Source organism: Mucilaginibacter sp. dw_454, assembly GCF_018449775.1.
GTDB lineage: Bacteria > Bacteroidota > Bacteroidia > Sphingobacteriales > Sphingobacteriaceae > Mucilaginibacter.
Window position 1 is genome coordinate 461,371 of record NZ_JAAVVB010000003.1, and the last position, 57,671, is coordinate 519,041.

Consider the following 57,671-nt stretch of genomic DNA (forward strand, 5'->3'; position numbering starts at 1 on the left):
AAACCACGGCCGCCGCGGTGCGCTTCGGTATCGAAAGTTTGCTGGGCTTTGGCCGATAAAAATCCGAAGCCGATAAAAAGTGTCAAAAGGTATTTCATAGTATTATGATTTGTGCGCCACCCATTTAACGGCGTTGCGCAACAGTGTTTGATAGGGAATAATGTTGTGCGATGCATCATCATGGCCAAGCGCTATGCAAACAATACGCGTTTTTGGATTTTTAACGATGAAAACCGAAGGATAAACCACATCCGAGCCTGCCACATGGTTACTAGCCAAAACTTCAATACCCGGACCTAGAGGATCAACCACGTAATGATAACGCTCGTCTTTCAAGTTAAAATGCTGCTCAACGCCTTTGGTAATGGGATGATTTGGGTTAACGATATCCTCGTCAAAGCTGCCATATTTATCATGTGCCTCGGCGCCGCCGCTAACTAATTGTCGGTTGTACTCCGGCCAATCCTTCCAGTTATACCAAAGCCCGGGGTGACCCAATACTAAACCCTTGCCGGCATCCACAAAATCAAAGATCGCTTTGCGCGATGCTGCATTTATTGGCTGATTGGTTACCAGGTAAAGCACATCGGCCGACTTTAAATAAAAACTTATGGAATCTGTATTGCTGGTGTAAACAACCGAGCACAAACCATCGCGCTCCAAGGTAGCGGCGTCTGCCTGTTTGTACCAACGATCAAAATCATGCGAAGTGCCCCCGCCAACAATTAACACACGGATTTTTTTAGCCGATGCTGTCATCGGCACAACAAAAAATAGCATTGCTGCAAATAATAGTAGGAGTGGTTTATACTGGCGGATTCTCATTGGCTTGTTGGGTGCTAAGGTAAATGATGGGTGTTAAATTGGGGTTAAGTTATAAAATTGTGTTGAAAGGAGTGAGTGTAAAAGTTATCAAAAAGTTCTGTCATTTCGACCAACGGGAGAAATCTATACACAAGCTAAGCACCATTGAATACTCGTGTATAGATTTCTCGCTAGCGCTCGAAATGACAAGTATATTGGATACTGTCTGTCTGTTACTTAACCAATAAGCAACTAAAATCGACTTTTAACGTTTAATCAATTATGAACCTACGTTTTAGTTTAATCTTGTTATCTACTGTCGCGCTCTTATCTGCTTGCGGCAAAAAAACAGATACCGGCACAACCAACACTGGGGGTAATAATAACAACGGTGGCGATAATGGCAATAATAATGGAGGGAGCACTAGCTGTACCGCCACCCTGGCCGATGCCGAAAACATAGCTATTTTCCCTGCCGATAACGCCTGGAACCTGGACGTATCCGGCGCAGCGGTGGACCCGTATAGCAGCCAGATCATTGCCACTTTTAGCACCTCTAAAGTGAAGGCTGACTTTGGCGCAGGCTTATATGAGAATGTGCCCATTGGTATACCTTATATCGTGGTTTGCGGCAGCCAAGCTAAAGTTTCGGTAACTTTTAGGGCTAATGACGAAGATGGTAATTATGGCGACGAAAGCGACCCGGGGCCGTACCCGATACCGGTTAACGCACCTATAGAAGGCAATGGCACCGGCGACGCGCATGTGATTGTAGTAGACAAAGACAACAAGAAATTATATGAATTGTATAATGCCAGCCACCTCAATAATCAATGGCAGGCATCAAGCGGGGCGATATTCGACCTTACCTCAAACACCCTGCGTCATGACGGCTGGACATCTGCCGACGCGGCGGGTTTGCCCATCTTCCCCGGATTGGTGCGTTACGAAGAAGTTTTAAAAGGTACCATTGATCACGCTATTCGTTTCACGCTGCAATCGGCTTATGTTAAGCCGGCTTATATAGCCCCGGCAAGGCACAGCGTGGGCAGCAAGGGCGGCCAGTATTCTTTGCCGTTTGGCGCTAAGATCAGGTTGAAAGCCAGCTTCGATATCAGCGGTTATTCGGCCACCAATAAGGTCATTCTTGCCGCCATGAAAAAGTATGGGTTGATCCTGGCCGATATAGGCAGCAATATGTACATCAGCGGCGCGCCTGATGACCGCTGGAACAATGACGACCTGCAAAAACTGGGCGCTATCAACGCATCGAACTTTGAGGTAGTAAAGTTTAATTAGAATCCTGGTCTTTACCTGTATTTTTGGGTGAGACTCTTTTTTTGTAAATTGCTTAAAGCAAACCAATTACTATGAATAAAGTCAACACCCTGTGGCGGGCATTTTACAGCATCGGAATCGTCGGTATAGCCGTTTTGCAATTGGTAAAGGGCAATTTTATGCCGGTTATTATACCGTCAAGCATCCCTTATTTACCGGGCTGTTTGCTCTGCATCTGGGTGGTTAGCCTGTTATTTATAGTGAAAGCGATTTTAATAGCGGGCTTTGAAAAATATGCACGCAGCTCAGCTTTGTTTGTCGGCGTTTTTCTGTTGATCTTATTTTTAGCCTTACACCTACCTTACCAGGTCGAAACAAACATGCATTTTTTGGCCGGATGGTCAGACGCGTTAAAGATCCTTGCGTTGAGTGGCGGTGCTTTTGTTGTCGCCGGCTCCCTTACTAACCCGGTTGCGGCCCATAAACCGGGTTCATGGGTAGCTAAATTGATTCCTCTTGGGCGTTATTTCTTTGCCATAGATATTTTAGTTGCCGGTATTATGCACTTTTTATACATGCCTTTTGTGGCTATGCTGGTACCCGCCTGGTTGCCCTGGCATACGTTTTGGGGATACTTGGCAGGCGTGGCGCTAATTGCGTCGGCGCTGGGCATTATCCTGAATATACAACTTAAACTAGCTGCCAATTTACTGGGAGCGATTATATTTATCTGGTTCATCACCCTGCACATCCCCCGCGCCATAGCCGACCCGGTGAGTGGTAATGGCAATGAGATTGTGAGTGTATTTGAAGCATTAGCTTTTAGCGGTATTGCATTTTTGATTGCGGCGAATGCGAAAGTGAAGCGGGCGTAGACCCCACATATCGTGGAGAATTCATCCTGATTCCCAGGCTTCGGGATTAGCGCTAATAACCTGTCATTGCGAGCGTAGCGTGGCAATCGCAAGGAGAACAGTAACGCGTGCGGTTGCCACGCTACGCTCGCAATGACAGGTCTTCTAAGTTATAAGAAATTATTGTCGAGAACTATTCATGCTCCCCAATCACCGACAAAATATTCCCTGCCGGATCTTTAAACCAGGCAATGTCCGGGCCGTGGCCATCGCCGCGCATAATGCCTTTGTCGTCAGTGTTTAAATACTCGTTGTGATATTGTTCAAATTTTACGCCTTTTACAATCAGGGCGTCAACCGCGCGCTCCAAATCGGGCATTACAAAGTTTAATACCGTAAATGTAGCCGGCTGATGATCGGGCTTTGGGTACATCATTACGGTGCCGCCACCTTTAACATGCAGCTCTGCCACGCCCATAGGGTTATCAGTTACCTGAAGGCCTAAAACTTCGCTGTAAAACGTTTTTGCAGCTTCCAGGTCATTGACCGAAAAACTGCTGAATGTATTTGAATCGCTGAACATAATCTTTTGGTTTTTGCTAAGTTAATTTACCTGTTGATGAGGCGTACTGGTTATAAAAGCCAATTGTCGGGGTCATTTAAGACTTTAACATCTGTGCCTTCCATTAGTTTCTGCAAATGCCATACCGATTTTTGAAATAAACAAATAGCTTTGCCTAAACCCATCATGAAAAGAGTACTGCCGACCATTGTTATAGCCCAATTTTTTTGTACTTCGGTATGGTTTGCAGGCAACGCCATTATGAGCGACATCGCCAAAAAACTACACCTGGAACCGGCTTATCTGGCGCATTTAACCAGTGCGGTACAGCTGGGGTTTATTGCCGGTACGCTCATTTTTGCCGTTCTGAGCATTGCCGACCGCTTCTCGCCGGTTAAAGTATTTTTTTGCTGCGCGATGCTAGCCGCCGCGATTAACCTTGGCGCAAGTTTAAATAATATTGATGCTACTGCATTAATGATTTGCCGCTTTGCGACGGGCTTTTTCCTGGCCGGTATTTACCCGGTGGGGATGAAAATAGCATCCGACCATTACCAACAGGGCCTGGGTAAATCATTAGGTTTTTTAGTAGGTGCATTAGTGCTGGGTACGGCTTTTCCGCACTTTTTAAAAAGCATGACGGGCGGGTTGCCTTATCAATATGTTATTTACGGCACATCGATACTATCAGCAATGGGCGGCTGCGCCATGATAGTATTAGTGCCGGATGGCCCCGGCCGTAAGCAAGGGCAAAGACTCAATTTCAATGGATTTTTAAGCGGCTTTAAAGATCAGAAATTCAGAGCCGCAGCCTTTGGGTATTTTGGACACATGTGGGAGTTGTATGCTTTTTGGGTATTTGTACCGGTGATTTTGGCGGCTTATCAAGCGCACTATCCGCAAGTTAACTTGAACGTCCCTTTACTCTCGTTCCTCATTATCGCCATCGGCAGTTTGTCGTGCGTTGCAAGCGGGTATTTATCGCAAAGATTCGGTGCAAAAAAGGTAGCGACTGTCGCTTTATTTACCTCCTGCATTTGTTGCGTCGTTTCGCCATTATTTTTATTTGCTAACGCGATGGGCGCTTTCATCATATTTCTATTCATCTGGAGTATAGCCGTTATTGCCGACTCGCCTTTGTTCTCCACCCTCATTGCCCAAAACGCGCATGTTGAGGTTAAGGGTTCATCATTGACTATTGTTAACAGCATTGGTTTTGCTATAACTATTATGAGTATTCAGTTAGTCACCGCTTTGCGGACATCTGCGAATGCGGAGTATATCTATGTATTGTTGGCGGTGGGGCCGGTGTTGGGGTTGGTGGTGTTGGTGAGGAAAGAAAATAGTTACTAATTATTGCTGCTTTGAAACTGCTCCGTCGTCGTGAGAGAAGTACGACCTCTAATCCGCTCGCCTAACTTGTCGCTCGTTTAGCGCTCAGTAGCCGCTAAGGCTTTGTTCTTTTGTCTTGATACAAAAGAACCAAAAGATCAAGTCATACGCAATGCTTCTACGCTCAGGGCCTTTGCGCTGCAAGTCGATAAAACCTGGGCAGGGGCCTGTTGCCGCTGGTTGTCGCACAATCCCTGCGCTTCAGGCAACATTCCCGACAGCCCTGCAGCCGCACAAGGCCACCATCGTTTTATCGCCTTCACCTGAAGCTCTGCGTCTGACGTCTCGGTTCCATTGGAGGTTCTGCAAACTGCGTTGAATCAAAAAGTGCGTAATGGCCTGTCAGGGCACGCGGCCGGGAGTTTTGCCTTGAGCGGCGGCAGCGATTGGCCTGACTTGATTTTTGATTACTTTGTATCAAGACAAAGTAATAGCCCTAGCGGCGAATGAGCGACACCAAGCGACAAGCTATTAAAGCGATTCGGAGATCGTTACGCTCATGCTTCGCATTAACGAGCGGGACTCTATCGGCTTCTAAAAAATTCGCTGCTGTATTACCTTCATAAACTGATCCTTAAACTTCTCGCTGATGGGGATCTGCTTACCGGCAATATAAATGTGGTTGTCCTGGATCTTGTTGATTTGTTTAGTGTTGACGATGTACGAGTTGTGCACCCTCACAAACGGCGGCTGCAGCTGCTCGTCGATATCTTTTAGTCTTCGATAGATCAGGATCTGCTCGGCAGGGGTAACCAGGCGCACATATTCCTTTTCGCCTTCAAAATAGTGGATATCGGCCAGTAAAATATTGCGCAGCACCTTGCCAGATTTTACGAAGAAATATTCGTTATCATCCGCACCCGGCTTTCGCCCTGCATCGCGACTGCCAAAATAGCCTTCTATCTTTTGCATCGCCGCCAGGAAACGCTTGAGCGTAATGGGTTTAAGCAAATAATCTATGGTCTCGAACGAGTAACTTTCGGCGGCGTATTCTGAATAGGCGGTAGTGAAGACAATTTTGACATCCTTGGCCAGCAGGGCCGCCAGTTCCATGCCGGTAAGCTGCGGCATGTTAATGTCCAGGAATACAAAATCGGGCTTGCTGGTTTTTAAAAGCGCGATGGCTTCCAGGGCATTATAGCATTTCCCCAGCAGGTTCCACTGTGTATTTTGCTGTACCAGGATCTCCAGCAGGTCCACCGCATTGGGTTCGTCGTCAATGATCAAACAGTTCAGGCTCATATCAGCGGAACTTTTAGGTAAGCGGTATAAAAATCATTAGCCGCGCCGGTGCTCAGGCAAAAGCCCGTGCCATATAAATGCTCCAAACGTTTCTCCAGGTTACGAATACCGAAACCGGCGGGCTGGTCGGCACCTGTTTTGGGTTGTACATGGTTTATGGTCTCAAACACCAGGTAACCATCTTCTTGTATTAGCGACAACTCGATCTTATTATCGCTGGCTGTTTTATCGATGCCGTGTTTAAAAATGTTTTCTACGAAAGTCATCAACAACATAGGCGGGATACGCAGCTCGGGGTCGCAGGCTTTGATGAAGGTGAGATCGATATCATGGCGCATGCGGATCTTCTCTAACGCGATATAGTTTTCAAGGAATTGGATCTCGGTCGATATAGCTACGCGGTCCTTGGGGCTTTCATCTACAAAATAGCGCATGATGTCTGATAGGCGCTCAATGAGGTTAGCGGTTTTTGGCGCTTCGCGATAAGCTTCGAAATAGATATTGTTGAGCGTATTGAACAAAAAATGCGGCTGTACCTGCGATTTTAACAGGTCCAACTCGGCCTGGCTCTTTTGTGCCATCATTTTTTCTGATTGCTGTTTCAGATCGAAATAATTGATAGCCAGCCTGAAAATAAAGCTTAGCAAAAAGGTGAGGAACCCGGTGACGATCACATAGATCAGATCGCTCAATTCCATTTTCATCCAGGCCTTATTAACTACCAACTGGTACAGGTAATGGCTCAGGTAAGCGCGGCCAATGCCACAGCCAATTAATAATACCAGAGCATAAATAACATATTGAACTCTGCGGCCCCGCTCATAAAATCGCGGCAGCAAAAAATAGATATTGCCATAAATAACCAGCATATAAAAGGCAACGCTAATGGGCGCGAAAATAACCGAATAGCGCCAGCCGTCCATCGGCATTACGGAGAAGAACAAAATTAGGAATACGGCTATCCAGATGAGCCATTGCAGCCGCACAGTAAGCGGCATGGCTTTTATAAAATTCATTTTTAAATCTACAAAGGTTTTGGGTTTCGCCCAAAGGTTTTAAACGGATGGGTGAGTTTATTCAATAAATGACCGACAAACTCAAATATAAATTTGTCATCTCGACCGAAGGGAGAGATCTATACATTGATATTCACAACAGCTAGGCATGTGTATAGATCTCTCACTATGTTCGAGATGACAGCTTGGATTAATCTTTAATCCAACAATTGACATTTGCAGCCCAATCATTAAAAATAAATGCCCACCTGTTGAAATGATTTGAATAACAAGCAACTAAGAGACAGCTTTACATCGTAATCAATATCCAAAAACTATACTTAACCTCAAAACAATGAAAAAAATACTTGCTGCCTTATTCTTGGCAATTTTTACCCTTAGCGCTAATGCGCAAATGACGGCGCTGCCCAGTGGCGGCAACAAACGTGCCTCTGTTTATGAGCAGGTTGGCCTTACAGACATCACTATTCATTACAACCGTCCCCATGTTAACGGCCGGGAGGGCCAGATATGGGGCAAGTTGGTACCGGTTGGCTACGTCGACCAAGGTTTCGGGCCGTCTAAGGCCTCTCCCTGGCGCGCCGGTGCTAATGAAAGTACTAACATTACTTTTTCTACGGACGTTAAAATAGAGGGCCATCTGTTGCCTGCCGGCCGTTACGGTTTCTTTATTGCTTACGACCCTAACGAGTGTACTTTGATCTTTTCGAAAAACTCAACCTCATGGGGTAGCTTTTTTTATAAAGAGGGCGAAGATGTGCTGCGTGTAAAAGTAAAACCTATTGCTGCCGATAAAAGCGTAGAATGGTTACGGTACGAGTTTACCAATCAAACTACAGATGCTGCTACCATCCAGTTAGAATGGGAAAAATTGATCATTCCTTTCCACGTGCAGGTTGATTTGGTTGATAATCAATTAACCTGGTTTAGAAACGAACTGCGCAGCGAAAAAGGCTTTACCTGGGAAGGTTGGGACCAGGCCGCGTTTTACTGCGCATCACACAAAATAAATTTGGACCAAGCTTTGGCTTGGACCGACACCGCAACCAGTGTAGGTTTTGGCGGTAACCGCAGCTTTGTGGCCTGGAGCACCCGAGCTATGGTTTTAGACAGCCTGGGCCGTAGCGCCGATGCGATGGCAGCGATGAAAAAAGCCTTGCCGTACGGAACGCTTAATGAACTGTATTTTTATGCCCGCGGCTTAACCAAAACCAAACAAAACAAAGCCGCCTTCGACGCATTTAAAATAGCCTATGACAAGTTCCCTGACGAATTTTTGAGCAATGCCGGAATGGCAAGAGCCTACTCGGCCGTGGGCGATTATAAAAAGGCACTTACCTATGCCCAAAAAGCATTGGTGCAGGCGCCTAATCAGCCCAATAAAGATATTGTGACAAAAATGGTGGCGACACTGCAACAAGGTAAAGACATCAATTAGTTAATTAGTAAGATCAGTTAATTTTTAATGTCCCGAAGCGTCCCGTTTAATTGCGGGGCGCTTTTTTGTTTTGCTTTATAGCAACTTGCGGTAAACGATGAAGCCGGAGTTATCAGCAACTTTATCATAAAGCAGGCGGGCGGTGGCATTTGTTTCGTGCGTTTGCCAGTATACACGGCCTGAGCCGGCCAATTTTGCCTGCTCGTAAACGCCGTTAATCAATGCACGGGCTATGCCTTTGCCGCGCGCCTCTGGGTTGGTGTACAGGTCTTGCAAATAGCAATTGGTGGTTAAGGAGCTGGTGCTTCGGTGAAAAATATAATGGGTTAAGCCCAAGAGCTTACTATCAACTTCGGCTACTAAGGCGTTCACCGGCTGTTGGGTATCCAAAAAACGGCTCCAGGTGGCTTGGGTTATTTCGGCCGGAAGCGCGGTAGTTCCGGCACGACCATAAAAAGCGTTATAGCCATCCCATAGCGGCAGCCATTGATCATAATCTTGCGAAGTAACCGGGCGAATAATTAGTTGAAGCGACATTTTTATAAAATTGAAGTAGCCGATAAAAATACGATAATCTTAAATGTGACATACCCGTTTTCAATAATTTAACAGATTACCATGAGGTATCTTAAGTTCCCCTCTTGAGAGGGGGCGCGACGGAAAGTGCGGCAGCAGGGGTGTGTTTAAACAGGTGATTAAAACGCGCGCGAACATACCCCTAACCCCTCTCAAGAGGGGAACTTGAATTTTGTTATTAATCGCGATATTGCCAGACTAAAAATACTCTCATGGCAGATTACAAAATGGAAGCGGCCAAAGCGGCCCTGCAACTCATCAAACCGGGGCAAACCATTGGCGTTGGCGCAGGCTCGACCATTGCTAACCTGTTGGGTTTAATTGCTGCGGATAAAGATCTGGCGGCTTCATTAACCTTTGCTACTTCGTCATTTAAAACTGCCGCGTTGATCATGGAATATGATTTTAGATTGGTAGGCAGCGAACATGTTAAACATATCGACATTTACTTTGATGGCTGCGACCAGTTCGACGCGCAACTCAATGCCCTGAAATGCGGTGGCGGCATCCATACCTCTGAAAAGATCATGGCCAGCCTGGCTGATGAATTTATTTTGATTGGCGATGATTCGAAAGCTGTCGAGAAACTGGACATTACTTACCCGCTGGTTTTGGAAGTATTGCCGACAGCCTTGCAGTTGGTTAATCAATGGCTGCTTAAGCACATTCCGACAGCAAAAACTACCATGCGCATGAGCACCCAAAAAGACGGCGCGGTGATTACCGAGAATGGTAATTACTTGCTGGATGTTTATTTTACCGAGCCGATGGAGATTGCAGAGATGGACGCCGTGAAGATGGTGCCGGGCGTGGTGGAGCATTCTTTGTTTGTGGATTTGGCCGGCAGGGCTATAATCGCAGGTGAGAGTGGGGTTAGGATTTTAACCCCGAGATAGCCTATCGGCGGGGGACTCACCCCGACTGCGCTTCGCTGGTCGACCCTCTCTTCGCCTTTGGCGGAAAGAGGGTGAAATTTTTTAATATCGAATAATGAATATTGAATGTTGAATATCGAAGTACTTCATCATTCAATATTCAAAATTCGGTGTTCTATATTTATAACCCTCTTTCCCGCTTGCGGAAGAGAGGGTCGACGAGTGAAACGATGTCGGGGTGAGTCACCCCGCGTTAGGGATTGAAACGGATACCGGCCCGTGACTAAGGCCTGAAGGCGTATGAGTGGAAAGCCCGACCCGAAGGGAAACGCCCTAAACGATATTGTCAATTGCGAGCGTAGTGTGGCAATCGCAAGGAGAAAGGCTTGCACGTGTGCGATTGCTTCGTCGTTCCTCCTCGCAATGACAAATTTACTATCATACCGTCTTTTTCCACACCCCCAAATTGTAACCAAACAATTACTTTATATCTGCGGCAAATTTCATAGTATTGAGTACCAATACGGTATAACCAATTAATTGCTTTCTTAAAGCTCTTTATGATGAAATTAAAATATACGCTATTAGCAGTATGCATGCTGGGCGGCAGCGCCTTTGCTCAACACAAATTACCTAAGGCAAAAATTGTGGCCGATAAGCCAATGGCCGGTAAATCGCCGGCCGACTATGTTGATCTGTACATTGGTTCCATTAACCCAAAAAACGGCAGCACCGCGCCGGTTATCAAGGCGCCGGGTGGCAACATGAGTATCTTCCCGATGTTTAATCCTGCTATTGAAGATTTTTATTTGTCTGACAAGATCTTTGGTTTCCCGCTGGGTTTTGGCAGTTTGATGGTAAGCAAAGGCGACTTTAAGCCCGGCGCACGCCTAAACGCATCGCGCTTTGACCATGACCTGGAAACTGCTACGCCATACTATTACCAGGCCTTGTTGGAAGACCCCAATATTAATACCGAATACACGATGACCGATAACACGGCCATCTTCCGCTTTACTGTTCCGGCTAACCAGGCTACCAATTTGCTACTGTCTGGTAATTTCGGTATCGACGTGAAAGATGAAAAAGTTTTACAGGGAGCAGGCGCGTCTTCTGGCCGACGCGGCGGCATGCAGCAGACAAGATATTTTTATGCTGAAGTAAGCAAACCTGCATCCATCCATGGCAGCATGCAAGAACCGGTGCCCGCAGGCGGCATGCCGATCCGGGGTGGCGGCGGCGGTACCTATTTACATTGGGCGGCGTCTGCACAGCCACAAATTTTAGAGTTTAAAGTAGCCATCTCTAACACCAGTATTGAAGATGCTAAGGCAAATTTGGATAAAGAAATCGGCAAATCAACTTTCGAGCAGGTAAAAGCCAAACTAAAAGACCGTTGGAACGCTGAGCTAAACCTGATCAAAATTAAAGGCGGTACCGAGCGCCAGCGCGGTATTTTTTATAGCACTTTGTACCGTACCCGCGCTCTGCGTATGGGTAACGTTTGGGACACTTACCGCAGCGCTTATGCTTTGCAAGATTTGATTGAACCAAAAGAGTCGGTAAAGGCGATTAACAGCTTTATTGACGCATATGAGAAAACCGGCTGGTTAACCAACTCGGGCGCTATGATTGGTAACCACTCCACCTCGGTTATTGTAGAGGCTTACCTTAAGGGCCTGCGTGGTTTTGACATTGAAAAAGCTTATGCCGGGATGCGTAAAAACGCTATGGAAGGTACCATGATACCCTGGAAAGATGGCCCGGGCACTACCGAATTAGAAAAAAACTATTACGAAAAAGGCTGGTACCCGGCATTACCTATACGTAAAGATGCCGACGAAAAGAAACCTGTTGACAAGTACGACAGATTACCTTACAATGTTAAATGGACCCCAACTTTAGAGGTTGAGGAATGGGTGCCTGAGGTCGATTCGTGGCACCGCCGGCAGTCGGTTTCTGTAACGCTGGAGCATTGTTATGACGACTGGTGCTTTGCCCAGATTGCCAAAGCTTTGGGTAAAGATGATGACTATGCGCTGTTTATGAAACGTGCACATAACTATCAAAACCTGTTTAAACCTTCAATAGGCCTGATGGCTCCAAAAACTGCCGATGGCCAATGGGTTGAGCCTTTTGATCCTAAAACTTCGGGCGGATTTGCGGGCGAGGGTTATTTTGCCGAGTGTAACTCATGGGTGTATACCTGGAGTGTACAGCACGATATTCAGGGTTTGATTAACCTGGAGGGCAGCCGCCAAAACTTTGTGGATAAGTTGGACGAACTGTTTACTACCGGCCACAACGGTATGGATAAAATGGCGTTCCAGGGTCAGTTTCCGGATATGACGGGTTTGGTAGGCATGTATCCGCAAGGTAACGAGCCGGCCTACCATATTCCGTACCTGTACAACTACGCGGGCCAGCCATGGAAAACGCAACGCCGCATCCGCATGCTGATGGATCTGTGGTATGACATTACCCCGCTGGGTTTAGCAGGCGACGAGGACGGCGGCGCCACCTCAAGCTGGTATGTATTTAACGCTATGGGCTTTTACCCGCAGTGCCCCGCAAGTGCCGTGTTTGACATTGGCAGCCCAATTTTCGAAGAAAGCACCATTAACGTAGGAGGCGGCAAAACGTTTGTTATTGAGGCCAAAGGCGTATCGGCACAAAACAAATATGTGCAAAGTGCTGTGCTAAACGGCAAGGTTTGGAACAAGCCCTGGATGAAAAACAGCGACATAGTAAGCGGTGGCAGGTTGACGCTGGTGATGGGTCCGCGGCCTAATATGGCATGGGGCAGTGCGGTGGGAGATGCGGCGCCTTCGATGTCGGCGAGTACGGTGAATTAAGGAGTTATATCCAATCTGTCATCTCGACCGGAGGGAGAGATCTATACACGCGCATTTACGTTTGCTACTTGCGCGTGTATAGATTTCTTGCTTTGCTCGAAATGACATACCTTTTAAGAAGTGGAATTGCCTGTCACCCTGAGGCACTCGAAGGGTGAGCGTAGGCCTATTAAGCGTTTATGGGCCTTTGCGCTCATGCTTCGAGTGCCTCAGCATGACACCTTTGTTTGATAATTTTTAATTAAGACATTACTCCATCCATGAAATTACTGCTAACTATCCTAATTACTGCTGTTACCTCACTATCCGCAATGGCCCAAAAGGACACCTTGAAGGCCGGGGTCTACAACTGGAGCAACGTTAAAGTCGTAAAATCCGGCGGAGCCGAAAAACGCCAGGTAATCAACGGCAAAACAGGGGATTTAAAAGTATTTGATATTTATACCTTAACGCTCCCTGCCGGTAAAAACTATGATCTTCCGGTTGCTGAGAATAAATTCGAAAAACTCATCATTGTAAAAAGTGGCAACGTCACCTTAACCCTTAATGACAGCAGTAAAACGATTGGCTACGGCAGCCTGGCATTGGTACTTCCGGGCGATCAAATCAGCTTTAAAAATACTTCCGGCGCGCCGGCTACCTGGTATGTGATCAATTTTGAATCTGCCGATCCGGTTAACAATAAACGTGGCCGTGATGCAGGTGCCTCATTTATAAAAGATTGGAATTCGCTTAAGATATCAAAAACAGAAAAGGGCGAATCACGCAACGTTTTTAACCGGCCGACGGCCATGTTCAATTTGTTTGACGCACATGCAACTGCTTTAAACAGTGGCTATGCAAGTCATCCGCCGCACGTGCATCGTCAGGAGGAATTAATATTGATGCTTACCGGCAGCGTACAGGAACATATCGGTGCCGGCGAATTTATGGCTAATGCCGGCGATTGTATCTACCTGTCGTCGGGCATATTGCATGGCCCTAAAAATATCAATAGTCAACAAACCTATTATTATGCCATACAGTGGCATCGTTTATAAACTTACCACTATGTCAATACCAAGACGCGATTTTTTAAAAACTACAGCAATAGGCGCAGCCGGACTTAGCCTGGTGCCAATGCTTAGCCAGTCGTTATTTGCTACGCCTGCTGCGTTTACTTTCCCGCGGACATCGCCCGAGCAACAGGGCATCAGTTCATCCAATATCCTGGATTTCATCAACGCGGCCGAAAAAGACAAACTGGGCCTGCATAGTTTAATGATTCTGCGCAACGGTAATGTGGTTGCCGAAGGCTGGTGGGACCCTTATAAACCCGACGTTAACCATGTCATGCATTCCTTAAGCAAAAGCTTCACTTCTACAGCTATAGGGTTTGCTATCAGCGAGGGTTTGTTATCGGTCGAGGATAATATCACCAAATTCTTTCCGGACGATCTGCCCGCTAACCCGGCGCCATACCTGGCCGACATGAAAGTGAAACATTTGCTCACCATGACTACCGGGCATGATGCAGATACATCCGGCCCCATGCGTAAAGGCAATGAGGTATGGACCAAAGTGTTTTTGTCGACAGCCGTGCCACACCAGCCCGGAACTTATTTTTTGTATGATACCGGGGCAACTTATATGCTATCGGCCATTGTGACGAAAGTTACCGGAAAAAAAGTATTTGATTACCTGACGCCCCGTTTGTTTAAACCTTTAGAAATAGAGAATATTTATTGGGAAGTTAGTCCGCAGGGCATAAATACCGGCGGTTGGGGCCTGCACATTAAAACCGAAGATATTGCCAAATTGGGTACGTTATACTTACAAAACGGCGTTTGGAAAGGTAAGCAGGTATTGCCTGTAAACTGGTCTGCTACGGCAACTACCTATAAAGTGCCTAACACCCCGGTGCCCGGCCAGGATCAGTCTACCAGTGATTGGCAGCAGGGTTACTGTTACCAGTTTTGGCGCTGCAGGCATGACTTTTTCAGGGGCGATGGCGCTAATGGCCAGTTTTGTATCGTATCGCGCGATTTAAAAACGGTGATAGCATTGACCAGCGAGGTGCAGGATATGCAAAAAACCTTGAACCATGTCTGGGATTATTTATTACCCGGCATTAAGCCAAACCCTTTACCTGTTGATGCCGCCGCGCAATCGGCACTAAAACAAAAATTAGCTGCGCTTACGCTGCTGCCTGTAAAAACCGCATTCGGAAAAGCTATGCAGGAACAGGTAAGTGGTAAAGTTTATGTTATAAAAGACAATGCATCTGGCATTAGCCAGGCATCATTAACTTTTACTGGCGATGAATGTGCATTGGTGCTAAAAGACAGCCAGTTTGAGCAAAAGATAGCGTGTGGCCTGGCTCAATGGAAAGCCGGCGAAACATCAATGCCGGGCGCACCAAAAAAGAATGATCCCCTACAAAAAGTGTTGGCCGCAGGTGCCTGGAAAGACGATAGCACCTTTGTGATTAAACTGCTGTACCTAGATATTTCGATGTCTGATATCATAACCTGCCGCTTTGAGGACAAGGCAATAACGGTGAGTTATTTAAGCGGACTGACGGCCACGACGGGTGGCACAAAGGATAGCAGGCCGGTATTGCAGGGGACGGTGTAAACATATTTGTAGAGACGCAATATTTTGCGTCTCTTTTGCGCCAAATGTATACGTTATGCCGGGCGGCTACCGTCCGCTTCGAGACGCAAGATATTGCGTCTCTTTTGCGCCAAATGATATACGTTATACCAGGCGGCTACCGTCCGCTTCGGAGACGCAAGATATTGCGTCTCTACATTTTTTAAAATAACAGCGTGAAACAAAAAAATACTTAAAAGTCATTTTTGCTGTTTCATTTTGTTTCACCAAAAATATATAAAATGCTAATTATCAATTTTTTAATAAAAAATACTGTTTCACTTGTTTCATCTGTTGCATACACACGTGAAACAAAACACCATTAATTAAGCCCTTATGAGAAAGACCGCTTTATTCGCGATTACGCTGTTTCTATTAACTCAGGCCGCTTTCGCCGCCATTACCTTACCCGCCATCTTTGGCACTAACATGGTGCTGCAGCGCGGTATCCCGGTACCCGTATACGGCTGGGCCGATGCAGGCGCACAGGTAACTATAGGCTTTAAGGGCAAGACCTATAAAACCAACACCGGTACCGATGGCAAATGGAGCCTCAAGCTGGCCAGCTACAAAGCCGGCGGACCGTACGATATGCACATTACCGGTAACGGTACTGATATTACTTATACTAATATCCTGATAGGTGAGGTATGGCTGGCCTCGGGTCAATCAAACATGGAGTTTGGCATACAGAACGAAAAACACAAAGCAGACGCCATACCCGCCGGCACCGACGACCAGATCCACTTTTTCTATGTGCCGATGAACCTTTCGCTCACCCCGGTATATGATATAGTCAAACAATCGCCGGACTGGCCGAACGGTAAATGGTTGGTATGTTCGCCGCAGGTATTGGGTGATCCGCATGTTGGTTGGGGCGGGTATTCGGCAGTGGCGCTGTACTTTGCAGAGCAGTTGCGTAAATCGGCCAACGTGGCTGTGGGTATGATCTGCAGTTACCGTGGTGGTACGCCGGCTCAATCCTGGATCAGCGAGGAAGGCTTGAAGCAGGCACCGGCATTTACGCGTTACGTAGATACCCGCCAGCGCCTGGTTGACCATTATAATGAGGATAGCAAAACTTACCCGCAGCGCCAAGCTTCCTATCGCGATAGCTTAAAAATCTGGAACACAGAAGTAGGTGATGCCTATAATCAAACCCTGAAGCAATGGAATACGGATGTAGCCGCTGCCAAGACTAACAACCAACCTGCGCCGCCAAGGCCAAAACCATCGCGCCCCGCACCTATGGAGCCTGCTGATCCGTTGGGTGGCTACCAATCGCCAACTATTTGTTACAATGGGGTTATCACGCCGTTGATAGGCTACGGCATTAAAGGCGTGATCTGGTACCAGGGCGAAAGCAATGGCGACCGCCTCGATGATGCCGTGGAGTACAAAGACCTGTTTCCTCGCATGATCAGCGATTGGCGCGCCAAATGGGGCCTGGGCGATTTCCCCTTCCTGTTTATGGAGCTGCCGAACTTCAGAGGAGTGGCCGTAACGCCATCGCAAGACAACTGGCCCTGGGTACGCGAGGGGCAGGAGAAGACGCTGTCATTGCCTAACACGGGTATGGCCAATATCATAGATGCAGGCGAAGCGCTCAACATACATCCTACCAATAAACTGGTACCCGGCAATAGGCTGGCATTGGTGGCTATCAATAAGGTTTACGGTAAGAATGTGGTATCGTCGGGGCCTGTCTATAAATCGATGAAGGTGGTGGGCAACAAGATCATCCTGAGCTTTGACGAGGTGCATAAGGGATTAGTACAAGCCTCATTAGTTGGCGATGACGTAGTAAACGCCGAAGTTAAAGACCTGAAAGGTTTCGGTATTGCCGGCGACGACCATAAGTTCTATTGGGCCAAGGCAGTCATCAACGGTAACACGGTAGAGGTTTGGGCGGATGAAGTGCCAAACCCGGCATCGGTAAGATATGATTGGGCCGATAACCCTGCAGGTAACCTATATAACAAAAATGGCCTGCCCGCAAGGCCTTTCCGTACGGATAGCTGGCCGCCGTTCGATCATAATTAGCAAGAGCGTACGTCATGCCGAATTTATTTCGGCATCCCATCAGAAAGGTAAGCGCGTTACTAAGCGTGTGGGATGCCGAAATAAATTCGGCATGACTTAACAATTAAATGTTGTGAGTAGCGTAACCAATAAGCGATATATTCCAATAGATTGAAAATAAATCAATGATTTTAGCATAAAATGCCGTTAATTAGCCAATCATTCTGCGTAGCGCTAAATACGCCATATTAACGCCTTTTAAAACTCAAATACTACAAACAAAACTATACAATTCATGAAAAAAACTTTGCTATTTGGATGCTTAGCCCTCCTGTCGGGTTTCAGATTCGCGTCTGCGCAAGAAAGGAAAGCTCCTTCGTATCCGTTAATTACGCATAATACTTATTTCAGCGTTTGGTCGAACACCGATAAACTGGCCGAGTCGACCACTACACACTGGACCGGCGCTGCCCAGTCGCTGATCGGCATTATTAATGTTGACGGTACTGATTATCGCTTCTTAGGTAAAGAGCCGGAGCAATACAAAACCATCCTGCCTGCGTCTGACGAGAAAGACTATTCGGTAAAATACACCTTCACAGAACCTGCCGGCGACTGGACCTCAGCGTCATACCCTGCGACAGATTGGAAAGAGGGCACCTCGCCAATTGGTGATAACCGTGGCGACAAGATCAAATGGAGAACTAAAGACATCTGGGTTAGACGTACCTTCACCATTAGCCAGACTGACGATATCAATAAACTATTGCTAAAAGCATCCTGGGATGATAACATTGAAGTTACCTTAAATGGCGAAAGCATATTCACCCGCGTTGGCGTAAGCAAAGGGTTCGAAATGTCGCCGTTGGATAAAAGCAAACTGAAAATAGGCGAAAACATTATTACCATGCATGTGGTAAACACAGGTGGTGGCTCGCGTGCCGATATTGGTTTGGTTGATAAAGAGAAACCTGCCATCGCTAAAGATCTGGAAGTAGCAGATCAGAAGAATGTGAGCATCAATGCTACGCAAACTATCTACACTTTCAAAGTGGGCAAGGTTGATCTGGATGTTACTTTCACTTCGCCATTGTTGCTGAATGACCTGGCACTGTTATCAAGACCGGTAACTTATATCACCTACAAAGTAAAAGCTAACGATGGTAAAACCCACGCGGTTAAAGTATTATTCAGCGCGTCTACCAATCTGGCGGTTAATCAGCCTAAACAAGCGGTTACTGCTACCAAATACAGCACTGCAGCATTATCGATTTTGAAAGCCGGTACAGACGAGCAGCCGATCCTGCAAAAAGCAGGCGACGATGTGCGTATAGACTGGGGTTATATGTATGTAGCGACACCTAAATCGGCCACTGCCACGCAGTTTGTTACTACCGAGAATGAGGCTGTTATGGCATTCCGTCAAGGTCAAACTACTACAACTGGTATGAAAGGTACCCAACTGGCTTTAAACACGGTTATTCCGTTTGGTAAAGTTGGTGCATCGCCGGTATCTAAATTTGTTGAGGTTGGTTATGACGATATCTATTCGATGCAGTACTTCACTACCAACCTGCGCCCATGGTGGAACAACTCAGGCAAAGAAACTATCGAGGGCCAGCTGACCAAAGCACTTACAGATTATCCTACGGTATTGGAAAGATGTGCAGCCTTTAACAAAACCATGTATGCCGATGCGGTAAAAGCAGGCGGTAAAACTTATGCCGATCTGTGCGTATTGGCTTACCGTCAAAGTATTGCTGCCCATATTTTGGTTAAAAGCCCCCAGGGCGAGATCCTGTGGTTATCTAAAGAAAACTTCAGCGGTGGTTTCGCTAATACGGTTGACGTGACTTATCCGTCTGCTCCATTGTACCTGATCTATAACCCTAAATTGTTGCAGGGTATGCTGAATGGGATATTTTACTTTAGTGAGAGCGGTAAGTTTAAACATGATTTTGCTGCACATGACTTGGGTAGTTACCCGCATGCTAACGGCCAGACCTATGGCGAGGGCATGCCAGTTGAAGAATCTGGTAACATGACTATTCTGACTGCTGCTATTTGTAAAGCACAAGGCAGCCCGGCTTATGCTAAACTGCACTGGAAAACCCTGAGCACCTGGGTTAATTACTTGACCACCGAAGGTTTTGACCCGGCTAACCAGTTATGTACAGACGACTTTGCCGGTCACCTGGCGCGTAACGCTAACTTATCTGTAAAAGCTATAGTAGGTATTGGTTGCTATGCGCAACTGGCCGAAGCACTGGGCGATAAAGCTACTGCCGATAAATATCGCGCGATAGCGAAAGATATGGTAGGCAGATGGCAAAAATTAGCCGGCGACAAAGATCACTTTACCCTGACCTTTGAGAACCCGGGCAGCTGGAGCCAGAAATACAACCTGGTTTGGGATAAAGTATTAGATCTGAACTTGTTTCCGCAGTCTGTTTATGATACGGAGACCAAGTGGTACATCAGCAAGCAAAATGAGTTTGGTTTACCTTTAGATAGCCGTAAAACTTACACTAAATCTGACTGGATCATGTGGACCGCTACTTTTGCACCAACTCAAAAAGAGTTTGAAAAGCTAACCGATCCGATTTACAAATATGCTTTAGAAACGCCAACCCGCGTACCATTGAGCGACTGGCACGAAACTACCAACGGCAAGCAAACAGGTTTCCAGGCCCGTAGTGTTGTGGGGGGGTATTTCATGAAATTGTTAGATTATAAAATGCACCTGGCAAAATAGTCGACAGGTTATTTTAGATCATATGCAGACAACAAAAAGCCGCTATAACTAGCGGCTTTTGTTGTTTAGGTCAATACGTAAATTGCTTTAATATTTGATTTATTGGTTAATAATGATTTACTTAGATCGATAAAACCAATTATAAACCTATAAAAACGCTTTCTAAACAATTAACCTAATAGCATTCTGTGCATGGCTATCACCTGGTTTTAGCTAACCCCCGGCAAGGCAGCCATTATCAGTTATTGTTTACCTTATCTCTACGCCTATGAAAATAGCTTTACTTGCATGCGCGGTTTTTTTTGTGTCCGGATTTTTTAGTCTGGCCTATGCGCAATCTGACTCTGAATCAGCCGTTGATTCAACTTATGATTTAGGTCGTACCACATTCAAGAAACGAAACGTACAGGCCATAACCATTAAAGGCTCAGACCTGGAGAAAATGCCCTTTACCGATATCAAAGACGCTATCAATATTTATGTTAACGGCATATACAGCGCTAAACAAAATTATGCGTATGTAATAGATGGAATTTTAAATGCCGATATCAATGCGTACAGCATTTATGATATTGATGAGATATCCATCATACAAAATGCTGCGACCGCATTAAATGGAGCAGACCCTACTAAAGTTCTGGTTTTGGTAAAAACCAGGCGTGGCGGCACCGAAAGCAGCGGCGTAACCGTAGCCGGCCAGTCTGACTTTGTGAGGCTGATGAAAATATCGCAATTCCTTCCAAATCCCGAGTTTTCTGCAAATGACTTGCATAAGGTTAATACCATGTATCATCAATACTATGTATCGGCTTATGCTAATACCAAAAACATCAGGGCAGGCATATCCGCAGAAATTATACATAATGATATCCCGTTGGGCGCCGATATTGTACCGGTCGACTTCAATTATGAACAATATGGCGCGATAAATACCAACAGGTATAAATTTAACGGCTACCTGGATGTTAAACTGGGCGAAAGAAATCTATTGAGCGTAAACACAGGTTACGCGCCGCAACGAGATTTGACCAATGAATATAACACTGTAACCATCCCTAATGGTCATATCAATAAATACGACGCTAATTTTTACAGTAGCCAAAATCTGTTTTATACCGATATTAAGCTAACAACGCAAATAGCCCAGGGCTTTACCAATAAAATAAGCGCCGGCTTTCAAAGGTTGCGTAGCAATGCGCAAGAGGTTACACATACCTATGATAACGGTACTTTAGCCAATTCTTTTGAACGCGACTCGGTTAGCGCTATTAACAGTTATGTTGCTAAGGATGATATCAGTTACGAAACTCAATTAGGAGATTTTACGCTGCAGCCAAACGTTAACTTTACTTACCGCCAGGCAGGTAATCCGCACAGCATGAATGAGATTAACTCGTATAACGGGCAATTCTTTCCCCCGTTGATTAATCAATATTCTGCAACTCAAAAACTCGCTATTTTAACGCCTTCAATAACATTGGGTTATCTGGATTGGGTAAGCTTGCAGGGTGGCTTTCAAACTTATTTTAACAGCACGGCAAAGTCAACTGTAGAAGGACATGATAACACCACGCCGCTTCCTTTTGCTACCGCCAATATTGACCTGACCAAACCGTTGGATTTAGATACCAATGACATGCATTTGAATCTTTTTGGATCGTACGCCCAAAATTTTACTTATGCTAATGATCTGACCAGCGGTTTACTGGATAATTACTTTATCCACGTAGGCAATAACGCAAACTTTAGCACAGCACCAGACCCTTACCAGGTTTATACACAAATACAAGGGGGCTTAACCGCTTCATTTTTAGGAAACAAGTTGTCTTTCAGCTATAACTACAGCCTGAAAAGATTTAGTGCAGGGCAGGATATATTAACTACTGATGTGCTATACATCGACCATTATTCAAACACCAATGCGCGTGTGGAGCTGCATCGTGTCGGCATTGACTTTGCTTTGCCAACTGATGGCAATTTTAAGTGGCGAACCAATTTAAACGGTACACTGGTAATTATGCGCGACAGCTACAAAGTAGTTAATTACCTGCCAGAATTTTTGCGGCTTGCTTATCCCGGCAAACCATTTATAACCGGTGGTTTTGTCAACCAATTTTCCTATAAGGATCTGTATCTTGATTTTGGGGTGATCTATTGCATGAATCAGGCTAAACTTGATCATCCTAATTCTACGCAAACCTACGAGCTCATCGGTAAAACAAATACCTTCGATCTGCAAAATATCGACTTAGGTTATAAAATACCGGTAACCCATATCAAAAGCCTGGAAGTTTATGCCAGTGCACGCAACCTGTTTCAGAATGATCAATCGGCCATTGTTGAAAGCCGCAGGTTTATAGGTGCAGGTTTTAAGGTGGGATTATAGATTGCTATCGATTTAATTGTTATAGCCACATCTTTTAAATAGTTGTCATTTCGAACGACAGAGAGAAATCTTATAAGCTAAGCAGTTGATCGCTTGTATAAGATTTCTCCTCGTACCTCGTCGAAATGACAATGGATTAGTCGAACTTCTTCATGATCTTAACCAAACTTTTGGCAATAACGGCGCAGCCTTTATCTGACGGATGCAAACCATCATAAGTAAGGTTCATAGCTTCTACCGGGTAAGGATAGTCATCGGCCGGATTAAACGGCACGTTGAGGAATTTTGGATAGGGCAAATCAACATACTGCCCGCTTGTGGCATCCTTAACCCGTTTAAATTTCACCAGGTTAGGCAACATAAAATCCGGGTTATGGTACAGATCATTTACCGGGATATTTTCCAGTTGTGCAATGGCGACAATAGCGTTGGCCACAGCCTCTAAAGTCTGCCCATTCTTTTCTTTGTAGGAGCCGTCGGCAGTGTTTCTTTTGTCTAGTATGTAAACAAAGTCTACACGCTGTAAAGGTGTCATCAAAACAATTTTAGCATTTGGATTCAATGCCTTGATCTTATCCAAAATGATACGGAAAGAACCATTAATCGTCTTATTGCCGGTTTTGTTTTTATAGTCGTCAATAGTGCCAATAGGGCGTCCCTGCCACCAGTCATTAGTTCCCAGGAATACCGTGTAGATATCACCTTTCGGGATATTCAGCTTATCAAAACTGTCAGCAATACCACCCGATGTCCAGCCATTGTATCCTTTGTTTACGTAATGGATATAATCCAGCTTTTCGGTAACCTGGGTCAAATAACCTTTGGTCAGCCTGTCCTGAGTTTCGTTTTTATGATCATTCAGGTAAGTGATCGAGTCGCCAATAGCTACCCAGGTCAATTCTTTGTGTGTAAAGGACGCCAGCATACAAATGGCTGCAATAGCCAGGATTATTTTTTTCATATTAAATTTGTGTCTATAAATGAAGCGAGGTCATGCCGAATTTATTTCGGCATCCCACATGCAAAGCAAACAAGCGATAAGCTAATGCTCATCGGGTAACTCTAATTCCCCTTTCAAATCTTTCATATCAGGATTTTCCTCTTTGATCAAATTAACTTTCCAGTCTTTATGCCATCGTTTCAATTGCTTTTCACGATCGATGGCATCAGCTATCCGTTCAAAGTATTCATAATAAACTAAATCATAAAGTTTATATTTTTTAACAAACAATGATCCTTCATTATTAATATGCTGCCAAACCCGCGACCTTAAATCGCTGGTCACGCCAATATAAAACGTTGTTCGGTATTGGTTAGTCATGATATATACATGGCCCTGTGTGTAAAGCATTACTTTTTACTTAGCGCGTGGGATGCCGAAATAAATTCGGCATGACCTAGCTATTTTATCTGCATATCAAAATCATCTCCCCACAACCGGGAACTGCGAGATCCGCAGCTTGGTACAGCCATAGGGCACCAGCGTTACTTCTTCATCTTTTTCCTTCGGTGTACCTTCGTTATAAATTACACTATATGGCATTGGGCCGGTCATATCATTGTACAAAGTCCAGTTTGGGATGCGGCGCGCTTTTACGGTAAGCTGTAATGGTGCATTCGTCAGGTTCCATGGATAGGTAGCTACCTGATCCTTTTTTTGTAAAGTAAAAGCTTTTTCCAGTTGATTAGCACGAACATCGATCAAACCATAGTTCCAGGGGGTAGTTGGTCTAACTTCGGTATACTCGATGCCATAAGCAACCGGGTCGCGATCGTTTTTAACTGTGGTTACCGCTTCGCCAATCTTTAAAGCATAAACCAGTGGGCCGCGCTCTACTGATACCGAGTTTTCATACCAGGTATTTTTAAAGATGTGCATAGGCAGTTGCAACTCAACCACATCGCCATTTTTCCATTCGCGGTTGATCTTTACTACCTGGTTGCCGGCAGATTGCTGCAGCTCGGCACCGTTTACTTTGATGGTGGCGTTTTTACACCAGGCAGGTATCCGCAGATCTAATGGAAAGGTAACCGATTTAGTTTTTTTATTTAAGCTTAACGTAAAGCGAATGTTCTCATCAAACGGATAATTGGTTTCTTCTTTAAAAGTAACCGGCACGCCGTTAGCCACATTGGCGCTAACATCGCTGGCAGAATATACTAATGCAGCCAGGCCATTGTCGGGTGTGGCATACCATAGATTTTGGGTGAATTTTGGCCAGCCCTGGTGCATATTTGAGGTGCAGCAAGGGTAGCCGGTTAGCAAACCATAACAAACATCGGTACCGGCGTGATTTACGTTAAAGTTACGCGCATCTCGCGTCAGCATTACCTGGTTAGCCTGCTGAAAATACTGTCGACTCAAATAGTCTTCAGAAGTTTGGGCAGGCAAAGCGTTAAAGGCAATCTTCTCTAGTCTGTCTGCATAATCAACGCCACCGGTAATGGTTAATGAGTTTTCTAGCGTAAACATCATCTCTACCGCCGTGCAAAGCTCAGAGCCTTGCGTTGGGTTGTTACCGTGTAAAGATTCATCGGCACCAAAAAGCCCATGCGCCATGCCGTTGTATTTGGTTAGGTCATACAGACCCTTCTCCATCGCATCGATATATTGTTGTTCGGGATGTTGCTGATAGTAGATCAGCGGCTCTTTCATGCCCTCGGCCAGGTTTACGCCGTGCGCGCTGCCCAGGTCGGTTAACATTTTTCCCTTCAGGAAAGCACCGGTAAAATCAAAAGTTTGTTTATGAATCAGATCGCCAAGGTCCAATAGCGATTTATCACCGGTAATATTATACAGCCAATAAACCACCATCAGGTTATCGCCGCCGCGCCATTCGGCCCAGAAGGTCCAGTGGTTAAGCGGTTCTTTAGGTAATTCTTTAAGCTGATAATGGAAATAGTTAGTCAATAAGTTAATCACCCGTTTATCGCCGGTGGCAGTGTAGTACTGCTGCAGTACTTTAAGCATTACCATTTTTGGCCACCAGTCGCGGCTGTTATCGCGCTGTATGCCCGGCTCGTAACCGTAGTCTTTCGACGGGCCGAAATAACCATCGGGCTGCTGGCTTTTAATGGTCCATTCAATCCAGGGTTTTACTTTGGCTATCAGTTCTTTGTCTTTCAGGATATAAGCCAGCGGTAGCAGGCCATCAATCCAGTATGGGCCGCGTTCCCATTGGTCGCCATCGCCGCCTAACCAGCCGTTGCGGTTACCCATTACCAGCGGATACAATTTATCCAGATTACCGGTTGCGCCTTCTTTTTGTTTGATGAGCATTTGGCGCAGCCAACCTTGTGGCGTAATAGCACCTAAAGGCAATTGGATATAGGGATTTTGACGTAAAGGTGCCTTAGCCAAAGTGTAGTTTTGGCTGTTGCCGATCTTAGGAATAATAACGAAACAGGCCAATACAGCCAGCAAATGAAAACGTCTCATAGAAAGGAGTAATTTGGCCCTAAACTTAAGCAGATTTATTGGAAAATGGATGACGCCGCTGGTCTTAGCAATAATATGTCATTGCGAGCGGAGCGCGGCAATCGCGAACTATGTATGGCTGTTATTACTTTTCTCCTTGCGATTGCCACGCTTCGCTCACAATGACAAACAAGGTCTTTTCTGTTAGTCCGGATTGCAAATTCGGACTAACAGAAGAAAACTCACAGTGCTCAAGCCTAATATTCTACCGTTGCCTTTATAGCCAGGTCGGTACCAAAAGGATAAAAATGATCATATGTTTTCCATGTCCTGTCCAATTGCATCACCCATATATTTAGCTGGTTACCTTTTACCGGCGAAATGCCAATGAAAGGACGATAAACAATAGCAGTATCTACTTTACTGGTAACCTTGTTATAAACCGGTGCCTTGCTGGCATTAAAAAAATCGCGCAGCCATTCTACCGCAACAAAAAAGCCTTTACTTGGGATGATGATATTATCTTTCCGAAAATCTATGATCGTGCTTTTGCTTTCGACATAACTGGCATAGCTTGATCTTCTATTCAGGTAATCATTAACGTATTCTTCATTATCAATATCAATAATCCGGTCATAAAGATCGGCTCCTGGTCCGCCGGTTGCCGGGTCGGTATCATATATCCTTACCCTGAATTTCGTCAGCAGCCAATCGCTGGGTTTGTTGATGGTAATACTTGCCAGTTTACTAGTCGCGGCATCAGTGACAAAATGCTGCGCTATCTGTAAATAATTAAACGGCGCATCGTCTGTCGCTACCCCGGCATAAAGGCCTATGTCGTCGGCCAGATAGTCGTTTAATGTTCGCTTTGCAGAAAATTTGGTTTGGATTCCCTGGTTTTTTGGGATCATCCTGTACAGGCGAATGGTATCCATGGTCGCCAACGTACTTATGGGTAATTTTAGCGGTATATAAGTCTGTGCGTTTAAAATAATAGTATCCCGCATTGCTGCCAGATTTCCCGGAATGATAAAAACCCCATCGCTTTCAGTGGCAATGGCCAACTTAGCTTTCAAAATATTGATGGTAGCATACCCTATAGGTTTTTTTGTGTTAAAATCAACCACATGAAATGTATTGATCTTTGGCGCCTGCTGAGCATAACTTACCGTAGAGACAATGCAAAAAATCAGGAGCAAAATTCTTTTCATACGCTATCAGTAATTTATAGTTGCCGACAATGCGATCTCAGACCCCGGATGCTTATATCGCGTCCAGGCACCATTGACCAGTTTCCATGAGATAGGGTTTGTTGAACGCTCGTATCGTACCAGTATGGGCTGATAGATCACCCGATCAAATCCACCGTTTTGCCAGGTTCTTATTTCCCCGTTTGCTCTAGTTTCAAGCCTTGCATTACCGCCCTTCAGAATATATTCGTTATAAGGCAAAGGCAACCATTCAATAGCAACAAAAAACTTTTTGGGGGGCAAGACAACATTGGTGCTATCAAACCGCACGGTTACCTTACGAGATCTGTCTGCTAAAGAGATTTCTTTGGTAGCCAAAATGCTATCCGGCGCGCCATTTGCCGGGTTAACCGTCATAATATGTACCTTAAACATCGAAGTTTTCCCAGGCTGCATATCCCAGGCATCGGGGCCGGGTTGCCAGCGCCCCAGATCTATGCTGGTTATTACTGCATCTTGTTTTGACGTCTCGAATAATTTAGCGTACATGGTTGCCGAATAGAATGGATAAGAAACAGACCACGAAATTTGGGCATCCAGATCGCCTCGGGTAAATTCTCCTAACTTTTGCGTTTTCTTTCTATAGCGGATCTCGACTTCTTTCAGTTTAGCAGAACTTGGCTGCATGGCGATGAACATCCCCCGCTTATAAGCCGATACCGGCAAAGTGTAAGTTTGATAGCCGACGCAAGTAAATACCAGGCTTTCTTTTTCAACCGCAGCAGGGGCGTTCAAACTAAAATAACCCTGTTCATTGGTGCGGGTAGCTGTTTGTGTTTTAGATAGTATGACAGTGACGGAGGGGATAGCGGCCTCCGTATTTTTATCCACCACCTGACCCTCATAATAGGCTTGCGCAAAAACGGCACCCGATTGGCATATCAACAACGTCAAAAAAATTAACAGATGGTAAAAATATGATTTCATTGGTTAGGTTAATATTGTCGATAGCACGACGAATAATCAAAATTACAAAAACCATTGAAAATCAGGTGATCCAAACAAGACTTATACGTCAGAAAAAATGATCCAAACTGATCCAACTATAAAAGTCGTTTTATATTAAACTATTGATTGTTAAATAGTTTAATTTTTAAGGTGATCCAACCTGATCCACATTCTCGCGTGGATCAGCAGGAGACGCAAGTACGCGTCTCTACGCTACGTTTGAACCTGTTGGTAGAGACGCAATACTTTGCGTCTCCATGCATTATTGTTTGATGAACCCCAGCTTTTTCAAATAAGTATAAACGTAGCAACCAATACAGATTCCGAGTAATGATTCCAGTCCCGCACAAACCAGCAATATAAACAACATGATCTGGGCAATGGTGAGTAAGCCCGTAACCAGAGTCAAGAAAATGATGCCCGAAAATATCAATCCCATTAAAGCCGCAAAACGTTTGGGTGCTCTATCAGTCGGTTTATTTTTGATGTGGAACAGGGTGGTGAGCTTACCGGCCAAAAAGCCCAGCGGACTATAAGCATTCAACTTAAATGCCCGTAAGCCAAAATCTACCATCAAAAAAATGGCCACGCCCCAATTAAGTTGTACCCAGCAGATGATACCTAAAATCAACACCAGGAAAGCCACCATGCGTGCACGGTTCTCGTCAATAATTATAAAATCTACCGGGCAATCTAAATTGTTATCAGCCATATATACTATTAAGGTAATTTGCCGGGTAATGTTTGATTAGTTGCAGCACTACTTTTAGCGCCCTTAAAGCCGTACCAATAGGTAGTAGCCGCAAAGTCGGCAAAGCCGTCTTTCCAACCCAGGGTTTCAATACTAAAGCGGAACGATTTATGAAAGGGCACTGCATCCAGGTTACGGGTGCGGGTAAAGGTGTTGTAGCCAAACGAGTCGGCGTTATCCGCCCTTGGTGCATTGGCAAACGGCGTTTGATACAATACTACCGGCGCCCATGAGGTATTATAATAATCCTCGGTACCGGTGCCGTACTCAACCGGGAATTTAGCGTAATCTACCCATAATTTCTGATCGCCCTCGCCGTACCAAACGTGCATGTGGTTGTATACGGCAAAAGTCTCGCCTACAAAAACACCGCTACCTTCAATGGTGTTCAGATCCCAGTCCATAGGGTAGTTTTTGTCTGTCGGATAAACGGGCACATCTACTTGACGCAACGGGACATTGACCTGGTTCTTCCAGTCGGCATGAAAATACATAGTTTGTTTCACCCAGTTCCAGGCGCCATTTTTTGCTTTAAGCTCGACATGTACAGGCTTATTATTCAAATTCAGCACCGTTATTCTGGCCGTATGCTGATAAGGCATAAACCAGCGACTGACAATCTCGCCATCATTCTTGACGGTGCGGTACCAGCTTTTTAAAGGCTTGCCACCAACGCCCGATCCTGAGAAATCGCCGATGGGGCACCATACGGTTTGCTCGCCGTCAAACTCTATTTTTAATACGGTCGATCGCAGGGCCTGGGCATAATCCGCCGGATCGTCGGTTTTAATTTTAATAGACAACATGCGGATGCTGGATGAGCCGTGGGGCAGATCAACAGAAGCTTGGTTAGTCGGCGCTATTTGCTGATCGATATCTGTTGTTGGCCCGGTGATTATAGTGTCGGGTTGCAACAGCCTGTCATTCGTTTTGTCGACTTGCGCTTTTAGCTCATTAAAGTGTTTGATGGAGAAAGTCTCGGCATGACCCAGCTTAATATAGTTTATCTGGTAATAGCGAGGTTGGTTGTCGGGGTCCTTATCCTCAAAAGTAACCTTGCAATGTTTGGCATAAGGCATGGGCAGGTAAAGTGTGCTGCCGCCTTTTTCCTTTGGCTCATAGCTTGAATGCGCTTGTAATAATGCTTTACCCAGCGGTAGTCCAATTTTCATCAAATCATACGCAGGAACGGTGATTTCCGGCTCCGGTTTATTATCAAAATAGATCCTGATGGTGCCGTGTCGCTTAAAGGTGGTTAACCAAAAACGAACGATAGCGCCCGGCCCGTCAACATCCATCATTACATTTTCCTTGCGGCCATTTATTTCGTCTGTACGGATGTATTGTGACGCGTCGCGGTTAGTGAACCAACCCGGCTGATCGAATGCTACCGAGCGACGATCATAGCTGCTGGCTTGAAACTCCTCATGTCCTGTGGGCTGCAGTGCTCTGAATCTGTTGTCAGTCATTAATGATAGCATGACTTTGCTGGTATCTGCACTGCAACCTGCAATCAATAAAACAGGCAGCAAGGCAATGATAAAGGTTTTTGGACTTTTAAACATAGTTGACGTTCTAGTATTTCTTCATCACCTTAACCAACATATCGGCTATACGTTGATGCCCTTTGTCTGAAGGATGCAAACCGTCATAGCACCAGTTCATGGCATCAAGCGGGTAGGGGTAAGCGGTGGTGTCAGTCGGGTTAAAAGGTACGTCGATGTAATCCGGGTATTTATAGCTTTTGTACGCGCCGGTTTTCGGGTCCGGAATGCGTTTAAAGTTAACGGCATTGGCAACAGTAGCGCCGCTTTTGTTGTACAGGTCAACCAGTTCAAAATGTTCTTTTTGGGCGATGTCGATGATCGCGTTAGCATAAGCAACTAAAGGCACGCCCGAGTTATTTGGTTTATAAGAACCATGGATAGTACTGTGGATGTTATTAATATCCACATAATCAGCCCGCTGAAAAGGCGTGATCAGAACGATCACCGCATGATCATTCAGACTTCTGATTTTATCAACCACAGTGCGGTAAGACCCATAAGCCGTAGCATCGCCGGTGGCATTTTTGTAATCATCGTAAGTGCCTACAGGCAGGTTGGTCCACCAATCATTAGTGCCCAGAAACACGGAGTAAAAATCGGCCTTTTCAAGTCCCAGGTTATTAATGTTGTCTGCTATGGCTTTAATTGTCCAGCCAGAGAATCCTTCATTTTTAAAATGGATGTAGGGTAGTTTTTCAACTACCCTGTCCATATAGCCTTTGGTAATGCGGTTCTTGGTTAGGTTTGGCCTGCCATTAAGATAGGTTATGGAGTCGCCTATGGCCATCCATGTTTTTTCTTTTGGGGGGGCAAAGGCCGCCAACAGGCCCACCAAGGCCAACAATACCGCAATTTTTTTCATACAGACATCAGGTTTACTAATGTCAAACTTAATAATTTTTTTAATCTAAAGTCCGGTTGCTGCCTTTGGATTTAATTTTATGCTGGCATCGCCAATGCCGCCATTTACATCAACCCCGGCAATCTTAACGGTGTATTTGCCTGCTATGTCTGACGTGTAGAACGACAAGTGTGCGTTTCCGTTTTGGTCGGTAGTAATGTTTGGCTCCCAATAAATCGTCGCGCGATAATCGGGCACAGTTACCGATGATGCCACGTTATATTTAGGGCTGTAAAACAACTGCGGTTTTAAAATTGGTAATGGCCGGTAGGTAGTAGTGCCCGGTGAGGGGTCTCTATAACTAAGAATGCCATCTTTGGTGGTTAGCTCTACTACAGCAATATCATCCATGAATTTAGGCCCCGCATATCTATTCGTGTATTTTCTGCTGTAGGCAACCTCCAATCCTGTAAGATCAGGGATTTTATAATCTCTTAAGGCTTGTATCACTTCAGATTCGGGGGATAATACAGAATATTCGGGATGCGGCCGGCCGGGACGAGTTGATGCGATTGCCGCTTTTTCCAAATTCACATCTTCCTCCACATCAGGTGCATCTATATTTAGTATTACCGGCCCGCCATTCATATGAAGTATGACCCCGTAGCCATTAAATGACATCAGAGGAGTGAATACCACTTCGCCTCTATATCCTGTTTTTGTCGCCCCAAGCACCCTGAATCCCGGCAGTTTCTGTTTAAGCAATTCATATAGGTCATTGGTTGCTGATGCTTTAATGTCCTTTTCATCAAAAGCCATATCAGCGTAGCCTGCGCCAAAAGGATACCTTGAACCTGGTATCACTTTTTTTGCTTTGATCTGTACTTCGTTTAAAAGCCTGCCGGTATACTTTACATTGTCTTTGTTCATTTCGATTTGCTTTGATACGAAGTTTAACTCTCTCGCGTCGGTATTTACATACCATGGTTTAACCGGTACGTTGATAGAATCACGGGGATGTAAAGGCTTAAATCGATTGTCAATAGAAATACTGCCAAAGCTAATATGCTTGCCTTTAGCATTGTTAGCCTGCAAGAAGAATGATCCGCTATCAATGGGCGGTAAATGATCAAAAATATAGCGCCCGGTCGAGTCGGTAACTACTGTATTTACAAAGCTTGGCTTTTGCGACGAGATCAATACCGTTTGATTTGCCGATGGCTTGTTGGTAATGTTTTTAACTAAACCGGTTATTTTAAATTCTTTTTCGGCCTGATATTTTACCGGTTTTGCCCGTGTAAAAACGTCGTTCCAATCATAGCCTGTCCATCCCTGGGTAAGCATTAAATTGTCAAGTGCTTGCCAGGCCTGGTTATCTTTCCGGTTGATGTAATAGCCCGGCGATTCAATATTTCCTTTTAAATCGGCGTTAAGTAACAGGCTGGGCGCAATGCCATAATTACCTAAGCTATCCGGTTTTATTTGCGAGTCGTCTGTAACAGCCAACGAGAAGTTTCCTTGTACCGGCAGGCCGCTTTTATCCTTTACCTGGATATCCAATGCTACGCTGTCGCGCTTTACATAGCTGGCTTTATTTGACTTTAGGCTAATTTTCAACTGGTCGCCATTATCAATAAAAACGGCGCGCTCATTCAATGGGGTCATTCCCTCAAAGAGCGTCAATTTTGCAATCCCGGTAGGAAACAAATTTTTAGCTACCATTAACGAAGGTTTAGCCAAGTCAACTTTTTGCGAATAGTAGATCACACCCCTTGAAGTACCTATAAGGTAACATGCGCTATCGGTAGGTAATGAATTGGCACCGGCTATGTCAACCTTCAGGTCGTCGCCCTGCTCTGGGTTGTAAATGTGCAATACGGTGCCCTTAGGCTGTATTTTAGGTAATTTATAGCCTTTGGCAATTGGCTGGCTAATGCGAGCTGTATAAGTTTCGCCGGCGTGAGGAGTAAACAGGAAAGATCCCATGCCGTTATGCAATGGCGTAAATGATACTACCTCATTGTCTTTACTATCATAGATACCACCAACAACCGCGGTGCCGCTGCCATCTTCGGCAATAGCTTTAAAGCCTACCACCGAGTTGAGTCCGGCTACCAGGCTACCACCCTCGGGTAAAAACTGCAGGTCAATTTTTTGATCACGATTAAGAACAAGCGGCACCTGTACCACTTTAAAGTTATCGGCTTTATCCAGGCTGGTTATTTGCAGCCTAACACGCCGACCGTCTGCCTTCGCTGCTAACTCATGACTGATATTGAGGCTACCATCCGGGCCGGTTTGCACTTCCTCTTTACTGATATAATGGTACTCATCATACAACTTAACCTCTACCTTTTTGGATGCGATAGGAGCAAGCGGGTTATTAGCCTGGGTTAGTTTCAGGTTGATTTGTACCTGGTCCTTATCGCCAACCTTTTCAAGCTTAGCTGCCGAGTTTACCAGCCAGGCGTCAGTTGCCGGCACACCGATGTAGAAGTGCTGGGTAAATATATAATCGCCGCCAAAGTTTTGCATCCAGTTGGTATAGGCCCGCAGGGTATAACCGCCTTCTTTAAAGATGGCAGCCGGTAAGGGTATTTGTCCCCAGGCAAGGCCGTCTTTGACGTTAACACTCACGCGTCGCACAACCGAAGCGCTATCATCAACCAATTCTATATATTCTAATCCGCTTAGGCGCGATGCAGTTAAGTTTACGCCGTCAAGCAGGTAGCTTTTAAACCAAAGCGTGTCGCCTGTATTGTAGTAAGGCTTATCTGTATGCAGGTAAACTTTCTCCAACGGTAAGCGCTTGTTAAAGGCATCAAGCGGTGTGGTAATTTTGGTTATGTTTTTATCAGTAACAGTTGATAACAAATTATTGTTGACAGCTTGCCCTGCATCTACCGTGTAATGATAGATGGCGCGGCCCAACTGCCCTTGCGCATTAATACCTTCAATTACTACCCGGTATTTGCCCGGGCCATCGGCATTGTAAAAGTTAAACGAGGTATTGCCTGCCGAATCTGTTTTTAAATATGGGCTCCAGAAAACGGTGGTGCGCAGATCTGGTAGCTGCTCGGCATTGCCCGGGCGGCCGTAGCGCGGCGAATAAAACTCGCGCACTTTATTAAAGCCCTTCGGCGTGAAATTAACAACGGCAGGATTGTAGTTTTTCCTTACATAATCTCTTTTGGTGTAGATCATTAGGGTTGGGCCGCCCAGGTAGTTTATTAAAGCCTGGTTAGTTCTTATAATATCTACTTTCGCTACACCGTCAGGGTCAATCGAGTCATTATCAAATATATCGCCAACCTCGTCTAAAGTCAACAGACGGCCATCTAATACTACATTTAGGGGAACTAACCCCGAGCCGGGTACAAAGGCATATGGGTAATTATTAACAACCGTACTCTGAGTCTTTCGCTGTTGATAAACAACGCCGGTCAACATGGTTTGAAAACACATCAACAGGCTGGCGCCTTCCTGGTGATCCGCCGGTATTAAATAGGTTTGATCGGCATGCCCGTCCGGTACCCTAAGGCCCATTTGGTCTTTATAAGGTGGCGGTGCCGGTTTCCTGGCTTTTATCCGTACTTCTCTCAGCCGATGCATTTTGTCCAGCAGCCCCATCTTTTCGTAGGCGTCGTCCTCTTTATTTACATTGCCCAGGTATTCTTTTAAGGTGGCGGCAACGTTGGTACTTACGTCGGGCATGTTAGGGTTATGGCTCATCCTGATTTTCGGGATGGTATCCATAATCACAATCACATGGTCGCTTTTACCATTGCGTGCCTGAATGGTTATTTTGTTACTGTCGGTAATAAAATAACCCGGAAATTTAAAGCGGCCATTACTATCGGCTGTGGTAACCTTGGTTACACCGGCTCTTAACGCCATCATGATAACAGAGGCGCCGGCCTGTGGCCTATGGGCCAATGTAGTTACCCTGCCCGACATGGTTGTACCCAAACCCTCCACCGGGAACACAGGTTTAGCAGCAACAGTACTATTTAAAGCCTTCCAGGTAAAACGGCGATAGCCTTGTGTAAGCATCAGGTTGTCTAAAGCGCGGTCTACGTCATCGCTTTTATTGGCAAAGTAATAGTTAGGTTGTTCTACATAGCCTTTCAGATCAGACGTTAGCAGTATGTTAGAAAAAATGGTGCTCTCCTTATTTTCATCAATGGGCACCTTGCCCTCGTCAATTACCGATACCGAAAAATTACCGGCTGCCGGCATGCCATTACCATCTTTTGATTGCAGGGCTACCTGTACGCGTTCTTTACTGTTGTAGGTGGTTTTAGCGGTTTTTATGTTCAGGTTCATCAAATCATTACTGCGGATGAATGCAATGCGCTCATTGATAGGATCGCCGGCGGCATTAAATAAAGTAAATTGTGCAATACCTGTGGGGAAGGACTTTTTATCCAACAAAACCGAGGTCATTAACCCTTCTATTTTTACCGGCGACGCAAATACCACCTCGCCACCGGCATGAATGATCAGATTTGTATTTGACTGCTGCAAACCGGCTGAAGCCTGGATTCTTACCAGCACGCTGTCTTTACCCGGTTGATATACATTTAGCGTATAACCGTCGTTTGATACCGCGGGCAGGGGCAGGGTTTTAGTCGAGCCATCATCAAAAGTAATTTTAGCCGAATAAGTTTTGCCTGCCTGCGGGCGTAACAGAAAGCTGCCCATGCCTGCGTGCAGTGTTTCAAACGGCAATACTTCCGCACCTGTTTCATCAACTAATTGGCCCTTGATATTTACACCAAGGCCATCAATACCCACCGCCTTGAAGGCTACTCTTGATAATAAACCGTTAACCAGCGTACCACTTTCCGGAAAAAACTGCACATCGCTTTGCGCCAGTTGCGCTTTTACTGCAAAATCCCGGGTAACGGTGCTTTTATCGTCGCTTTGCAGGATGGTATGGATGTAAGCGCCTGCCAAACCGCCCGGGGTATTAGGTATGTTAACCGACACGTTACCCTGCGCATCGGTTTTAGTGTTGCGCTGCCAGGCTACTTTTTTGTTGATCATTAATATATACCGCACATCGCGATTGGCAACCGGACCCCCATTTTTATCGCTGTAATTTAGTGTGGCTGTCAAGGCCGGTTTACCATCGACATCTTTGTACCGATAATCGGCTTTGGTTAAGATGTTATGATCTATCAGATCGCCAACGGTGAAGGTGTGATCATAAAAATAATCGGCGCCGGCGTTTGCCATCCACTGTGTATAAGCACGGATACGGTAACTACCCTCGCGAAAATCATCGCCCAAAATAAAGTTACCCATTACCATACCTGCGGTTACCGGCAATTTAAGTTGCTGTAGTAAGGAGTCGCGCTCATTAACCAATTCTACATATACCGCCCCGCTTAATGACGACAACTGGTGGCGCGCACCAATAGTGAGGTAACCTTTAAACCAAATGGTATCGCCCAGGGCGTAGTAGGGTTTATCGGTATGCAGGTATACTTTTTCCTGCGGGATGCTGTCTCTCCAGAGCTGCAGGTTAGATACCAGCTTATCCAGCGGATTTTCATCGCGCGGAATAAAGGCTAAAAAAGCTAATGCTAGAGAGCATAAGGCTAATTTGATGGTAAGTTTAATGGTTGGTTTCATGGGGTTGATAAGGTTAAAGATATGATCTTCAATGGATAAATTTAAAAAGCGAACGACATAATATCAATTAGGGGCAGTTGCACTAACGGATGGTGCATCTACTGTGTAGCGGTATACTTGCCTGGCCAATTGTCCGTCGTCAGTAATCCCTTCAACCGTTACTTTATAGGTGCCGGGGCCATCGGCATTAAAAAAGCTGAAAGAGGTTTTACCATTGATATCTGTTTTTACATCCGGGTTCCAGTAAACGGTGCTGCGCAAGTCGGGTGTTTTAAGGTAATCGCCCGGCTTGTCATATTTCGGCAGGTAAAACTGGCGTACTTTGTCATAGCCTTTGGGCATGATATTAACCAGGCTTGGGTTCGAAATTTTCCACCGGTAATCTTTTTTAGTGTAAATGAGCATAGCCGGCGCCCCCCAGACATTTTTTAAAGGATTGGATGGAAAAATCAAATCTATTTTGATGATTGACGCAACGTCCAATTCGCCATTGTTAAAAATGTCTACCAGCTCGTCATGATCAATAATTTTACGTCCATTCAGGTAAACTACTGCCCCCGGCAAAAAACCGTCTTTGGTGCTATTAAAAATAATTTTGGGTAACTGGCCTTGTAAGTAAATTCCCGGCGGCATGTAGTCTTCCTGGTATGGAGGTTTAAAAGTATAATCAGCATGCCCTTCGGGAACCATTGGCCCCCATTGTTCGGCGTAATTTCTAAACGGATCCGGCTTTTTTGCCCTAATCTTCACTTCATTTAATCGATGCACTTTATCAAGCATGCCTAACTTCTCGTAGGCATCATCCTCTTTTTTGCCATTGTCGAGATATTGTTTTAGGGTGGCTTGTACATCCAGGCTAACGTCGGCCAGGTTAGGGTTGCTGTTAACTTTTATGCCAGGTATACTGTCTACTACCAGCTTCACCTTATCGCTGCCTTTTGCGGTTCGGGCTTGTACAGCAAGCTTGACGCTGTCTGCCAAATAGAAAGGTTCAAAATGAAATTTTCCATCAGCGTCTGATGTGGCAGATCTTGTTATACCGGCTCGTAAACCTACCAGGCTAATGTTGGCATCGGGCACGGGTTTATTACCTATTAAGGTTGTTACCCTGCCTGATACCAGGGTTTTTAAATTTTCAACCGGATAGGCGGGTTTAGTGTTAATTATATTCCCCGGGTCTTTCCAGGCAAACCGGCGGTACCCTTGGGTAAGCATCAGGTTATCTAAAGCCATATCAACCGCATCGCCTTTTTGGGCGAAATAATAATTAGGCTCTTCAACATATCCTTTCAAATCGGAGGTGAGCAGCACATGCGAGAATATGGTGCTTTCTTTATTTTCATCAAAAGGGATTTTAGTTTCATCTACCACAGCAACCGAAAAATTACCGGGCGTGAACCCGCCCAGGCCATCTTTAGCTTCCAGGTTAACTTGTACCTGCTCTTTGCTATTGTAGGTTGTTTTAGCAGTTTTAATATCCAGCTGGGTAATATCTGTGCTGCGGATAAACGCCAGACGCTCATTCATAGGTTCGCCGGTATTGCTGAGCAGTGTAAACTGTGCTATGCCCGTCGGGAAATCTTTCTTAGCAAGTTTAATGGATGTTACCGGCTTATCGATCTTGACCGGTTCGGCAATAATCACCTCGCCATTGGTATGCGCCACCAGGCTAACCGAAGAAGCTTGTAAAGCAGCCGAAGCCTGGATTTTTACCAATACGCTGTCTTTATCAGCTTGGTCAATACTCAGTACATAACCCTGGTCGGCAACTTTAGGTAAGGCAATGGGTTTGGTACTGCCGTCGTCAAAAATGATATTGGCCGTATAGGTTTTACCCGCTTGCGGGTTCAATAAAAGCGTGCCCATACCGGCATGCAGGGTTTCCAGTGTAGCAATTTCCTTTTTGTCGTTATCAACAATATTGCCTTTGATATGGATACCCGACCCGTCAACGCCAACGGCTTTAAAAGCCACCCTTGAAGCTATGCCATTTACCAGGCTACCGCTTTCCGGGAAAAACTGCACGTCGCTTTGCACCAGGTTTGCCTTAAACGAGAAATCGCGGATAATAGGATTCTTATCATTTGGACCAATAATGGTGCGCACGTAAGCGCCGCCGGGATGCAGCTTAATATCATCTGGGATAACAATACGCACGCTGCCCAGCGCATCGGTCTTATCATTTTGTTTCCATAAGGGTTTATGGTCGGCCCAGATCTCGTAGCGCACCGTTTTATCGCCATAAGCTTTACCCGCATCATTGGTGTAGTTAAGCAGTGCCGTTAACACCTGCTTGCCTTTATTATCGCGATAGCTAAAATCGGCCTTGGCTACCACGTCGCCGCCGGCAACATCGCCAACGGTAAAGGTGTGGTCGTAAAAATAAGCTTCGCCGGCATTACGCATCCATTGGGTATAAGCCCTGATGCGGTAGCTTCCCTGCGGATAATCTTCTTTCAAAATAAAATTGCCTGCTGCGGTGCCCGAGCTAACCGGTAGTTTGAGCCGACTCAATACCGAATCTTTCTCAGAAATCAGCTCTACATACATAGCCCCGCTCATGGCCGATAGTTGATGCCGCGCTCCCTCGGGCAGATAGCCCTTCAACCAGATCGTATCGCCCAAAACATAGTAGGGTTTATCCGTTTGTACATAAGCCTTTTCTATAGGCATGCGTTTATTAAAACTATCCAGCGGCGCAATGATAGGGTTTGAACCATTGGAGGCCACAGGTGCCGTGTAAGCCATGGTTTGCCCGGCACCAACCGTGTAACGGTACACCACGCGGCCCAGTTGCCCGGCAGCGTTGATACCTTCTACCGTTACCTTGTAGGTGCCGGGTCCATCGGCATTAAAAAAGTTAAACGAGGTTTGGCCGGCTACGTCTGTTTTTAAGTAAGGGTTCCAATATACGGTGCTGCGCAGATCTGGCTGGGTTAAACTGGCTTTGGGTTTATCATAGCGTGGCGAATAAAACTCGCGCACCTTATCAAAGCCTTTTGGGGTGATGTTAGCCATTGACGGGTTGTAGGTATGCCTTACCTTTCCGCGGTTGGTATAGATAAACAATACAGGCCCGGGCGGACGACCTACCATGTTCATGAGCGCCTGATTGCTGAAAATATATTCCATCTTCACAATATCCGACGGCTCTAAATCACCGTCAGTCATCAGGTCGCCCGCCTCAAACCGGTCAAGTAGTCTGCCATCCAGTACTACATATAACAGGCTGGTTTCTCCTGCAAAATGAACCACGGGATACAAGGGATAAAATTGATGTTTGTTTTTATCGAACGGATCAATTACGTCCTTCCCCTCAAAGACTACGCGGGGTAAGCTGGCCGCCAGGCAAATAGCCAGGCTGGAACATCCCTCAGGGTTGGATAGTTTAATGGTTTTATCAGAATGCCCCTCCGGAATTTGCAACGGACCCTGCATGCTGTTATATGCAGGTTCTGTCACCACCTTTTTCGCCCTGATCTTTACTTCTTTCAGGCGATGCACTTTATCCAGCATGCCCAGTTTTTCGTAAGTGTCGTCCTCTTTTTTGCCACTTTCCAGGTATTGCTTCAGGCTGCTTTGAATGTTCAGACTGGCATCTGGCAGGTTGGGGTTGTGGTTTACTTTGATGGTGGGGATGCTGTCTAAAAGCAATATCACCTTATCGCTGCCTTTACTTGTGCGCGCCTGTAATGAAAGCTTGATACTATCCATTAAAAAGAAGGGATCAAAACGAAACTTACCATCGGCACCGGCACTGGCAGATTTTACCGCGTTTGCTCTTAAAGCTATCAGGCTGATGTTGGCATTGGGCACGGGTTTGTTATTAGTTAAGGTAGTTACCCGGCCGGTAATCGAGGTGCCCAGATCCTCCACCGGGAACTGTGGTTTGGTGCTGACGGTATTATTCAACTCCTTCCAGGTAAAGCGGCGGTAACCTTGCGTAAGCATCAGGTTATCCAGGGCACGGTTTACCAATTTGTTATCGGCAGTAAAATAATAATTAGGCTGCTCTACATAGCCTTTCAGGTCAGACGTAAGCAGCAGGTTAGAGAAAATGGTGCTTTCCTTGCTCTCCTCAAAAGGCACCTTGCTCTCATCCACCACCGAAACCGAGAAATTACCGGCGGTTGGTTTACCCTCGCTGTCTTTAGCTTCCAGGTCGGCCATTACGCGTTCTTTACTGCTATACCCGGTTTTAGCCGTTTTAACATTAAGCTGCATCATATCATTACTGCGGATGAAGGCTATGCGCTCAAGCAGTGCCTCGCCGCCGGCATCGAATAATGTAAATTGGGCTATGCCGGTTGGAAAAGCCTTTTTACTTAACCAAACAGAAGTGATAGGTTTTTCTGTGATGTATGACGAGGCAAATACAATTGCCCCGTTAGTGTGAACAATCAAATTTACGCTTCTTTGCAGCAGCGCTACCGAGGCATGGATACGCACCAGCACGCTGTCTTTGTGCGGTTGGTAAACACGCAATACGTAGCCTTCGTCTGCAGCTTTTGGTAAGGCTATGTTTTTGGTCGAGCCATCCTCGAAAGTAATATTGGCGCTATAAGTTTTGCCTGGCACGGGAGTTAGCAGGAAACTACCCATACCGGCGTGTATGCTATCTAATTTGGCTACTTCCTTATTATCATTATCAACAATATTGCCTTTCATGTTAACGCCCAGGCCATCAATACCCACGGTTTTATAGGCTATTCTGGAAATAATACCGTTTACCAGGCTGCCGCCTTCCGGGAAAAACTGAACATCGGTTTGTGCCAGGGTGGCTTTAACCGGGAAATCGCGAATGATAGTAGATTTATCGCTGCCCTGCAATGTGGTATGTAAATAGGCACCCTCGGGATGTTGCTTGATATCGTCAGGAATGTTGATCCGCAAACTACCCAAAGCGTCTGTACTGCTGTTTTGCTGCCAGAGTACTTTGTGATTTGCCCAGATCTCATAACGAACAGGTTTATCGCCCAGGGCCTTGCCCTCATCGTTGGTGTAGTTCAATATGGCGGTCAATGTGCGTTTACCTTGATCATCGCGATAGCTAAAATCTGCCTTGGCTACCACATCGCCACCGGCAACGTCGCCCACGGTAAAGGTGTGATCATAAAAGTAATCTTCGCCGGCATTGCGCATCCACTGCGTATAGGCGCGGATACGATAACTACCCTGGTGATAGTCATCCTTCAACGTAAAATTGCCCATCACCATGCCCGAGGTTACCGGCAGTTTAAGCTGCTGCAATACCGAATCTTTCTCAGAGATCAGCTCTACATACATTGCCCCGCTCATGGCCGATAGTTGATGTCGCGAGCCTATGGTCAAATACCCCTTAAACCAAATGGTATCACCCAGGGCATAGTAAGGTTTATCCATATGCAGGTACACTTTTTCCTGCGGGATGCTGTCTGTCCAGTGTTGCAGGGCAAAGGTTAGTTTACCTAGCGGATCTCCATCACGTCTGGTAAACGCAAAGAGTGCCACCGAGCTTAAGAGCACAATTATGATAATGGTTTTGGCAGATGTCTTCATTACTTATAGGTTAGGTTTTCAAATACCCGGGTTAAAAGTATACGTCGACACAATCACCATCATAGACGATCGGTCTGCCATAAAAGGCAGATATTCAGTGGGCTATAAGGCAATTGGTCTGTACTAATGTAAACAGAATATTACATTACCAAAAAGGGGTAATTTATGAAAATGACTTAAAAGTCATGAAATATTAAGTTGAAATAGAATGATGTCATTTTTTAAGATTTAAAAAATGACTTAAAAGTCATGAACAGGATTTCAAAATTGATGCGCAATCACCATAAATATTTAGCAGGCGCAAATAATAACAAAGTAGTAGCTTTGGTTATGAGCAGTGCAATAGCTACAGAACAAGCATTTTCCATTTATTACCTGAGCGAGTGCGCTGTAACCCTGGAATTTGGGCAAAGCATTAACCTGCAATTGCTGGATGCGGTAAGTGCATATAATCAGTTGCTTCACCAACAGCCTTTCCATGGGTTTAACACTGCCATACCTGCTTATACTACGCTAACTGTTTTGTTCGACCCGGTGGTTGTAAGCCAGGCCGACTTGTCGGGAGCCACTTGCTTTGATAAGGTGTCTAACTATTTGCAAAGGCTTAATCAGCATCAAAAAGAATTAAAAGAAACAACCGCAACAAGAATTGCTATCCCGGTTTGCTACGGTAGTGATTATGGCCCCGATTTGCAGGAAGTGGCCGATCTTCACCGCTTGTCAATAGAAGAGGTTATCGAGATTCATAGCCAGGCGGTTTACAAAGTTTATATGATAGGCTTTGTACCGGGCTTTGCCTACTTGGGTGGGCTGGATGAGCGACTGGAAACGCCGCGCAAAAGCTCGCCACGAAAAAAGGTGCCTGCGGGTTCGGTTGGGATAGCGGGTATGCAAACGGGGATCTACCCGATGCAAACGCCCGGCGGTTGGCAATTGATAGGCCGAACGCCGGTGAAATTGTTCGATGTAAACCGCGCGCAACCCTCACTTTTAAAAGCCGGCGATGAAATCATGTTTACACCAATAACTGAAAAAGAATTTATTGATTTTAATGTGGATTTAAATGTATTTAACCGTTTTTAAATGCAGTTAACCATCATTAAACCGGGTTTATTGAGCACTGTGCAAGATTTGGGTCGGCGCGGTTACTTGTCGCAGGCGGTGCCGGTTTCGGGGGCGATGGATACGCTGTCCGCCCGCATTGCCAACATAGTTTTGGGTAACGACGAAAATGCGGCGGTCATTGAATTTACCTATGCCGATAGTGAATTTAAAGCTGATACCGACCTGTTGATAGCTTATGCGGGTGAGGGCGCGATTTTAACAATCAACGATCGAAAGCTTCCCGCAGAGCGCCCGGTATTCATCCCCAAAGACAAAGTCATTAAACTGATTAACAGCCACATAGGCAGCCGCACTTACCTGGCTATTGCCGGTGGCTTTAATGTACCTGAAATTTTGGGTAGCAGGAGTACTTTTATTACTGCCGGTTTTGGCGGGCTGGAAGGCAGAGCATTGAAAGCGGGTGATGTATTATTAGGTTATGATTTATCCGTTGTTAGTCAAAAAATATTAACACAACTATCAGGTAATGAGGTGTTTTTCACCAGTTGGAGTATTCCAATCACCCTGTTATTACCAGTTGATAGAAAGCGCATTAGGGTTGTGCCCGCACATGAATTTAACTGGTTTAACGGCCAGGCGGTGGTTGATTTTTTGAGTGAGCCGTTTACTATTGGCACACAAAGTAACCGCATGGGTTACCAATTGCAAGGGCCTGCCTTGAACCGTTTGGTAAAAGACGAGCTTTTAAGTACCGCGGTAATGCCCGGCACCATCCAGGTTACCGGCGAGGGTAGTATGATCTTATTAATGGCCGATTGCCAGACTACCGGCGGCTATCCGCGCATTGCGCAGGTGGTCGCGGTTGACTTGCCCCTTTGTGCCCAGCTAAAGCCGGGCGATGCCATTTATTTTACAGAGATAACCCAACATGAAGCAGAAATACTGTATCTTGAACGTGAACAGGAGCTGCGGCGGCTACAAATGGCTGTTCAATACAAGTTTTTATAAAAATCTACATTCATGCAAAGCATCGATTTGAATTGCGATATGGGCGAAGCGTTTGGTAATTACCCCATGCCCAATGACGATATTTTAATGGACTACATCACCTCGGCCAACATAGCATGCGGCTACCATGCAGGCGACCCTGACGTGATGCAGCATACTGTGGCCATGGCTATCAAAAAAGGCGTGGCCATAGGTGCCCACCCGGGTCTGCCTGATCTGCAGGGTTTTGGCAGGCGAGATATGAAGATCTCCGCCAGTGAAGCTTACCAGATGATGCTTTACCAGATTGGGGCGCTTTATGCCTTTGTAAAAGCTGCCGAAGGTAAATTACACCATGTGAAGGCCCATGGGGCATTATACAACATGGCTGCAAAGGACCCTGCTTTAGCTAAAGCGATTGTACAAGCAGTGCACGATTTCGACCCATCGTTAATATTATACGCTTTGGCCGGCAGCCAGATGATCGAAGCTGCTAAGAAAACAGGCATTGTCACAGCCTCAGAAGTATTTGCCGACCGCACCTACCAGGATGATGGCTCGCTCACACCTCGTACTCAAAGCAATGCCATGATCGCGGATGAAAGACAAAGCATTGAACAGGTATTGCTGATGGTCAATCATCAACAGGTAATATCAGTCAACAATAACAAAATCCAGCTCAAGGCCGAAACCCTTTGCCTGCATGGCGACGGTGCACATGCCGTTGAATTTGCCAAAATGATCAACCAAAAATTAAAAAGCGAAGGCGTAACCGTTAAAGCGCCTGCCGTATAAATGAAGAAAAAATATAACTGGAGCATTTTACTGGGCGCGGCTTTTTTAATGGCTTCATCAGCTATCGGCCCGGGTTTTTTAACGCAGACCGCGGTTTTTACCGCGCAGTTGGGTGCAAGCTTCGGTTTTGTGATCTTACTTTCGGTGATATTGGATGCCATCGCGCAGCTAAACATTTGGCGTATCATTACTGTAGCCGACAAGCCCGCGCAGGATATTGCCAATATGGTGTTTCCGGGCTTAGGCTATTTTGTATCATTCCTGGTGTTTTTAGGCGGGATGGCTTTTAACATTGGCAATATAGCAGGTGCAGGACTGGGTTTAAATGTCTTGCTAGGCGTAAGTGTTGGGCAAGGTGCCATCATGAGTGCTATTTTGGCCATCGGTATTTTTATTTACAAAGAAGCCGGTAAGGTGATGGACACTTTTGCCAAAACCATGGGTCTGCTCAAAATAGGCCTGGCGCTGTTTGTGGCCTATATTAGCAAACCGCCATTGATTGAGGCGGCTGTAAGAGCTGTTGCACCAACTCATTTTAGCTTTACCGCGGTGTTGACCATTGTCGGCGGGACAGTTGGAGGCTATATTACCTTTGCCGGGGCGCATCGCTTATTGGATGCACGTCAAACCGGTAGAGAAAATCTGCCTCAAACTAACAGGGGCGCTTTGAGCGCAATTGGTTTGGCTTCTTTGATGCGCTTACTATTGTTTATCGCCGCTTTGGGAGTTATTACAGCAGGCGGAAAACTGGATCCGGCTAATCCGGCTGCATCGGTATTTCAGTTAGCGGCCGGTCAATTAGGGTATAAGATATTTGGGTTGGTAATGTTTGCAGCCGGGGTATCATCTGTGGTGGGTTCGGCTTATACTTCGGTGTCGTTTATCAAAAGCTTTCACCCGATGATCTTGAAGTTTAACCGCGAGATCATCATTACCTTTATCGTGATTTCGTGCATTATTTTTGAGATCATTGGCAAACCGGTTAAGACATTAATAACTGTAGGAGCCATAAACGGCTTTATATTACCCATTGCTTTAGGCGTAATGCTGATAGCCGCTTATCGCACCAAAATAATTGCAGATTACCGCCAACCGCTTTTGTTGACGATATTAGGCGTAGCCGTAGTTGGAGTAATGACCTGGATGAGTTGCGGCGCGCTGATGCAGATGTTTGGCCATTAATATTTTTGAAATGAAATTAACGTATAAACTGATCTTATTTGCTGTCGCGCTAACGACAGCTGCTCATGCACAACAAACTAAACCCGTCGCTATCGTGCCGGGGGTATCTTTTGAACTGGCTACTTACAGGGCTTCGGTTATAAGTAATGTGAAGTATACCATGTTTTTTGCAATACCAGAAAATCGTGTAGACAGCATTTATGGTTCAATGCGAGTGGAATTTGACTTGAAAGATGCCGGCCAGCCTTTACAAATAGATTTTAAACAACCCGCTACCCATATCAGGTTTGTGGGAAGAGGAGATGACTGGGGAGTTAAGTATAATTTTCAGGATGAACATATTATTATTGATACTAAATATTTAAAACCCGGACATAATCAATTTAGTGTTCAGTTTATAGCTGGCAATGAATCTTTAAATAGGAATGACGATTTCTTGTATGCGCTGTTCGTTCCGGATCGTGCGCGGACGGTGTTTCCCTGTTTTGATCAACCAGATTTAAAAGCGGTATTTAATCTAAATCTTTTGGTGCCAAAGAGCTGGAAAGTTTTAGCGAATGCCGATATAAAAAGCACCGAAGCCAGAGGACAGAATATATTTTATTCTTTTAATAAAACTGATAAACTTCCGACTTACCTGTTCTCATTTACTGCTGGTAAATACACCGATGTAAAGCAACCGGTAGGCGAGGGCCGCACCGCCGAATTTCTTCACCGTGAGACTGATCCTACTAAGATCAAACTAAGCGTCGATTCGATTTTTAAAGCGCATGCCGATGCGATTGCTTTCTTAGAAAAATGGACCGGTATTCCGTTCCCGTTCCAAAAGGTAGGTTTTGTGGGGATTCCGGATTTTCAGTTTGGGGGCATGGAGCATCCCGGCGAGGTGCAGTATAAATCATCTGCTTTATTTTTGGATGATGGCGCTACTAAAGATCAGTTGATCTCGCGCGCTAACGTCATCTCGCACGAAACGGCCCACATGTGGTTTGGCGATATGGTGACCATGCGCTGGTTCAATGATGTGTGGATGAAGGAAGTGTTTGCCAATTTTATGGCCGATAAGGTTGCCGAAAAACTACAGGGGAGTGAGGCTTTCAGTCAGAAGTTTTTGCAGGATCATTACCCGGCCGCGTATGGCGTAGATCGCACGCTGGGCGCCAACCCAATCCGCCAGCAACTGGATAATTTGCAGGATGCAGGATCGCTTTACGGCAATATCATCTACCATAAAGCACCCATCATGATGCGCCAGTTGGAGAAACTGATGGGTAAAGACAATTTCCAAAAAGGCATTCGCGAATACCTGAAAACGTATGCTTACAGCAATGCTACCTGGAACGATATGATCGGCATCCTGAGCAAATACAGCAAAGCCGATTTGTATGCGTGGAACAAGGTTTGGGTAAATCAACCCGGCAGGCCGGTGTTTGATTATGCTGTGAAGCATGCAGGCGGAAAGATCAGGGATTTTAGCTTGACGCAACACCCTGAAAACGGCGCACCACGTATCTGGCCGCAGGTGTTTACCATAAAACTTCATTATGCCACTTATGATAAGGTACTGGCTGTCAATATGGATAAACAGAAGATCAGCATCGCGGCAGCAAACGGTTTACCAAAGCCACAATATATTTTGTTTAACGCTGATGGTATGGGTTACGGTTTGTTCCCTACGGATAAAAGCATTGATGGTGAGCTCTTCGCGATTAAAAGTCCGCTGGAAAGGGCATCGGCATATATTATTGCCTATGAGAATATGCTGGCCAGCCGCTCTTACAAACCGGGCGAACTACTGGCGCTACTGCAAAAGGGCTTGACAATTGAAAAGGATGAAATGAATCTGCGCCTGATTAACGGCTATATCTCAAGTATTTACTGGGGCTTTATTAAAACCGGGGACCGCCCTAGATACACTGCTGATTTGGAGCAGCTTTTATGGACGGCCATGGAACAACAAACCGCTCCGAATAACAAAAAGGTGCTCTTTAAAACTTACCAGGATATTTACCTGAGCCATGCCGCCCAAAGCCGCATTTACCAGATCTGGAAAACGCAGCAGGCACCCGCGGGTATCAAGTTGACCGAGGATGATTATACCAGCCTGGCGCTGTCTATCGCGCTTAAAACAGACACTGTGACCAGCGTCATCAAACAGCAGCAGGACCGGATTACCAACGTCGACCGTAAAAATAGACTTTCATTCCTGATGCCCGCTTTGTCGTTAGATGTTAACGAGCGCGATGCTTTCTTCGCCAGTTTGGGCGATCGTAAAAACCGACAAAAAGAAGCCTGGGTAACTGTTGCTTTGGCTTATTTGAACCATCCGCTCAGACAGAGTACTTCGATCAAATACCTGCCCAAGAGTTTGGATCTGGTCGAGGAGATTCAGCGTACCGGCGATGTGTTCTTCCCCCAATCGTGGTTGGCTGCGGTGTTAGGCAGCTATCAAAGCAAGGAAGCCTGGCAGATAGTGGAGGATTTCCTGAAGGCGCATCCTAACTATAATCCTAAGTTAAAAGACAAGATCTTACAGGCTGCGGATAACCTTTATCGTGCGCAGCGGATAATCAACTAAGCAGGCTTACCTCTTCCCAACGGCAGGCAGCACCAAAAACTTAACGATGCAATGCGCCAGTAATGATACAGCGCCGGTCACTACCAATATCATCACTTTTTTAAGAGGTGTGTTAAAGTAATCCAGGAATTGTGATTGGCCGGAACCGGTGTACAATATCGCCATCAGAAAGATTAATGCACCCGTTATCCATAAGGTTAAATGCGAGTAAAAATACCTTGAGCTGCCAAACTGCGGGCCGGTAAATGAGGCTATCAATAAGCCAACGTGAGCAATGAAAAACACCACTGCTGCTAATATTAATACATAAAACATAAGGTCAATTGTTGTGAATTTGACTTTTAATTAAGGTGTAACTAACACATTTTTAATGTGTTGGTGCAGGAAAGGTAATATCTATATGCCTAAAGCCAAAAAGGAGTGGCTCAAAAAAAGACCTATAAGTTAGTAAGTAACAACTACTTTACCTCGGCATCAAAAGCACTGTTGATGATTGTGCCGTTGCGTTTGGCCTGTATCCAAATGCGGTATTTACCCGGTTGCGGGAACGTATACGGGAAGCTGATTTGATGCTGCATGCCACCCATTTCCGTAGGCGTCATCGTTGGCATGCCTGCCATGAGTAGCTTATTGCGATCGGCCTCGGTCATGGAGCTTAGATGCGCTACAAAACGGTCTATGCTGTCGGCAAACTCTTTGGGTTGCGGCAGGTATTTGTCCAATGGCTGATGGAAAGCTATCCTATCCAGCAAAGCCTTTTGCGACCCCATGGAGTAGCTCCCCGCCGGGTGTAGGTGAATGTAGACTGTACCATCATCTTTCAAGATAACCGCATGGGCTATCATACCCATATAGGGTTCTAATTTCGAGGGCTGGCCATTAGGGTCAAGTATCTCGAAGTTAAGCTGTGTTAGTTCGTTGGCTCTTAGTTGCTCGCCTGGCTTTTGCATCCAGATGGCTGTTGAGCCATCGCTTAGTTTGGTGGCAACGCCGGGCATGCCACAAGTAGCTGCGCCGGTACGGGTAGGCACGTTGTTGTTTACCGGGTTGGTGATGTAGTAGGTGTCGTCAGGGTCGGCCGCAGGGCTGGCATGGTTGGTCAGGCTGGCTGTGCGAAAGATATGATCTTTGATCTCCAGGGTATCTACGATGGTCTCTGCAAAGCCGCTCAGGCGGGTAATATCGGCATAAACCCAATACTTGCCCGCGGGTAGATCAGGCATCTTGGCTTCGAAGGTAACCGAATCTATACGATGCGGATGCAGGTGTGCAAACACGTCCAGATCGCCGGCTTTGATCAGAAACAGGTGCATCAGCTTACCATGATCAGGGATAAGGTAGCTCATTTTACGTGTAACGTTCATGCGCTTGGAGCGGGTCATGTTGTTTAACTGGTTAGTATCTATCAACATGCGCAATGCGCCGTTTCCGGCATCAACTGTTGTTTTAGCTTGAAGGGGGTGATATAGAAAGCGCGTGTAGTTCTCGGCTTCTGCAGTCCACCACGAGCGACCGCCCCATAGAATCAGCAGTAAGATCATCAAAGCGCTTGTGCCGCCTATAAAGCGGCGGCGGCGGATATGTTGCGTCAACTCTTCGCCGGCTTCCAACTGGCTGTCGCCTACACTTGAACTGATAATCGTAACCATCAACAATACCAGGAACACAGCCATGGCCAACAGGCCCCAGCCCAAACTGGCGGGCATGCTTCGCTTAGCTGTTGATATGGCCATAACGGGTACCAATACCGTGCCTCTGCCCTTGGGGCCATCAATGGTTATATCAATACTTGAGGTGCCCATGTTCATGAACCAGATCTTGACATCGTAGCGGCCGGGTTGGCTTTCTGATGGTACCGCCACATCGGCGCGCGGTGTGCCGTCGCTGCCTACGGTCCAGTAAACCGGTTTGGCGTTTACGGTAATGCCTTTGGCCGACTCCTCTAAAAAGACGCTAACCATTGCGGTACCGGGTATCACATCAGGCGGGTTTATGCTGATGATAACCTTGTACGGCCCGGCATTGCCCTCGAAAGTTACGCCAGGGCTACCAACGTGCGCATAGCTGCTGCAAGCTGCAAATAGCAGGGCTAAGCAAAGTATAAATCTCTTCATGTGCAGCTTAGCGTTTAACTGATTTCATCCAACGGCCCCAGGTTAAGCCAAGCCAGGACGATAGCGTACCCAACAGCATCGCGATAGCTAAACCCTTAACCAGCACGACGCCTGTATCGGTGGCCCAGGGGGCTATGGTATAGCGGAACTCGTAGTTAGGGTCGGCACCAAAATACCATGAGGTAGTGCCAAAGAACCAGTTCTGCGCATGCGTAGATGCCAGGAAATCGCCGAACGGCCATTGCACGGCCAATAGCACCAGGGTAAACGTTATGCCTAGTGCCAGTGCTTTCACAATGGCACTTTGGTTAATGAGGCGGTGGTTAATCAGATCGATAGCCAAAGCCGGGAAGATCATCAACAATGGGAAATGGAAAGGCTGATAATGCGTAAAGTGATAATATACCGGCCCCAGTTTAGGTTCGGCATGGAACAATGGCAGTATCCAAACCAGTCCGGCCATCATCACCATATAAACGGCAGCCATGCGGGTAGCACCCCATTTGCTGGTTGATGCTTTGGAGATAGCCACCAGGAACAGCGGAAACAAGCCCGAGGCCACCTGGTAGAAGAAGCTTTCGTGCATATCGTGCCGGGTAAGGTATTCGGACGCAATGGTGAACAACATCACTAATAAGAAGCCTGATGACAGCATAAAGCAGGTAGCCAATGCCTTGGGCGAGTAGGTGTTTGCCGATGCTTCGCGGTTTTGCAAAGCCATTACGCTTACCAGGGCGCCAAATTGGATAGTGATCATACCCAATAGTAACACGGTATGTGGCGGCGACAGGATCTGCACGTCGAGGCCGAAGGTGTTGTGCCACCAGTCGTCGAACGGGGCAGAGGTAATCATGGTGAAGGCGCCCCAGATGCAGAACAGCGCACCCAGCGATCCGTAGAAGATGCCCCAGAATCTGATAGATTGCTGCTTTTCGGCCGTCTTACCGGCGAAGGTCAATCGCAATACGTAATAGCCCGAAAAGAGGCCCGAGGTAACGGCTCCCAGGTAAGTAACCATGTGCGGCGGCGCAAACAGGCCGTCGCGGCCAATGCTCATGTGCCAGGAGATATCCCATATCAACCCTATACAGATACAAAACGAGGCAAAGACTACGGCATACACGTAAATGGGTAATGCACGGGTAGCGGTAGCATTAACAGCCCTGCTTTCGGCAGCGGCTTGCGGTTGAGTTAAGGCAATAGTGGTCATTATCTTAGCGGTTGATCAGTACCGCCTGTGAGCTAAGATGCTAACAGGCATAGCACTAAGGTACACCAAAATAACTAAACATAAAAGGAGTAGCCTGGAAGCCTAATCCTGGTGACGGGCTGCCCGCTTCGCCTGGGTTTGAGGGTGGTGGCAGCTCTTGTGGTACATCTGGGACCTCTCTTTGTGGGACCTGTGTTTCGGCCGGGTCGTGCGGTTGTTGTATCTCCGGGCGCTGCGGGTTTACCGGGCGTTCATCGGGTTCGTTGGGCATGGTTTGCTTTTTCATAGTATAGATACAATGATTGAAGCGGGGTATTTGTTTGTCAAATGTGCGTGTTGTTCTGTTTCACGTGTGTATGCAACAGATGAAACAAGTGAAACAGTTTTTTAGACTAATTTATTGATAATTAGATTTTTATAAAAAATTAGTGAAACAGAATGAAACAGTATTTATGACTTTTAAGTCATTTTTTGTTTCACCAACAACTGCTAAACCACCACGTCATCGTGAGCAGAGCGTGACGATCTCTGAACGACCGGAACGGTAAACAAGCGATCCGGAGATCGCCACACTCGTACCTCGTTCGCGATGACGTAAAAGAGTGGGGTTAACACAAATGTAGAGACGCAATATTTTGCGTCTATGCGATGGTTTAAAGCGTTTAAATGCGCTATAAAACATTTAATTCCTTTTATTTCAATATATCGCTTTCATAGAGACGCAAAATATTGCGTCTCTACAATTATCATCAGCCATAATTTTAAATTAACAGAAACCAAAGCGTTGGCCCGATGTTAAACTTATAAAACATACCACGATGAAAAATCCATTTGAAAGAAAAAATAACACTGCCCTGATTGCCTTAGGCGTTACGGGTGCAGCAGCAGCAGGCGCAATTGCTTACTTATATTTAACCGATAGCGGCCATAATACCCGCAACAAAATTTCTGACTCATTAGCCGATACCATCGACAAGATCAGTCATGGTTTGAAAGATGAGTTTAAAAATATCGTGTCGGGCTTTATCAGCGACAAGACCAATATTTCTAAGAAAACGGTTAAAGCCGTTGCCGATCACGTAAGTAAATAACACGTAGAGACGCAATATTTTGCGTCTAACAATATTTTGCGTCTTTATTTGATCCAACCTTCGTACCGAAGAAATTTTTGGAGCCGGGGATCATCAGCAGATAACACCGGCATCCAGCCACCCAGCAATTCGCGCGTCCAGTAAAGGCCCTGCGGGTTGCCGGGTTTGGCAAATTTATACTTGTAAATGCTGGCTCTGATAAACCGCGGCGACTTGCCGGGGAAGGGATCGGCAGCAAATAAACTCAAAGCAGTGTCATCACGATGCAGCAGTTTCCAGACCAGGTTATAGGTCCAGGGATATTGCTCTGCCGTGCTCATCGCCGCAAACCACATTTGCCAGTCGAGCCGTAATTGATAAGGTGCTACTTGCGGCGGTCGTTTGTTCAGCAATACCGGCAGTCCTTTATACAGGTAAGGTATCCAATGCGCTTTGTTGGCGGTGGTGTCATCCATCGTCCCCTCAAAAACTACATTATAACGCTCCTGGCCCACGCTGCCGAACGCGCCATAAGTGTTCACCAGCTCAAAAGGCTCGAAAGATCTGTTCATGGCCTGATCGGGCGACAGGATATTATAAACCGGCTGGATACTTAAAATCCCCACAATGCCTGCGACTATCCACGAGGTGATCACCATTGGTTTAGATTCTTCAGCATTTTCTTCCGCTGCACGGGCCTTTGCAATTAGTGTTTTGGGTAAGATCTTTTCTAAGAAACCATCGTCAAAACAAGCCAATGCCGGTACAATGGTGAGCCAGTTGAGGAATGAAAGGTTACCACTTAGTATGATAAATACTTGCAGGCCTATCATCATAATACCTGCAACATGCCTCGCCTTGCGCGGCCAAAAAGCAAAGAAAGGTGCGATCAGTTCGGCCAGCCAGTTGAACCAAACACCCATCCGCAGTAATAATCGTGGAAAGAAATGGAACCAGCGCGTCAGTGGGCCGGGGATAGGCTGCGTCTCGAAATAGTAATACAAAGCCGTAGCATTGCGCCAAACTGCATCGCCACGAAATTTGATCATGCCCGCACCCAGCATAATGCGGAAGATGAGCCAGCGGAACAAAATGATAATAAACAATGGCGGCCGCCGCTTTGGGAAGGGCCTCATATCCAGCAGCGGGCAAAGAAATATCGCCAGGAAACCGGTTTCGGTTAGCTGGATTTCCCAGCCATAGCCGTACCAATCTTGCCCGGCATGTACTATCGAGAGGTATAAAACCCACAGCAGCGCCATCATCGGCGCATTGGCAAAACCTGCGATAACAATGAGCGAAATGATAAACCCCACCCAGGCGACAGTTTGCAAAGCCAAATCAGAATGCCAAAACCAAAACAAAGAGGGCAGTTTAAAAAAACCGGCACTTATTGAGCCGTAAGATTGACGGATGGCATCAAAGTAATTACCCACAGGTAACAAGCCATGTTCGCCAATTAAAGGAATAAGCTGATTGATAGCCACCAGGAATGCAAGGGCATACACAGCGCCCAACAGGCGCAGCAGCACAAAGCGCGTGAGCCAGTAGGTGGGGGTGGTGTCGGTTTCCTCGGTGGTAGTCATTTAAATTTATAACGATGGTCATGCCGAACTTGTTTCGGCATCCCATCATACCGGCACGCTTTGCTTAACAAGTGGGATGCTGAAACAAGTTCAGCATGACAGGTATCGTAAGTTTTGCCTGGCGTGGGCGTTACCTGCGGCCCGTGCTATCCGCTCATACGCCGCAAGGCTTTAGGCGCAGGCCGGTATCCGCTGCTATCACTAACGCAGGACTCACCCGGCCGACGCTACGCTGGGCCACCCTCTCTTCGCCGTTGGCGGAAAGAGGGCGATTGAAAATTGTCATTGCGAGCGTAGCGTGGCAATCGCAAGGTTTGAACGCGCCGCTGTCCGAAGTTTGCAAATCGGACGACTATGCCAGTAGTTTGCAACTACACTATTGCCGGGCGATAGCGAACGGTTTAGTTTATCCGGCGGTGGACTCACCCGGCCGACGCTGCGCTGGGCCACCCTCTCTTCGCCGTTGGCGGAAAGAGGGTGATTGAAAATTGTCATTGCGAGCGTAGCGTGGCAATCGCAAGGTGGAAGGTTTGAACGCGTGCGATTGCCACGTCGTTCCTCCTCGCAATGACAAATTGCATTTGCCCTCTTTCCCGCTTGCGGAAGAGAGGGCCGACAAGCGAAGCGATGTCGGGGTGAGTCTTCGCCGATAGACAACAACAAAACATAATTTATATGTGCATATGTTTGTACATAATATGAAATTGTTATACTTTTATCATCAGATAACCAATAATAGGGGCGATATTTAATCACCCCTAATTATTTTTGAAGATAAAAGATCAACCATGAAAAAGCTTTCTGCTTTAGCCTTGACGTTTGTATGCCTGGCCGCAACTGTTTGTGCCCAACAACAGCCTGTTAAACATTTTACCGGCATCACGCTGCAACCTACCGTAGCCTATTTAAAAACCGCCGACGGTAATAAACGCATGGCCCGGCTGGTATTTAACAGCAAGAATTTTAGCCAAGGCGAGGTCGAGGTAAAATTTAACGGCCAAACTACTCATGTAAAAATACCCGCTAATAAGGACGGCATAGATGCTTTTGAAATAGCTTTACCCGGCGCGCCGGTAACTAAGCCTATAGAAGCCACTGTCACTTTAAAAGCTGATGATAAAACCTATACCGCAGTAGCCACGGTAAATCCTTGCCGTGCCGATTGGAAGGTTTACGTGCTGCCGCACTCGCACGTAGATATTGGTTATACCAATGTGCAGGAAAAGGTGCTTAGGCTGCACATGGATAATATTGATGAGTCGATAGACCTGGCGAAGAAAACTGCCGATTACCCCAAAGAGGCACAATATAAATGGACCACCGAGGCGATGTGGGTGGTAGACAATTACCTGAAACGTGCCGACGCTGCCAAACGCGACCGCTTTTGGGACGCGGTGAAAAAAGGCTGGATCAGTTTGGATGGCGCCTATGGTAACACCAATACCAGTATGACCGATTCGAAGCAACTGATGGAGATGTTCGCCAAATCGCAGCAATTAGCCAAGGCGCATGGACTGACTATCAATACCATGTTTCAGGGCGATGTGCCGGGAGCTTCATGGGGATTATCTGCGCAGGTAGAGCAAACCAATATCAAGTATTTCCTGTCTGGACCCAACGCTTCGGATAGGATAGGTAATTTAGCCAAGTGGCAGGATAAACCTTTTTACTGGATGTCGCCGTCTGGCAAACAGCAATTGCTATTCTGGCAGTGTCAGCCGTACTCGATAGGCTATGCGCTGAAAGGCGATAAGATCCCGAACTTTTTTAGTGTGGAAGATCCGAAACCGTATTATACCGGGCATCCTACAGAAAATTTCCTGAACCCTTACCTGTTTGGTTATTTGGGGGGACTGGAAAAGACCAATTTCCCATACGACATGACCATACTGACCTGGGCCATGAGCGACAATGCGCCGATTGACCCGGAACTGCCCGAAGCCGTAAAACTCTGGAACGAGCGCTACGCATCGCCGAAACTGATCATCACTTCGACCAAACAGTTTTTTGGCGATTTTGAAGCGGCTTATAAAGACAAGATCCCACATATAAAAGGCGACTATACCGAATACTGGACCGACGGCGTGTCAACCGCAGCAAAAGAAACTGCCTTGAGCCGCGAAACATCCGACCAATTAAAACAAGCCGACGCCATCTGGGCTATCCGCAATAAAGCGGCTTACCCGGCTAGTATTGTAGATGAAACCTGGAAGAACCTGCTGTTGTATAACGAGCATACCTGGGGCGCCTACAACAGCACCAGCGAACCCGAAAACGAGAAAGTATTAAGTGAATGGGCGGTGAAAAAGAATTATGCCATCCACGCCAAAGGGCTGACGGATACGTTGACTGCTAAAGTGCTGGCGGTAACATCGGCCAAAGCAAATGGCGTTGATATTTACAACACGCTTTCATGGCCGCGCACAGATGTGGTTTATGTTGCTGCGGAGCTAAGCAAGGCG

At 46.1% G+C, this 57,671-nt stretch carries 39 protein-coding genes (2 of these 39 only partly in view); 18 read left to right on the forward strand and 21 right to left on the reverse strand.

Features of this window, described 5'->3' with window-relative positions; genetic code table 11:
• Positions 1-98 carry the 5' end (the start) of a glycerophosphodiester phosphodiesterase family protein gene (locus HB679_RS12430; RefSeq protein ID WP_214072303.1) on the reverse strand. The gene continues 793 nt to the left of window position 1, outside the view, so the window shows 98 of its 891 coding nt (coding positions 1-98); its start codon is at positions 96-98; its stop codon lies beyond the left edge, outside the window.
• A 4-nt stretch (positions 99-102) separates the two neighbouring features.
• Positions 103-780: a ThuA domain-containing protein gene (locus HB679_RS12435; RefSeq protein WP_214072304.1), complete on the reverse strand. Its 678-nt coding sequence runs from the start codon at positions 778-780 to the stop codon at positions 103-105.
• 306 nt (positions 781-1,086) lie between these two features.
• Here HB679_RS12435 and HB679_RS12440 point away from each other — a divergent pair, with 306 nt between their 5' ends.
• Positions 1,087-2,103, forward strand: a complete 1,017-nt coding sequence (locus tag HB679_RS12440) for a hypothetical protein (RefSeq protein ID WP_214072305.1) — start codon at positions 1,087-1,089, stop codon at positions 2,101-2,103.
• A 71-nt stretch (positions 2,104-2,174) separates the two neighbouring features.
• The gene (locus HB679_RS12445; RefSeq protein ID WP_214072306.1) at positions 2,175-2,957 is read left to right on the forward strand and encodes a hypothetical protein; all 783 of its coding nucleotides are present in this window, start codon (positions 2,175-2,177) and stop codon (positions 2,955-2,957) included.
• Positions 2,958-3,129: 172 nt separating this feature from the next.
• Here HB679_RS12445 and HB679_RS12450 read toward each other — a convergent pair whose 3' ends face one another.
• A complete protein-coding gene (locus HB679_RS12450; RefSeq protein ID WP_214072307.1) occupies positions 3,130-3,519 on the reverse strand; it encodes a VOC family protein in 390 nt (129 codons plus the stop codon).
• A gap of 165 nt (positions 3,520-3,684) precedes the next feature.
• Here HB679_RS12450 and HB679_RS12455 point away from each other — a divergent pair, with 165 nt between their 5' ends.
• A complete protein-coding gene (locus HB679_RS12455) occupies positions 3,685-4,851 on the forward strand; it encodes an MFS transporter (protein ID WP_214072308.1) in 1,167 nt (388 codons plus the stop codon).
• Between the two features lie 573 nt (positions 4,852-5,424).
• Here HB679_RS12455 and HB679_RS12460 read toward each other — a convergent pair.
• The gene (locus HB679_RS12460) at positions 5,425-6,132 is read right to left on the reverse strand and encodes a LytTR family DNA-binding domain-containing protein (protein WP_214072309.1); all 708 of its coding nucleotides are present in this window, start codon (positions 6,130-6,132) and stop codon (positions 5,425-5,427) included.
• Positions 6,129-7,148 (reverse strand): histidine kinase, encoded by a 1,020-nt coding sequence (locus HB679_RS12465; RefSeq protein WP_214072310.1) that lies wholly within the window; start codon positions 7,146-7,148, stop codon positions 6,129-6,131. The genes HB679_RS12460 and HB679_RS12465 overlap by 4 nt, the downstream gene beginning before the upstream one ends.
• A 334-nt stretch (positions 7,149-7,482) precedes the next feature.
• Between HB679_RS12465 and HB679_RS12470 the strand changes: the two genes are divergently transcribed.
• Positions 7,483-8,586 (forward strand): DUF2911 domain-containing protein, encoded by a 1,104-nt coding sequence (locus HB679_RS12470; RefSeq protein WP_214072311.1) that lies wholly within the window; start codon positions 7,483-7,485, stop codon positions 8,584-8,586.
• A gap of 75 nt (positions 8,587-8,661) precedes the next feature.
• Here HB679_RS12470 and HB679_RS12475 read toward each other — a convergent pair whose 3' ends face one another.
• The gene (locus HB679_RS12475; protein WP_214072312.1) at positions 8,662-9,123 is read right to left on the reverse strand and encodes a GNAT family N-acetyltransferase; all 462 of its coding nucleotides are present in this window, start codon (positions 9,121-9,123) and stop codon (positions 8,662-8,664) included.
• A gap of 251 nt (positions 9,124-9,374) precedes the next feature.
• On the opposite strand from HB679_RS12475, the gene rpiA reads away from it, so the two are divergent.
• From rpiA to HB679_RS12510, 7 genes are all read left to right on the forward strand, one after another.
• Positions 9,375-10,058 carry a ribose 5-phosphate isomerase A gene (rpiA, locus tag HB679_RS12480; RefSeq protein WP_214072313.1) on the forward strand — a complete coding sequence of 228 codons (684 nt, stop codon included), beginning with the start codon at positions 9,375-9,377 and terminating at the stop codon, positions 10,056-10,058.
• Positions 10,059-10,597: 539 nt separating this feature from the next.
• The gene (locus tag HB679_RS12485) at positions 10,598-12,892 is read left to right on the forward strand and encodes a GH92 family glycosyl hydrolase (RefSeq protein WP_214072314.1); all 2,295 of its coding nucleotides are present in this window, start codon (positions 10,598-10,600) and stop codon (positions 12,890-12,892) included.
• A gap of 260 nt (positions 12,893-13,152) precedes the next feature.
• Positions 13,153-13,932 (forward strand): cupin domain-containing protein, encoded by a 780-nt coding sequence (locus HB679_RS12490; RefSeq protein ID WP_214072315.1) that lies wholly within the window; start codon positions 13,153-13,155, stop codon positions 13,930-13,932.
• Between the two features lie 10 nt (positions 13,933-13,942).
• A complete protein-coding gene (locus HB679_RS12495; RefSeq protein WP_214072316.1) occupies positions 13,943-15,508 on the forward strand; it encodes a serine hydrolase in 1,566 nt (521 codons plus the stop codon).
• Positions 15,509-15,862: 354 nt separating this feature from the next.
• Positions 15,863-17,569, forward strand: coding sequence for a sialate O-acetylesterase (locus HB679_RS12500; RefSeq protein WP_214072317.1), 1,707 nt, complete (start codon positions 15,863-15,865; stop codon positions 17,567-17,569).
• Positions 17,570-17,843: 274 nt separating this feature from the next.
• Positions 17,844-20,303 carry a glutaminase family protein gene (locus tag HB679_RS12505; protein ID WP_214072318.1) on the forward strand — a complete coding sequence of 820 codons (2,460 nt, stop codon included), beginning with the start codon at positions 17,844-17,846 and terminating at the stop codon, positions 20,301-20,303.
• A gap of 268 nt (positions 20,304-20,571) precedes the next feature.
• Positions 20,572-22,689 carry a hypothetical protein gene (locus tag HB679_RS12510; protein ID WP_214072319.1) on the forward strand — a complete coding sequence of 706 codons (2,118 nt, stop codon included), beginning with the start codon at positions 20,572-20,574 and terminating at the stop codon, positions 22,687-22,689.
• A gap of 136 nt (positions 22,690-22,825) precedes the next feature.
• Here the strand turns inward: HB679_RS12510 and HB679_RS12515 are convergent, their stop codons facing one another.
• The 10 genes from HB679_RS12515 to HB679_RS12560 form a co-directional block, all read right to left on the reverse strand.
• On the reverse strand, positions 22,826-23,650 hold the full coding sequence (locus HB679_RS12515; RefSeq protein WP_214072320.1) for an SGNH/GDSL hydrolase family protein: 825 nt from the start codon (positions 23,648-23,650) through the stop codon (positions 22,826-22,828).
• Between the two features lie 81 nt (positions 23,651-23,731).
• Positions 23,732-24,040, reverse strand: a complete 309-nt coding sequence (locus HB679_RS12520; protein WP_214072321.1) for a GIY-YIG nuclease family protein — start codon at positions 24,038-24,040, stop codon at positions 23,732-23,734.
• Between the two features lie 72 nt (positions 24,041-24,112).
• On the reverse strand, positions 24,113-26,128 hold the full coding sequence (locus tag HB679_RS12525; RefSeq protein WP_214072322.1) for a beta-L-arabinofuranosidase domain-containing protein: 2,016 nt from the start codon (positions 26,126-26,128) through the stop codon (positions 24,113-24,115).
• Positions 26,129-26,364: 236 nt separating this feature from the next.
• Complete coding sequence (locus tag HB679_RS12530) at positions 26,365-27,318, reverse strand: hypothetical protein (protein WP_214072323.1); 954 nt, start codon at positions 27,316-27,318, stop codon at positions 26,365-26,367.
• A 6-nt stretch (positions 27,319-27,324) separates the two neighbouring features.
• The gene (locus HB679_RS12535; RefSeq protein ID WP_214072324.1) at positions 27,325-28,284 is read right to left on the reverse strand and encodes a carboxypeptidase-like regulatory domain-containing protein; all 960 of its coding nucleotides are present in this window, start codon (positions 28,282-28,284) and stop codon (positions 27,325-27,327) included.
• Between the two features lie 283 nt (positions 28,285-28,567).
• On the reverse strand, positions 28,568-29,017 hold the full coding sequence (locus tag HB679_RS12540) for a DUF4395 domain-containing protein (RefSeq protein ID WP_214072325.1): 450 nt from the start codon (positions 29,015-29,017) through the stop codon (positions 28,568-28,570).
• Positions 29,018-29,025: 8 nt separating this feature from the next.
• Positions 29,026-30,621, reverse strand: a complete 1,596-nt coding sequence (locus HB679_RS12545) for a glycoside hydrolase family 172 protein (RefSeq protein WP_214072326.1) — start codon at positions 30,619-30,621, stop codon at positions 29,026-29,028.
• Between the two features lie 10 nt (positions 30,622-30,631).
• A complete protein-coding gene (locus tag HB679_RS12550) occupies positions 30,632-31,465 on the reverse strand; it encodes an SGNH/GDSL hydrolase family protein (RefSeq protein WP_214072327.1) in 834 nt (277 codons plus the stop codon).
• A gap of 45 nt (positions 31,466-31,510) precedes the next feature.
• Positions 31,511-37,084: a hypothetical protein gene (locus HB679_RS12555; RefSeq protein ID WP_214072328.1), complete on the reverse strand. Its 5,574-nt coding sequence runs from the start codon at positions 37,082-37,084 to the stop codon at positions 31,511-31,513.
• Between the two features lie 63 nt (positions 37,085-37,147).
• Positions 37,148-42,622 carry a carboxypeptidase-like regulatory domain-containing protein gene (locus HB679_RS12560; RefSeq protein ID WP_214072329.1) on the reverse strand — a complete coding sequence of 1,825 codons (5,475 nt, stop codon included), beginning with the start codon at positions 42,620-42,622 and terminating at the stop codon, positions 37,148-37,150.
• 249 nt (positions 42,623-42,871) lie between these two features.
• On the opposite strand from HB679_RS12560, the gene pxpB reads away from it, so the two are divergent.
• The 5 genes from pxpB to HB679_RS12585 are packed head-to-tail and all read left to right on the forward strand — an operon-like array spanning position 42,872 to position 49,229.
• Entirely contained in the window at positions 42,872-43,705 is an 834-nt protein-coding gene (gene pxpB, locus HB679_RS12565; RefSeq protein WP_255547598.1) for a 5-oxoprolinase subunit PxpB, read from the forward strand.
• Positions 43,706-44,695: a biotin-dependent carboxyltransferase family protein gene (locus HB679_RS12570; RefSeq protein WP_214072330.1), complete on the forward strand. Its 990-nt coding sequence runs from the start codon at positions 43,706-43,708 to the stop codon at positions 44,693-44,695.
• Between the two features lie 12 nt (positions 44,696-44,707).
• Positions 44,708-45,469 carry a 5-oxoprolinase subunit PxpA gene (locus HB679_RS12575; RefSeq protein WP_214072331.1) on the forward strand — a complete coding sequence of 254 codons (762 nt, stop codon included), beginning with the start codon at positions 44,708-44,710 and terminating at the stop codon, positions 45,467-45,469.
• Positions 45,470-46,651 carry an NRAMP family divalent metal transporter gene (locus tag HB679_RS12580; protein ID WP_214072332.1) on the forward strand — a complete coding sequence of 394 codons (1,182 nt, stop codon included), beginning with the start codon at positions 45,470-45,472 and terminating at the stop codon, positions 46,649-46,651.
• A gap of 10 nt (positions 46,652-46,661) precedes the next feature.
• Positions 46,662-49,229 carry a M1 family aminopeptidase gene (locus tag HB679_RS12585; RefSeq protein WP_214072333.1) on the forward strand — a complete coding sequence of 856 codons (2,568 nt, stop codon included), beginning with the start codon at positions 46,662-46,664 and terminating at the stop codon, positions 49,227-49,229.
• Between the two features lie 6 nt (positions 49,230-49,235).
• On the opposite strand, the gene HB679_RS12590 is transcribed toward HB679_RS12585, so the two are convergent.
• From HB679_RS12590 to HB679_RS12605, 4 genes are all read right to left on the reverse strand, one after another.
• A complete protein-coding gene (locus HB679_RS12590) occupies positions 49,236-49,544 on the reverse strand; it encodes a hypothetical protein (RefSeq protein WP_214072334.1) in 309 nt (102 codons plus the stop codon).
• A 143-nt stretch (positions 49,545-49,687) separates the two neighbouring features.
• Positions 49,688-51,343: a hypothetical protein gene (locus HB679_RS12595; RefSeq protein WP_214072335.1), complete on the reverse strand. Its 1,656-nt coding sequence runs from the start codon at positions 51,341-51,343 to the stop codon at positions 49,688-49,690.
• A gap of 7 nt (positions 51,344-51,350) precedes the next feature.
• The gene (locus HB679_RS12600; RefSeq protein WP_214072336.1) at positions 51,351-52,553 is read right to left on the reverse strand and encodes a hypothetical protein; all 1,203 of its coding nucleotides are present in this window, start codon (positions 52,551-52,553) and stop codon (positions 51,351-51,353) included.
• Positions 52,554-52,608: 55 nt separating this feature from the next.
• Positions 52,609-52,839, reverse strand: a complete 231-nt coding sequence (locus HB679_RS12605) for a hypothetical protein (protein ID WP_214072337.1) — start codon at positions 52,837-52,839, stop codon at positions 52,609-52,611.
• 532 nt (positions 52,840-53,371) lie between these two features.
• On the opposite strand from HB679_RS12605, the gene HB679_RS12610 reads away from it, so the two are divergent.
• Entirely contained in the window at positions 53,372-53,644 is a 273-nt protein-coding gene (locus HB679_RS12610) for a YtxH domain-containing protein (protein WP_214072338.1), read from the forward strand.
• Between the two features lie 44 nt (positions 53,645-53,688).
• On the opposite strand, the gene HB679_RS12615 is transcribed toward HB679_RS12610, so the two are convergent.
• Positions 53,689-55,209 carry a lipase maturation factor family protein gene (locus HB679_RS12615; protein WP_214072339.1) on the reverse strand — a complete coding sequence of 507 codons (1,521 nt, stop codon included), beginning with the start codon at positions 55,207-55,209 and terminating at the stop codon, positions 53,689-53,691.
• A gap of 788 nt (positions 55,210-55,997) precedes the next feature.
• Here HB679_RS12615 and HB679_RS12620 point away from each other — a divergent pair.
• Positions 55,998-57,671: the 5' portion of a glycoside hydrolase family 38 C-terminal domain-containing protein gene (locus HB679_RS12620; RefSeq protein WP_214072340.1), read on the forward strand. 1,215 nt of this gene lie beyond the right edge of the window; the window shows 1,674 of its 2,889 coding nt (coding positions 1-1,674); the start codon lies at positions 55,998-56,000; its stop codon lies off the right edge, out of view.

Bases quoted from the DNA above. Each gene is read 5' to 3' on its own strand.
- HB679_RS12435 (WP_214072304.1), bottom strand. From the start codon at position 780: ATGCTATTTTTTGTTGTGCCGATGACAGCATCGGCTAAAAAAATCCGT.
- HB679_RS12545 (WP_214072326.1), bottom strand. From the start codon at position 30,621: ATGTTTAAAAGTCCAAAAACCTTTATCATTGCCTTGCTGCCTGTTTTA.
- HB679_RS12605 (WP_214072337.1), bottom strand. From the start codon at position 52,839: ATGAAAAAGCAAACCATGCCCAACGAACCCGATGAACGCCCGGTAAAC.
- HB679_RS12520 (WP_214072321.1), bottom strand. From the start codon at position 24,040: ATGCTTTACACACAGGGCCATGTATATATCATGACTAACCAATACCGA.
- HB679_RS12505 (WP_214072318.1), top strand. From the start codon at position 17,844: ATGAAAAAAACTTTGCTATTTGGATGCTTAGCCCTCCTGTCGGGTTTC.
- HB679_RS12570 (WP_214072330.1), top strand. From the start codon at position 43,706: ATGCAGTTAACCATCATTAAACCGGGTTTATTGAGCACTGTGCAAGAT.
- HB679_RS12475 (WP_214072312.1), bottom strand. From the start codon at position 9,123: ATGTCGCTTCAACTAATTATTCGCCCGGTTACTTCGCAAGATTATGAT.
- HB679_RS12445 (WP_214072306.1), top strand. From the start codon at position 2,175: ATGAATAAAGTCAACACCCTGTGGCGGGCATTTTACAGCATCGGAATC.
- rpiA (WP_214072313.1), top strand. From the start codon at position 9,375: ATGGCAGATTACAAAATGGAAGCGGCCAAAGCGGCCCTGCAACTCATC.
- HB679_RS12575 (WP_214072331.1), top strand. From the start codon at position 44,708: ATGCAAAGCATCGATTTGAATTGCGATATGGGCGAAGCGTTTGGTAAT.
- HB679_RS12615 (WP_214072339.1), bottom strand. From the start codon at position 55,209: ATGACTACCACCGAGGAAACCGACACCACCCCCACCTACTGGCTCACG.
- HB679_RS12515 (WP_214072320.1), bottom strand. From the start codon at position 23,650: ATGAAAAAAATAATCCTGGCTATTGCAGCCATTTGTATGCTGGCGTCC.
- HB679_RS12585 (WP_214072333.1), top strand. From the start codon at position 46,662: ATGAAATTAACGTATAAACTGATCTTATTTGCTGTCGCGCTAACGACA.
- HB679_RS12495 (WP_214072316.1), top strand. From the start codon at position 13,943: ATGTCAATACCAAGACGCGATTTTTTAAAAACTACAGCAATAGGCGCA.
- HB679_RS12600 (WP_214072336.1), bottom strand. From the start codon at position 52,553: ATGACCACTATTGCCTTAACTCAACCGCAAGCCGCTGCCGAAAGCAGG.
- pxpB (WP_255547598.1), top strand. From the start codon at position 42,872: ATGAACAGGATTTCAAAATTGATGCGCAATCACCATAAATATTTAGCA.
- HB679_RS12485 (WP_214072314.1), top strand. From the start codon at position 10,598: ATGATGAAATTAAAATATACGCTATTAGCAGTATGCATGCTGGGCGGC.
- HB679_RS12550 (WP_214072327.1), bottom strand. From the start codon at position 31,465: ATGAAAAAAATTGCGGTATTGTTGGCCTTGGTGGGCCTGTTGGCGGCC.
- HB679_RS12470 (WP_214072311.1), top strand. From the start codon at position 7,483: ATGAAAAAAATACTTGCTGCCTTATTCTTGGCAATTTTTACCCTTAGC.
- HB679_RS12500 (WP_214072317.1), top strand. From the start codon at position 15,863: ATGAGAAAGACCGCTTTATTCGCGATTACGCTGTTTCTATTAACTCAG.
- HB679_RS12610 (WP_214072338.1), top strand. From the start codon at position 53,372: ATGAAAAATCCATTTGAAAGAAAAAATAACACTGCCCTGATTGCCTTA.
- HB679_RS12525 (WP_214072322.1), bottom strand. From the start codon at position 26,128: ATGAGACGTTTTCATTTGCTGGCTGTATTGGCCTGTTTCGTTATTATT.
- HB679_RS12450 (WP_214072307.1), bottom strand. From the start codon at position 3,519: ATGTTCAGCGATTCAAATACATTCAGCAGTTTTTCGGTCAATGACCTG.
- HB679_RS12580 (WP_214072332.1), top strand. From the start codon at position 45,470: ATGAAGAAAAAATATAACTGGAGCATTTTACTGGGCGCGGCTTTTTTA.
- HB679_RS12455 (WP_214072308.1), top strand. From the start codon at position 3,685: ATGAAAAGAGTACTGCCGACCATTGTTATAGCCCAATTTTTTTGTACT.
- HB679_RS12555 (WP_214072328.1), bottom strand. From the start codon at position 37,084: ATGAAACCAACCATTAAACTTACCATCAAATTAGCCTTATGCTCTCTA.
- HB679_RS12535 (WP_214072324.1), bottom strand. From the start codon at position 28,284: ATGAAATCATATTTTTACCATCTGTTAATTTTTTTGACGTTGTTGATA.
- HB679_RS12465 (WP_214072310.1), bottom strand. From the start codon at position 7,148: ATGAATTTTATAAAAGCCATGCCGCTTACTGTGCGGCTGCAATGGCTC.
- HB679_RS12590 (WP_214072334.1), bottom strand. From the start codon at position 49,544: ATGTTTTATGTATTAATATTAGCAGCAGTGGTGTTTTTCATTGCTCAC.
- HB679_RS12540 (WP_214072325.1), bottom strand. From the start codon at position 29,017: ATGGCTGATAACAATTTAGATTGCCCGGTAGATTTTATAATTATTGAC.
- HB679_RS12560 (WP_214072329.1), bottom strand. From the start codon at position 42,622: ATGAAGACATCTGCCAAAACCATTATCATAATTGTGCTCTTAAGCTCG.
- HB679_RS12530 (WP_214072323.1), bottom strand. From the start codon at position 27,318: ATGAAAAGAATTTTGCTCCTGATTTTTTGCATTGTCTCTACGGTAAGT.
- HB679_RS12490 (WP_214072315.1), top strand. From the start codon at position 13,153: ATGAAATTACTGCTAACTATCCTAATTACTGCTGTTACCTCACTATCC.
- HB679_RS12595 (WP_214072335.1), bottom strand. From the start codon at position 51,343: ATGAAGAGATTTATACTTTGCTTAGCCCTGCTATTTGCAGCTTGCAGC.
- HB679_RS12460 (WP_214072309.1), bottom strand. From the start codon at position 6,132: ATGAGCCTGAACTGTTTGATCATTGACGACGAACCCAATGCGGTGGAC.
- HB679_RS12510 (WP_214072319.1), top strand. From the start codon at position 20,572: ATGAAAATAGCTTTACTTGCATGCGCGGTTTTTTTTGTGTCCGGATTT.
- HB679_RS12440 (WP_214072305.1), top strand. From the start codon at position 1,087: ATGAACCTACGTTTTAGTTTAATCTTGTTATCTACTGTCGCGCTCTTA.